Here is a 57671-nt window from a genome sequence, read left to right on the forward strand (position 1 = left end):
GCTTGCCCCAGAACTTGGTGGCCCTGAGGTACTTCTCCTTCTCTGTGCGCACCCAGGCGGTCTGCAGTCCGGCCGTCAGGGCGGCCAGCGAGATCGTCAGGGGAACGAACAGGAAGTGGTAGACGGTCGTGATGCCGAACTGCCAGCGCGCCAGTGTCTCCGGCGCCAACGCCAGGTTCACGTCGTCACTCTCCTTACGTCACCGCGGTCACGGCGGCGGTTGATCCCGGTGTGACCTGCACAACAGGCAACAATCGGACTCGCTTGTGAACGCGTTCACATTCACAAGCAATTATGACCCACTGATTTTCGGACGGGGAAGGGGGTCCCCCCCAGAACCCGGGGGACCCCCTTCTCGCGCGCTCCCGCGTCGCCTTCGGCCGACCGAGGACCGACTCGTCTCCGACCGGATCAGGCCCGGCCCGGATCAGGCGCAACCTGATCAGTCCTGGCCGGATCGGACATGGCCGGATCAGATCTCCTTGCGGAACGCCTCCGCCGTCTTCAGGAAGATGTCGTTCGCCTCGGCCTCCCCGACGGTCACCCGGACGCCCTCACCCGGGAACGGCCGGACCACCACGCCGGCCCGCTCGCAGGCCTCCGCGAAGGGGACCGTCCGCTCCCCCAGCCGCAGCCACACGAAGTTGGCGTGCGTCTCGGGCACCGTCCAGCCCTGTGCGCGCAGCGTGTCGACCACCCGGATGCGCTCGCAGACCAGCGAGCCGACCCGGCCCAGCAGCTCGTCCTCGGCGCGCAGCGAGGCGATCGCCGCCTCCTGCGCGAGCTGGCTGACTCCGAACGGCACGGCCGTCTTGCGCAGCGCCGCCGCGACCGGCTCGTGGGCGATGGCGAAGCCGACGCGCAGCCCGGCGAGGCCGTACGCCTTCGAGAACGTGCGCAGCACGCAGACGTTCGGCCGGTCGCGGTAGAGCGTCACGCCGTCCGGCACCTCGGCGTCGCGGATGAACTCGCGGTAGGCCTCGTCCAGGACCACCAGTACGTCGGAGGGCACGCGGTCGAGGAACCGTTCCAGCTCGGCCCGCCGCACCACCGTGCCGGTCGGGTTGTTCGGGTTGCAGACGAAGATCAGACGCGTGCGTTCGGTGATCGCGTCCGCCATCGCGTCCAGGTCGTGCACGTCACCGGGCGTCAGCGGGACCTTCACGGAGGTCGCCCCGCTGATCTGTGTGATGATCGGGTACGCCTCGAAGGACCGCCAGGCGTACATGACCTCGTCGCCGGGGCCGCTGGTGGCCTGGATCAGCTGCTGGGCGACACCGACGGAACCGGTGCCCGTGGCCACGTGCGAGGCCGGCACGGCGAAACGCTCGGCCAGCTCGTTGGTCAGGCCCGTGCACGCCATGTCCGGGTAGCGGTTGAAGGCGGCGGCGGCCGTCGTCACCGTCTCCATGACCCCCGGCAGCGGCGGGTAGGGGTTCTCGTTCGAGGACAGCTTGTACGCCACCGGACCGCCGGCCGCGGCGGGCTTCCCCGGCTTGTAGGTGGGGATACCCTCCAGCTCAGCACGCAGCTTCGGGCTTGTCTCGCTCACCGCAGTCCTCCTCGTGACCACCACCGGCATCCAATACTGCACACCTTAAGAGGATTGGGCGCCGCTGCGTATGGGTCGGCGACCATCACCTCGCGCGAGGGCCGGCCGCGTCCGTCACACCGACATCGACGGCACGCCCGTACGAAGACGTACGAATTGGGGGGCGCGTCACACATATATCTACGCGCCGGTGGCTTGCGCCGTGGCGCGCATCCCCCGTGCAGGTGAGTTGAGACCTCTTCGAGACATCGAGGGCTCGACAGGTCCATGCGTGCCGCCGGGTCACGTCCTAACATGAAACTGGGTAACTGACATGGTTTCAAAGGCGCTTGGACCCAAATGGCCATGCAGAAACGTGCCTGCCAACGGGTGCATATGCGTCCGCACTACCCCACCGCAAGAGCCCTACTATCGGCTCGCCATGACAGCAGCAGGGAAGCACCAGGTGAGCCGCGCGGAAACCTCACGCCGAGGAAGCCGGCCGGGCCGGGCGGGCATCAGAGACGTGGCCGCCGCCGCCGGAGTCTCCATCACGACCGTCTCCGACGCCCTCAACGGCAAGGGACGGCTCCCCGACGCCACCCGGCGCCATGTCCGCGAGGTCGCCGACCGGCTGGGGTACCGCCCCTCGGCCGCGGCCCGCACGCTCCGTACCGGCAAGTCCGGCCTCATCGGCCTGACCGTGACCACGTACGGGGATGAACCTTTCACCTTCACCGAGTTCGCGTACTTCGCCGAGATGGCCCGCGCCGCCACCTCGGCCGCGCTCGCCCGCGGCTACGCCCTCGTCATCCTGCCCGCGACCTCGCGCCACGACGTGTGGTCGAACGTCGCCCTGGACGGCACGGTCGTCATCGACCCTTCCGACCAGGACCCCGTCGTCAGCGAACTGGTGCGGCAGGGCTTACCGGTGGTCAGCGACGGCCGCCCGGCCGGGGCGCTCCCGGTCACCGCCTGGGTCGACAACGACCACGAAGCCGCCGTCCTGGGCATCCTCGACCACCTCGCCGAGGCCGGCGCCCGCCGCATCGGCCTGCTCACCGGCACCACGACGGACACCTACACCCACCTGTCGACGACCGCCTACCTCCAGTGGTGCAAGCGCGTCGGCCAGGACCCGGTGTACGAGGCCTACCCCGCCCACGACCCGTGCGCGGGCGCCGTCGCCGCCGACCGGCTGCTGGCCCGCCCCGACCGGCCCGACGCCGTCTACGGGCTGTTCGACCCCAACGGCACCGACCTGCTCGCCGCCGCCCGCCGCTACGGCCTGCGCGTCCCCGACGACCTGCTGCTGGTGTGCTGCAGCGAGTCCACGGTGTACGCCAGCACCGAGCCGCCCATCACCACGCTCTCCCTGAAGCCGCGCCGGATCGGCACGGCGGTCGTCCAGCTCCTCATCGACGCCATCGAAGGGGTCGAGTCGGACCAGCCGGTCGAGCAGGTCATACCGACCGAGCTGATCGTGCGCACCTCGTCGCAGCGCCGCACCCAGCGCAGGACGGTCAGCCCGCCCCGCGCGTCGGAGGACCGCTAGGGCCTCTCGTTTGGATCATGCCGGGCTCGCGGGCCCTGGCACCGCTCCCTGATCCGGCCTGATCCAAACGAAAGACCCTGGGGCACGATGGCCGCCGTGCCGCGCAGGACACGAGTGACCCCGCGGGCGCCCGGGACTCGGGTGGCCGCGGGACCGCCGAAGACTGCCCAATCGGGGCGAAAGCCACGGTGAACCGGAGTCCAGTCCCGATTCACCACCCCTGGGTCATCACATGGCGCGATCCGCGTTCCTATGATGGGCCCACGACACCGCGGGCCGCTGCGACCAGGCAGTCCGAAGCGGTGCACAGGCGGCGCGATGGTGGAGGGGTCGATGACTCAGGGGGCCGGTCAGGGACCCGAGGTGGAGCGGACGGCTACGCTGCGCGACTTCCGGGTCCCCGCGTACGTGAACGAGGCCGGCCCGTACGCCCGCGGCACGCATCCCGCCGAGACGGCCCGGCCGGCCGACAAGGCCACCGCGGCGCCCAAGGAGGGCTACTCGGCCGCGTACACGCCCACCGAGCGCGACCTGCCGGTCATCAAGCGCGGTGACACGCTTCAGGCGGCGGTCGACCCGGCCTCCGCTCCGACCCGGCAGTCCGCCGCCGCCCCGGGCCCCCTCTACGTCGTCGGTGACGTGCACGGCTACCTCGACCAGCTCGTCGCCGCGCTCCAGGCCAAGGGACTCGTCGACTCCGCCGGCCAGTGGTGCGCGGGCACCGCGCGGCTGTGGTTCCTCGGCGACTTCACCGACCGCGGCCCGGACGGCATCGGCGTCATCGACCTCGTGATGCGGCTGTCCGCCGAGGCGGCCGCGGCCGGCGGCTACTGCAAGGCCCTCATGGGCAACCACGAGCTGCTGCTGCTCGGCGCCAAGCGGTTCGGCGACACCCCCGTCAACTCCGGCGCGGGCACCGCGACCTTCCAGGCGGCCTGGCTGCTCAACGGCGGCCAGAAGTCCGACATGGACCGCCTCCAGGACCACCACCTGCAGTGGATGGCGCGTCTCGACGCCGTCGAGGCGGTCGACGGCTACCTGCTCGTGCACTCGGACACCACCTCCTACCTCGAGTACGGCGCCTCGATCGAAGAGGTCAACGACACCGTCCGCGAGACGCTCACCCGCAACGACGTGAACGAAGTCTGGGAGCTGTTCCGCAAGTTCACCAAGCGCTTCTCCTTCCGCGACGAGGGCGGCTCCGACGCCGTACGCTCCCTGCTCGATACGTACGGCGGCACCCGCATCGTTCACGGCCACAGCCCCATTCCCTATCTGCTGGGCGAAGTCGGCACCGAGGAGGGCGAGGAGTCCGCGGGTCCGGTCGTGGAGGGACCGCACGTCTACGCCGACGGACTCGCCATCGCGATGGACGGTGGCGTGACCATGGCCGGGAAACTGCTGGTCGAGCAACTGCCCCTCGGCATCTGACCGTTCACCGGGCAGCCCGCCCCGCGGAGACGACCGCGCAGGTCGCCACCCAATTTGTGGAAACCCCCTGTCACCGCGCGCCGTCACGGCTCTACCATCGGCTTATCCGTAGCAGGCTCCCCTCCGTTTCTGCCCGACGGCTCGCCGCCATGCGAGCCCCAAGCCCTACGGAGCATCGGGGGATGCACATGAACAGCGTTCCGCAGCACCTGCTGAGCGAGGACCGCCAGGAATACGAGCGGATCCTCGATGAGGCGCTGCGCTCCGCCCCACACCACCCGGAACCGGCCGCTGCCGGGCAGCGGCTCAACTCGGAACAACTGCGCACCATGGCGCTGAGCGCCACCGCAGTCATAACGGCGGCCGCGGCGACCGAGTACCACCACTACGTCAAGCTCCGGGAGGAACTGCGGCGGCCGGCGCCGGCCGTCCCGTCCTCCCTCACCGGGGCCGGCTCGGCGGAGCCGGGCGGGCCGGTCCGACTGGCCGCCACCATGGGCGAGACCGCCGAGACCCACGGCGCGGGCGCGGGCGCCGTCGTCGCGGTGCTCGCCCCCGTCCTCGCCGGCACCGCAGCGGCCCTCTTCCTCCTCCTCGGTTACCTCCTGAGGATGCTGGACCCTGACCAGGCGTTCGCCCAGTCCATGATCACGGTGGGCTGGGTGTTCGGCGCCCTGACCGCGGCCGCGATCCTCGCCGCCGCGGCCGGGCTGCTGCTCACCGCGCTGCGCAACCGCCCCTCGCTCGACAGCGGCGCCTACGCCGAACTGGGCGAGGAGGTGGCCCAGGCGAGGGAGGCCTGGCAGGAGGCCCTGCTCGAACGGGGCATCCTGCCGTTCCTGCGCGAGGCGCTCGCCGACCCCCGCTCCCCCTCGCCGGGGTATGCGGGACCGGCGGCACCGACCGGCCGCATGCCGCAACTCGGTTACGACCGGCCAGGTTTCAGCAGCCCGGACGACGGAGCCCCGACCCGCCGCCCGCGCTTCTCCAGCCCCGACTTCAGCAGCCCGGACTTCGGAGGCCCGGAACACCAGCCGGAGTAACCGCCACCGGAGTCTCTCCCCGAGGCGACGCTCTCGTCCTCGCCCCCACCGGCGGCGGGGGCACGTCCCGAGAGCGACCGGAGCGGTGCCCTTGCCCACTCGCGGAGAGCACCGCCCCGCCTTGCGTCAGTCGGCGATCGGCAGGTACACCCGGTTCCCCGCCTCCGCGAACTCCTTCGACTTCTGCAGCATGCCCTCGGCGATCTCCTCCGCCGTGGCACCCTCGGCCGCCGCACCGCCGAACCGCTCTGTGATGCTTTGGCTGATCTTCATCGAGCAGAACTTCGGGCCGCACATCGAGCAGAAGTGGGCCGTCTTGGCGGGTTCCGCCGGGAGGGTCTCGTCATGGAACTCCCGCGCCGTGTCCGGGTCGAGGGCGAGATTGAACTGGTCCTCCCACCGGAACTCGAAGCGGGCGTCGGACAGCGCGTCGTCCCACTCCTGGGCGCCCGGGTGCCCCTTGGCGAGGTCGGCCGCATGGGCGGCGATCTTGTAGGTGATGACGCCGGTCTTGACGTCGTCGCGGTTGGGCAGGCCCAGGTGCTCCTTGGGCGTGACGTAGCAGAGCATCGCCGTGCCCCACCAGGCGATCATCGCCGCGCCGATGCCGGAGGTGATGTGGTCGTACGCCGGTGCGACGTCCGTCGTCAGCGGGCCGAGCGTATAGAACGGAGCCTCATCGCAGATCTCCTGCTGAAGGTCGATGTTCTCCTTGATCTTGTGCATCGGGACGTGTCCCGGGCCCTCGATCATGGTCTGTACGTTCAAACGCCTGGCGATCCGGCCGAGTTCCCCGAGCGTGCGCAGTTCCGCGAACTGGGCCTCGTCGTTGGCGTCCGCGATCGAGCCGGGTCGGAGCCCGTCGCCCAACGAGTAGGTGACGTCGTAGGCGGCGAGGATCTCGCAGAGCTCCTCGAAGTTCTCGTAGAGGAAGGACTCCTTGTGGTGCGCCAGGCACCAGGCGGCCATGATCGAGCCGCCGCGCGAGACGATGCCGGTCTTGCGGTTCGCGGTGAGCGGCACATGGGCGAGGCGCACCCCGGCGTGGACGGTCATGTAGTCCACGCCCTGCTCGGCCTGCTCGACGACGGTGTCCTTGTAGATCTCCCAGGTCAGTTCCTCGGCCCTGCCGTCCACCTTCTCCAGGGCCTGGTAGAGCGGGACCGTGCCGATGGGGACGGGGGAGTTGCGCAGCACCCACTCCCGGGTGGTGTGGATGTTGCGGCCGGTGGAGAGGTCCATGACCGTGTCGGCGCCCCAGCGGGTCGCCCACGTCATCTTCTCCACCTCCTCCTCGATGGAGGAGGTCACCGCGGAGTTGCCGATGTTGGCGTTGACCTTCACCAGGAACCGCTTGCCGATGATCATCGGCTCGATCTCCGGGTGGTTGACGTTGGCCGGCAGCACCGCACGGCCTGCCGCGATCTCCTCGCGGACGGTCTCGGGAGCGACGTTCTCCCGGATGGCCACGAACTCCATCTCCGGAGTGATCTCCCCGCGCCGCGCGTACCCGAGCTGTGTCACGGCTCGGCCGTCACGGCCGCGGCGGGGCTGGCGCGGCCGTCCGGGGAACACCGCGTCGAGGTTGCGCAGACCGCCGCGCGGCGAGGTGTGCTTGATTCCGTCGTCCTCGGGGCGGACCGGACGGCCCGCGTAATCCTCGGTGTCGCCGCGGGCCACGATCCAGTTCTCCCGCAACGGCGGCAGGCCCCTGCGGACATCGGTGCCGACGAGCGGATCGGTGTACGGGCCGGAGGTGTCGTACAGCGTGACCGACTGCCCGTTGGTGAGGTGCACCTGACGGACCGGCACCCGCAGATCGGGCCGTGAGCCCTCCACGTAGCCCTTGTGCCAGCCGATGGACTTCCCGGCCTCCTCGCCGGAAGCGGCGGAAGCGATCTGCTCCGCGCCGCCGGGGATCTGCTTGGAGGCAGGCGTGCGTACGTCCTTGTTGGTCATGAGACCTACTCCCTACGCCGGCATTACCCGGTAACAGGTTCGGCGGTCGACGCAGCGGTGTCCGTCTGTCGGCGTCTCGTGTGAAACATCGCACGTTCCACGTGAAACATCGCGAAGACGGAGGTCAGCGCCCTCTCAGCCCGGTGCTCCGAGCTCCCGCGTGTGCAAAGGTGCCACCACGCTAGCGTCCATTGTGGCGCGGTGAACAGTGGGCCTGTCCCGTTCTTGCGATGATCGGGCGGTGACCACGACAGAGCAGTTCCCCCATCCGCCGCCCGAACCCCGGCGCGAACAGGACTTCCGGCACGGCCAGGAAGCCACGGGTACGAGCCATGGGCACGGCGCCGGTACCGGCCACGGGCACGGCCCCGCGACCGGCGGCGGACACGGCCCGGGGAGCGGCGGCGGACACGGGCACAGTCACAGCCACGGGCCCGCCGCACCCGTGTCGAAGCACCTCCGCAAGGTGATCGCCGCGATCCTGATTCCGTTCGCCGCCCTGGTGGTGGCCGGACTCGCCGTCCTGTGGCCGGGCGGGGCCCCGTCGCACGAGCGCACCGGCGTCGGCTTCGACCGGCAGGCCCAGCAGGCCACCGTCGTCGAGGTGCTCGAAGTCAGCTGCGGGTCGGTGAACGCCTCCGGGGACACACCGACCGGTGACACCTCCACCGCCGAGGGCTCCTCCGCACAGCAGCAGCAGTCCGGCGCCTGCAAGAAGGCCACGATCCGGGTGGATACCGGCAACGACAAGGGCCGTACCTTCACCGAGATCGTGCAGCCCGACCAGTCCCGGCAGCTGCACCAGGGCGAGAAGGTCGTGGTCGCCTACGAGCCCTCGGCACCCAAGGACCTGCAGTACTCGGTCACCGACGTCGACCGGCGCTTCCCGATGGCGCTGCTGGCCGGTGTCTTCGCACTCGCCGTCGTGGTCGTCGGGCGGATGCGGGGCGTCATGGCGCTGGTCGCGCTGGCCATCAGCTTCCTGGTGCTGAACCTCTTCATCCTGCCCGCGGTCCTTCAGGGATCGAACCCACTGGTCGTGGCGGTGGTGGGGGCCAGCGCCATCATGCTGATCGCGCTGTACATGTGCCATGGCCTGTCCGCCCGTACCTCGGTCGCGGTACTCGGCACGCTGATCTCGCTGATGCTGATCGGCTTTCTGGGCTCCCTGTTCATCGGCTGGGCCGCGCTGACCGGCAACACCGACGACAGCACCGGACTGATCCACGGCCTGTATCCGTCGATAGACATGAGCGGCCTGCTGCTCGCCGGTGTCATCATCGGCTCGCTCGGCGTCCTGGACGATGTGACGGTGACCCAGACCTCGGCGGTCTGGGAGCTGCACGAGGCCAACCCCGCGATGGGCCGGCGCGAGCTGTACCGCGCGGGCATCCGCATCGGACGCGATCACATCGCCTCCGTCGTCAACACCCTCGTCCTCGCGTACGCGGGTGCGGCGCTCCCCCTGCTGCTGCTGTTCTCCATCGCGCAGAGCGGTGTGACGACCGTCGCCACCAGTGAACTCGTCGCGGAGGAGATCGTGCGCACGCTGGTGGGCTCGATCGGCCTGGTCGCCTCGGTGCCGGTCACCACTGCGCTGGCGGCGCTCGTGGTCTCGGCCGACCGTCCGGGACTGATAGAGGCCGCGGCACCGGCCGCCCTGCCCGCTCCGGCGCGCGGCGCACGGGGCAGGCGCCGCAGGCGCTGACGTGGGGCCCGGGGGCCGTCTGCCTCCCGGGCGACCGGTGAAGCGTTCCTGCACGCCCTGGCGCCGTGGCGAAGCGTTACGGCAGCGCTCGTGTCCCCCTGCCGCGAGGTCTCAGCCCGCGCTCTGTTCCTCCGCCAGGATGCGGTCCAGTGCTTCGTCGAGGTGGGCGTCGAAGTCGGCCAGCGCGCCCTCCTGCCCCAGGGGCACCAGCTTGTCCGTACGGTCCAGGAACGCCACCAGGGGCGCCGTCGAGGAGCGGAACAGCGCCCGGTCGCCACCGACCTGAAGCCGGATCAGGACCTCGCTCAGCGAGTCGCGGCCGGCCGGTGAGATGCGCACATCGCCGTCCCCGCACGGGGTCCCCACCCCGTCGATCAGCAGTTCCCGCCCGAACACCCAGGTCACCGGGGCGTCCCCGGGCAGATGAAAGGTCAGCCGTACGGCATAGGGATCACTGGTCTCGTACCGCAACTCCACCGGGATGCGGAAGGAGAGCTCCTCGGACACGAGAAAGCTCATCATGACCTCTGCCTGTACGGACTCGCGCATCGCTACCCCGGTGTTTGCCGTCGACTGGCCGGGAATCCTTCCCGTGACTGGTGCATCTTGCTGAACGTACACACCAGATCACAAGGAGTGAGTTTTCAGATACTGATAGAGAGCGCCAGAGAGCCCAGACGCCGTCCGACCTCGCGTTGCAACTGGCGCGCGGCGGGCAGGAGCCGGTCCGCCTGGTGGGCCGGCAGGGAGAGGGCCATCGCGGCCGCCGTGGTGCCCACCGTGATGGGGATCGCCGCGCAGACCGTCCCCAGCGCGTACTCCTGCCGCTCGGTCACCGGTTCCATCGGCCGGATGCGCTCGAGACGCCGCAGCACCGAGTGGCCGTCACGGACCGTGTACGGGGTGAGGGACTGCACGGGGTAGCGGTCCAGATGGTCGCGGCGGGCCCTGTCGTCCAGTTGGGACAGCAGGCACTGGCCGACCGCGTGCGCGTGCCCGGTCTCGCGGAAGCCGGCCCATTCCTCGACCGCCGGGGCGGCCGCGGTGGCGGAGACGCACATGAGCTCGATCTCGCCCTCGCGGTACATCGCGTAGTACACCGGAGCACCGATGGAGTCCCGCCACTGGGCGAGCGCCTCGACGATCGTGCTGCGACGTTTCTGCGCCGCTCCGCTGCTGCTCAGTCGTTCAGCGGCCTCGCCGAGGAAGAACAGGCCCCGGTCGCGGCGCAGATAGCCCTCGTGGACGAGGGTGCGCAGCAGGTGGTAGGCGGTGGGCAGGGCCAGGCCCGTCTCACGGGCGAGCTGTTTCGCGGGCGCTCCGTGCTCGTGCCGCGCGACGGCCTCCAGCAGGCGCATCGCGCGCTGCACGGACCCGATGAGGGTCGGGGGCTGCTGGGGCCGTGGCTGCTCCGGGACCGTGGCCCCGGGCCGTTCCACGGGGGCCGACGAACGCGGTTGTGCCGGGAGGGCCGTCGAGCGGGACGGCCCCCGGGGTGCGGGCGGCGCGTGCCGTTCTGCGGGTGCGGTGTCAGCCGTGGCCAAGGGGTCACTCCCGTAGCGCGAGGGGGCAGCCGTGCGGGAACACGATGGGGGGGTGTGCGCGCCCGCGGGGGACGGCCCCCGCGTCGATCTCCGGACCCTATCCGCCTGTCACCGCACACGGACGGCTTGTCCGCGAAACTTCCCTCCCGCGAGGGAACCGGCGATTCCCGTTACCGGCCACCGGTTGCCCCTGACACTCACCAGTCGCTGCGCGAGGACGAACCCGTCAGGAACCTCCGCACGATGTAGATCAGCCCGCCGACCAGCGCCACGAAGATCAGCACCTTGAACAGCAGCCACACCACGAAGCCGATCACGCTCGCTATCACGCCACCGAAGACGACCAGAGCGATGACGGGCACCGCGATCCACTTCACCCACCACGGCAGACCCGCGAAGATCTCTCGCATTGCCCTCGTCCTCATCTCTCCGCCGGCTCGGGGCCGGGTCCTGTCGGCGGCTCGCACTCCCCGGTGCGGACCCTGCCGGTGTTCTGCGTTCGATGCTAGAGCCGGGAGGGCGCCCGCGGGGCCCTCGCACCCCTTGTCCTGCCCTGACCGGTCCCCTAGGGAACCCCGAGACGCCGCCTCAGGCTTCCGGGGGAGAGAACACCACCAGGACCCGCAGATCCTCGCTGATGTGGTGGAACTTGTGGGCGACTCCGGCCGGTACGTACACCACGCTGCCGCGGGCCACCTCGGTCGTCTCCAGACCGACCGTGATGGAGGCGCGGCCGCTGACGACGAAGTACACCTCGTCCTGGTTGTGCGGCTTCTGCGGGTCCTGCCCGCCCGCGTCGAGCGCGTACAGACCGACCGACATGTTCCGCTCGCGCAGGAATTGAAGGTAGGCGCCCTCGTTCGCGGCTCGTTCCGTCTCCAGTTCGTCCAGCCGGAATGCCTTCATCGTCCTCGCCCGTACTCGTAGTCGATCTGGTCTGCCACGATCAGACACATGAAGAATTTCGTAGTCAAGACGATCGCCAACGCGGGCGCCCTGGCGGTCGCCGTGTGGGTGCTCGACAAGATCACCCTGACCGGGGACAACACCGCCAAGAAGGCCGGCACGCTGATCGTCGTCGCCCTGATCTTCGGGCTGGTGAACTTCCTGGTCAAGCCGGTGGTGAAGGTACTGACCTTCCCGTTGTTCATCCTCACACTGGGCCTGATCACCCTCGTGGTCAACGCGCTGATGCTGCTGTTGACGTCGTGGGTGTGCGGCAAGCTCCATCTGAGCTTCCACGTCGACGGCTTCTGGACGGCCGTCCTGGGCGGTCTGATCGTCTCGGTCGTCTCCTGGGCGCTGAACCTGGTCCTGCCGGACGAGGACTGACCCGAGGGGCCGAGGAAGCACCCCCGAGCAGGAAGTGGGCGGCGGGCCGCGCTCGGCCCACCGCAGAACGAACAGCAGGCGAAGGAAGGCAGGCGGCATGAACGACTCCGCTGCGGACGACCGGAACGGCACGCGGGAGCAGCCCCGTTTCCCCACCGGCGCGGGTGACGGAACACGTGCGGTGCGGGCCGGGCTGCCCGAGCCGGTCAAACACGAACCGACGCTTCCGGGGCCGGTGTTCGCCGCCCACTTCCATCTGCCGGGCGACCCCACGGGCCCCTACACCTACGGCCGCGACGAGAACCCGACCTGGACGCTGCTGGAGCGCGCCATCGGCGAACTGGAGGCACCCGGGCAGGACGGCGTCGAGACGCTGGTGTTCGCCTCCGGCATGGCCGCCATCTCGTCGGTGCTCTTCTCCCAGCTGCGCACAGGGGACACGGTGGTGCTGCCCAGCGACGGCTACCAGGCGCTGCCCCTGGTGCGCGAGCAGCTTCAGGAGTACGGGATCGAGGTGCGCACGGCACCGACCGGCGGGGACGCCCAGCTCGACGCGCTGGACGGGGCACGACTGCTGTGGATCGAGTCCCCGTCGAACCCGGGGCTGGACGTGTGCGACATCCGGCGGCTGGTCGAGGCGGCACACGCGCGTGGCGCCCTGGTCGCCGTCGACAACACGCTGGCGACCCCGCTCGGGCAGCGGCCGCTGGCACTGGGCGCGGACTTCTCCGTGGCCAGCGGCACCAAGCAGCTCACCGGGCACGGCGACATCCTGCTGGGATACGTCGCCGGCCGCGGCGGCGAGGCCATGGCGGCCGTACGCCGCTGGCGCAAGATCGTCGGCGCGATCCCGGGGCCGATGGAGGCCTGGCTCGCCCACCGTTCGATCGCCACCCTGCAACTCCGCGTCGACCGTCAGAACACCTCCGCCCTCGCTCTCGCCGAGGCGCTGCGCGGACGGCCGGAGGTGACCGGGCTGCGCTACCCGGGGCTGCCCGACGACCCCTCGCACAGGACCGCCGCACGGCAGATGCGGCGCTACGGGTGCGTGGTGTCCTTCACGCTGCCCACGCGTGCGCGTGCCGAGCGTTTCCTCGACGCGCTGCGGCTCGTGGACCCCGCGACGAGCTTCGGCGGGGTGCGCTCCACCGCCGAGCGACGCGGACGCTGGGGCGGCGACGCGGTGCCGGAGGGCTTCATCCGGATGTCCGTCGGCGCCGAGGACCCCGAGGACCTGGTGGCGGATGTACTGCGGGCGCTGGAGGAGTCGGCGGAGCCGGCCGGCTGACGCTTCGCGGGCACCGCCCGCCGCCGCCCGCTTCCATCCACGCAGGGCGGACGGTCCGAGCCTCCCCCCTCGTGGCTCGGACCGTCCTCGGTTCCGCGCGCAAGAACCGCGCGACCAAGGCTAGTTGACTCTCCGTCAGTGTCCAATCACGGTAGCGACAGAGACCTATCGACATATTTATAGTTGGGCGGGGCCGGGGGCCGCGCGAAAGGGCACCAAGAGGGGTGGGCGTGCATGGATCTGGCATTGCTGCGCACGTTCGTGACCGTGCACCGCGCGGGCTCCTTCACCCGCGCCGCGGCGCTCCTCGGTCTCTCCCAGCCGGCCGTCACCTCACAGATCCGCACGCTGGAACGGCAGTTGGGACGTCCCCTGTTCCTGCGCAGGGCCCGTGGTGTGACGCCCACGACCATCGGCGACGAGCTCGCGCACAAGGCCGCGCCACACCTGGACGCGCTCGTGGAGATCACCGAGTCCGACCTCGACGAAGAGTCCTCCCTGCGCACGCTGCACCTGGCCGGGCCGCCGGAGTTCGTCGCGGAACGAGCCCTGCCCGCACTGACCGGACTGACCGGCGACGACGGACAGGGCTTCGCGCTGCGTACCTCCTTCGGGACCGCCGAGGAGATCCTGGACGGACTGTCCGCCGGACATCACGATCTGGCCATCAGCACGGCCCGGCCCCGAGGCGGACTGCTCACGGCGGCTCCGCTGTGCGACGAGGAACACGTCCTGGTCGCCGCTCCGCGCTGGGCCGAGCGGATCACTCCCGCGACACCACGTCGCACGGTCGCGCCCGCACTGGAGACTGTCCCCGTGATCGAGGTTCACGAGTCGCTCCCCTTCACCTCCCGCTACTGGGGCTCGGTCTTCAACGCCCGGCCCGCGGCGTCCGGCACGGTGATCGTTCCCGATCTGCGCGCGGTCCTCGCCTGCGTGGTCGCGGGCGCGGGGCTCGCGGTGCTGCCCCGGTATCTGTGCGCCGCAGCCCTGAGGCGGGGCGAGATCGTGCCCCTGCACGAGCCGGCGGTACCGCCGCTGCGCACCTACTTCCTCGCGGTCCGCGCCGGAACGCTGGCGATGCCGCACATCGCGCGGGCCCACGAGTGGCTGCTGCGGGCGGCCACCACGTGGTACTGAGCGAACTGGTACTGAGTGAAGAAGAGCGCGGCTACTGGATGAGGGAGAAGAGCGCGGCGTGAGACCGAAGCGGCGTGCGATGTTTCACGTGGAACCAGCCGGGCCACATTTCTCCCATGACCGTCCGACCCGTGGTCAAGCGCACCGCCCGCGCCGTTCTCCTCGACGGTGACGACCTGATCCTGATCAAGCGCACCAAGCCTGGTGTCGATCCCTACTGGGTCACTCCCGGCGGCGGGGTCGAGCCCGGTGACGCGACTGTCGTCGACGCCCTGCACCGCGAGGTGCACGAGGAACTCGGCGCCAAGATCATCGATGTCGTGCCCTGCTTCGTGGACACCGTGGAGCACATCGGCGAGGACGGTGGCGCGACCGGTGTGAAGGTGCAGCACTTCTTCGTCTGCCGGCTGGAGTCCATGAACCTTTCCCAGCGGCATGGCCCGGAGGTGGACCAGCCCGCCGGGGAGTACGAGATCGTGCGTGTGCCGTTCACACGGGTCGGCATCGCCTCCGTCCACCTCGTCCCACTGTCCCTGCGCCACTACCTGGACGGGAACATCGAGGGCGTGCGGGCCATGCACGCTCCCGACCTGGGCTGAGGGCACCGGTCGGTCCGGCATGGCCAAAAGCACGTACGTGTGGTCCCAAACGGGTGGACGCCGAGGGGGTCCTTCGGACAGCCTGACCTGCGTGTCGACTCCTTCCTCCGCGCGTTTCCCCATCCGCCGCCTGACGCTTCGTGATCTCACCGCCTGCGCCGACTTGTCCGAGAACCGGGGATGGCTGCGGGAGGAGCACAAGTGGAGCTTCCTTCTGACGGCCGGTACGGGCTACGGCATCGACGACCCGGACGGAGGACTCGTCGCCACGTGCGTCGTGAGCGAGTACGGACCGCAGGGCCGTCCGGATCTCGGCGCCATCGGCATGGTCCTGGTCGCGGAACGACATGCCCGCCAGGGAATCGGACGGCGGCTGATGCGCCATGTCGTCTCGACGATGGGCAGCACCCCCCTGACTCTCCATGCGACACCGTTCGGCCGTCCGCTCTACGAGGAGCTGGGCTTCAAGGTCACGGGCAGGGCGGAGATGGTGGTCGGGCACTTCACGCCGGACGGGCCGGATGAGCCACGATCCCGTATCGCCACACGCGCGGCCACCGCGGCGGACCTCGCGGGCATCCTCCGGCTCGACGAGGAGGTGTTCGGCGTCGACCGGACCCCGGCCGTCACGCGACTGCCCGCGTTCGCCGACCAGTTGCGCGTCGCCGAGGAGCGCGGCCGGATCATCGGGTACGCGGCGGCCTGGCCCAACATGGACACCCATGTGGTGGGCCCCCTGATCGCCCGGGACACGGAGACGGCCAAGGCTCTGATCGCCTCCCTCGCCGCCGGAACCGACCGCCGGCTGCGCACCGACATCGACGTGCGTCACAAGGAGCTGCTGGCCTGGGTTACGGAACGCGGGCTGGCCCCGGTGTTCGGCAACGACGTCATGATGTACGGCGTCGCGGAGCCGCCCGGGGACTGGACCCGCCGCTTCGCTCCGCTCACCGTCGCGGCGGGCTGAGGGACGAGGCCACTCGATTGTTGCATGCGCGCCATATCTTTGAAGGCGGTCTATTGCTGCGCTGCTCTATCCTGGACGCAGCCGCTCCGGGACGGAGGAGACGCCCATGACAGCGACGGACCCCGCGCTCACTGCCCTGGCCCAGGGCTGGTCGGCGCTCGCCCTGTTGCACGGCGGGATCGAGACGCGCATCGAGCGCGCCCTTCAGGCCGGGCACGATCTGAGCGTGCGCGAATACTCCCTGCTCGACGTGCTCAGCCGGCAGCACGACGGTGAGGGCGGCCATCTGCAGATGAAGCAGGTCGCGGACGCGGTCGTCCTCAGCCAGAGCGCCACCACCCGACTGGTCACCCGGCTCGAGGACCGCGGTCTCCTGGAGCGCTACCTGTGCCCCACCGACCGTCGCGGCATCTACACCAACGTCACCGAAGCCGGCCTCAAGCTCCTGGCGGAGGCCCGGCCGACCAACGACGGGGCTTTGCGCGAGGCACTCGACGAAGCCGCGAAGAACCCGGAGCTGGCACCACTGGTCCGGGCCGTCGAGTCCTTGCACGCCACCGCCCCGGCCTAGTCCCGGCGCGAGCCGGATCGCCGCATAGGGTGCGGGCCATGGAAGATCTCGCCATACGAGCCGCAGTCGCCGCCGACGTCCCCGCCATCGTAGCCATGCTCGCGGACGACCCGCTGGGGGCGCGGCGCGAGTCCCCAGACGACCTCGCGCCCTACCTGGCCGCGCTGGAGCGGCTCAGCGCCGATCCCCACCAGCACCTGGTGGTCGCCGAGCGCGAGGACCGCGTCGTCGGCACACTCCAGCTCACGATCATTCCGGGCCTGTCCCGGCGCGGCTCCACCCGGTCGATCATCGAAGCCGTCCGCATCCACGCGGACGAGCGCGGCAGCGGGCTGGGCACGCGACTCATCGAGTGGGCCATCGACACCTCACGGCGTGAGGGCTGCCAGTTGGTCCAGCTCACGTCGGACAGGACGCGCACCGACGCCCACCGCTTCTACGAGCGCCTGGGCTTCGAAGCCTCGCACGTGGGTTTCAAGCTCCATCTGTGAGCCCGTGAAGACAAACACGCCGAAGGGCGGGCGTTTCACGTGAAACGCCCGCCCCTCGGATCGTGGAGGACTTCCGGGCTTATCCGATGCCTCGCCATCCCTCCGGGTCGACGCCGCCGGGCACGGAAGCCTCTACGTCGTACGGCTGACGCGTGAACACGAACGACCCGAGGTCCAGATGGTCCACGGACCCGTCCGGCCGCCGCACCACCCGCAGCACCTCGCCGGCGTAGTAGCCCTCCAGCCCCGTCCAGGTGCCGTCACCGTTCGCCCGGAACCGTGAACGACGGCCGTTACCGGACAGCGGCTCCAGCGAGGCGAGCCCGTCGGCCGTCAGCCGCAGGCCGAACCCGTACGTCCCCCAGTACCACTGTCCCGCCAGTTCCAGCACCGACGGCTCGGCCTTCCGCAGCGGCCGCCAGGGCTCCGGGATCCGCGGCTCGGCGTCGGCGACGATCCCCACGAGGTCGGCCGCCACCGCGGCAAGCGCCGGCCCGGACGTGCAGTTCGCCAGCACCACCGCGGCCACGTCGTCCTCCACGCCGATGGTGAGCGAGGCCAGAAAGCCCGGGAGCGACCCGCCGTGTCCGACCAGAAGCCGCTCGCCCCACCGCCGCACCTCGAGCCCCAGGCCGTACGCGTACCCGGACGCCACATCCGCCGCCTCGGGCGGAGCCGCCGGAGTCCTCATCTCCCGAAGCGACTCGGCGCTCAGCACCCGGTCGTCTCCCTGGACCAAAAAGACGGCGAAGCGCGCCAGATCCCCCGTCGTGGACCACAGTTGCCCGGCCGAAGCCATGCGCCCGAGGTCCTCGGCGGGTTCGGGCAGCATCACGTCGGCCCAGGGGTGCACCGCCCAGCCCCCCGCGTGCGGCGCCTCGGGACGGGCACCCGTGCGGTGCAGGCCCAGGGGTTCGAGCACTTCCCGCCGAAGGACGTCCTCCCAGGGAGCGCCCCGCAGTTCCTCGACGAGCGCGCCCAGCAGGGTGTAACCGGGATTCGAGTAGTGGAACCGCCGGCCGGCCGGATGGCGCAGCGGCTCCTCGCCCAGCACATCGGCCAGCTCGGGCCGCAGGACCCCCGGCGACCTCTCCCACCAGGGCGCCGGCGACTCGGCGGCCAACCCGCTCGTGTGCGCCAGCAGTTCGGCTACGGTCGCCTCCCCCACGCCGGTGCCCGGCAGATGCTTCTCCAGCGGATCCCCGAGGTCGAGCAGGCCCTCGTCGCGCAGCCGCAGAACAAGCACGGCGGTGAAGGTCTTGGTGATCGAGCCGATGCGGTACTGCGTGTTCTGATCCGGTGCGTGTCCGTCCACCGACGTCCGCGCACCGTGCCAGACCGTCCGCCCCTCCCGGACGACCGCTGCGACGAGCGACGGCGCCCGCCCCTCGGCCTGGGCCACGGCGATCCGGTGCAGCAAAGCCCGGCGAGTACCGGGAAGCAGGTCATCCTGAAATGTCGTCATGCCCACAGTCCACCCGGAGAGTCGGGCACACGTCGAGCACATTTTTCCGCACGGCCGCGAAGAGCCACGCTCGACCGGACCGCGGCCGTGTAGGGTCTCGCCGCTCATGACATGTCGATCTTGCGCAACCTGGGCATTCTTGGCTGTCTCAGGCGAACCCAGATCGCGCACCGATGAGTTTCCCGCGCCGCACTGGTCTATACGCCGGACACCCACGAACGGAAGGCTGGGCCATGCGGAAACTGATCTACGGCATGAATCTGACCCTGGACGGCTACATCGCCGCGGCCGGCGACGACATCGGCTGGAGCGGACCGCCGAGCCACGAGCTGTTCCAGTGGTGGCTCGACCACGAACAGGCGAGTGGCCTGTCGCTGTACGGGCGCAAGCTGTGGGAGACGATGAGCTCCTACTGGCCGACCGGCCACCAGCAGCCCAACGCCACCCCGGCGGAGATCGAGTTCGCGCGGAACTGGCGGGACACGCCGAAGGTGGTGTTCTCCTCGACGATCGACAAGGTCGACTGGAACACCCGCCTGGTCACCGGCGACGCGATCGCCGAGATCACCCGGCTCAAGGCCGAGGACGGCGGCCCAATGAACATCGGCGGCGCAACGCTCGCCGGGGCGGCCATGCGCGCCGGGCTGATCGACGAGTACGTGATCGCCGCCCATCCGGTCCTCGTGGGCGGCGGCACGCCGTTCTTCACCGCGCTGGACAGCTGGGTGAACCTGAACCTGGTGGAGACGCGGACGTTTCCCGGCGGCGTGGTCCTGACCAGGTACGAGACGAGGCGCTGAGCAGCTTCCCGCTGTCTCACGGCGGCTTGACCTGCCAGTCTCAGATTCGTGTCGGATATGCCATCGCTTGGCCATCGCTCGTGAGATTTGGCCACGAAATCTGAGACCGTACAAGCCGCCCGATCAGGTCTGTGCCATGTCCACGAAGCGTGAGTAGTGGCCCTGGAAGGCGACCGTGATGGTCGCGGTCGGGCCGTTGCGGTGCTTGGCGACGATCAGGTCGGCCTCGCCGGCGCGCGGTGACTCCTTCTCGTAGGCGTCCTCGCGGTGCAGCAGGATGACCATGTCGGCGTCCTGCTCGATGGATCCGGACTCACGCAGGTCGGAGACCATCGGCTTCTTGTCGGTGCGCTGCTCGGGGCCACGGTTGAGCTGGGAGAGCGCGATGACCGGGACCTCCAGCTCCTTGGCCAGCAGCTTGAGGTTACGGGACATGTCCGAGACCTCCTGCTGCCGGCTCTCGGCACGCTTGGAGCCGCCGGACTGCATCAGCTGGAGGTAGTCGATCACGACCAGCTTGAGGTCGTTGCGCTGCTTCAGGCGCCGGCACTTGGCCCGGATCTCCATCATCGACAGGTTCGGGGAGTCGTCGATGTAGAGCGGAGCTGCCGAGACGTCGGGCATCCGGCGGGCCAGCCGCGTCCAGTCCTCGTCCGTCATCGTGCCCGAACGCATGTGGTGCAGGGCGACCCGGGCCTCGGCGGACAGCAGACGCATCGCGATCTCGTTGCGCCCCATCTCCAGCGAGAAGATGACGCTGGGCAGGTTGTTCTTGATCGACGCCGCCCGCGCGAAATCCAGCGCGAGCGTCGACTTGCCCATCGCGGGGCGCGCGGCGATGACGATCATCTGACCCGGGTGCAGTCCGTTCGTCAGCGAGTCGAAGTCGGTGAACCCGGTGGGCACACCGGTCATCTCCCCGCTGCGCGAGCCGATCGCCTCGATCTCGTCGAGCGCGCCCTCCATGATGTCGCCCAGCGGCAGGTAGTCCTCGCTGGTCCGCTGCTCGGTGACCGCGTAGACCTCGGCCTGGGCTCGGTTGACGATCTCGTCGACGTCGTCGTCGGCCGCGTATCCCATCTGGGTGATGCGCGTACCCGCCTCGACCAGGCGGCGCAGGATCGCACGCTCATGGACGATCTCGGCGTAGTACGCGGCGTTCGCCGCCGTCGGCACGGTCTGCACGAGCGTGTGCAGATACGAGGCGCCACCGACCTTGTTGATCTCGCCGCGTCTGGTCAGCTCGGCGGCGATGGTGATGGGGTCGGCCGGCTCGCCCTTGGCATAGACGTCGAGGATCGCCGTGTAGATCGTCTCGTGGGCCGGCTTGTAGAAGTCGTGGCCCTTGAGGATCTCCACGACGTCGGCGATGGCGTCCTTGGACAGGAGCATGCCACCGAGCACCGACTGTTCGGCGTCGAGGTCCTGTGGAGGAACGCGTTCGAAGGCGGAGCCCCCGTCGTCCCACGCGCCGTTCTCCCTGCCGCGGTCGTGCTGGTCGTCCCGGCCGCGGTCCGTGTCGGGGCGGCGGCGGGAGGCGGGCAGACGATCACTTGGGCCGCTGTCGGCCCACGGGTCGTCCAGGGGCTCGGAAATGCTCACCGAGCAGCCTCCTCCCGTCCGCCGAGCGGACCTCGCCGTGCCCGTCTGTTGTACGGGACGGCACTGACAAAATGAGAGGCCCAACTCCGCTTCAGGCGCGTCAGGTTTATGACGCTTTGGAAGCCGGCGGACGGAGCGGGCGCCGGACCACGGTAGGGCCCAGAACAGCGTCAGCCAATCTGGTTATCCACAGGCCATGTGGACGACGGCCCCGATGCTGTGGAGAACTCGGCGAAACCTGTGCACGAGCCGGTGGACAGCCCTGTGAAAAAGCCCTCGGCGTCACCCACGGACCTCTTCTGACCTGCCACTTTCCCATCCACCGGCTGTGCAGAAGAAAAACTTTCCCAGTCGGACCAAGATCGTCTCGAACGGTACGCACAAGCGAACGCCATCAAAGCTCAAGTAAGGAGTGCAAGAGCTTTGCATCTCTTACCTGTGGACGATTACATTAGTGCTCATGACACAGGCCCCCGCACGCCGCCCGGCCACCCGGCGCCGGCACGACCGAGAGATCGTCGCGCTGGCCGTACCGGCCTTCGGCGCGCTCGTCGCCGAGCCCCTTTTCGTGATGGCCGACAGCGCGATCGTCGGCCATCTCGGCACGGCGCAGCTCGCCGGACTCGGCATCGCCTCGGCCCTTCTGACCACCGCTGTCAGCGTCTTCGTCTTCCTCGCCTACGCCACCACGGCGGCGGTCGCCCGCCGCGTCGGCGCGGGCGACATCCCGGCAGCCATCCGCCAGGGCATGGACGGCATCTGGCTGGCGCTGCTACTCGGGGCCGCCGTCATCGCGGTGGTCCTGCCCACCGCGCCCGCCCTGGTGGACCTCTTCGGCGCCTCGCCCACGGCGGCGCCGTATGCGACGACCTATCTGCGCATCTCCTCACTCGGCATTCCGTCCATGCTCGTTGTGCTGGCCGCGACCGGAGTCCTTCGTGGACTTCAGGACACCCGGACACCGCTGTATGTGGCCATCGCCGGGTTCGTCGCCAACGGCGTCCTCAATGTCGGGCTCGTCTACGGCGCCGGACTCGGCATCGCGGGCTCGGCCTGGGGCACCGTCATCGCCCAGTGCGGCATGGCGGCGGTCTATCTCTGTGTGGTCGTCCGTGGAGCGCGTCGGCACCATGCCTCCCTGCGGCCCGACCGGGCCGGAATCAGGGCATCGGCACAGGCCGGTGCCCCGCTGCTCGTCCGTACGCTCTCCCTGCGGGCGATCCTGATGATCGCCACGGCCGTGGCGGCCCGCCTCGGCGACGCGGACATTGCCGCCCACCAGATCGTCCTGTCCCTGTGGAGCCTGCTCGCGTTCGCCCTCGACGCCATCGCGATCGCCGGGCAGGCCATCATCGGCCGCTACCTCGGCGCCGGCGATCCCCAGGGCGCTCGCGAGGCCTGCCGGCGCATGGTGCAGTGGGGGACGGCCGTCGGATTCGCCCTCGGGCTCCTGGTGTTCGTGAGCCGACCGCTCTTCCTGCCGCTGTTCACCAGTGACGCCCTCGTCAAGGACACGGCACTGGGAGCGCTGCTTCTGGTGGCGCTCTCCCAGCCGATCTGCGGCGTGGTCTTCGTCCTGGACGGTGTGCTGATGGGTGCGGGAGACGGACCGTATCTCGCCGGGGCCATGCTGGTGACCTTGGCGGTCTTCACACCCGTGGCGTTGCTCGTGCCCGTGCTGGGCGGCGGACTCACCGCGCTCTGGGCTGCCATGACGTTGATGATGGCGGTGCGGATGCTGACGCTCTGGCTGCGTTCCCGCTCGGGCCGGTGGATCGTCACGGGAGCGGCACGCTGAACGTTTCACGTGAAACACCACGGCCTGCCAGGTTTCACATGAAACACCGTTGCCCGGGCCGTTGACTCAGCCACGCGGTAGGGGCCGCATCCTCGACGGATACGGCCCCTACCAACTGCTCAAGCAGAGCGGAACGCCTTACGCGGCGACAACCTCGATGTTGACCTTGGCGGCAACCTCGGGGTGCAGACGCACGGACGTCTCGTGACCGCCCAGGGACTTGATCGGCGCGCCGAGCTCGATGCGGCGCTTGTCGACCTCGGGACCGCCGGCAGCCTTGATCGCCGAGGCGACGTCGGCCGGGGTGACGGAACCGAACAGGCGGCCGGAGTCGCCGGAGCGAACGGCCAGGCGGACCTTCACGCCCTCGAGCTGGGCCTTGATCTGGTTGGCCTGCTCGATGGTCTGGATCTCGTGGATCTTGCGAGCACGACGGATCTGCTCGACGTCCTTCTCGCCGCCCTTGGTCCAGCGGATAGCGAACTTCCGCGGGATCAGGTAGTTGCGAGCGTAGCCGTCCTTGACGTCCACGAGGTCGCCCGCGGCACCGAGGCCGGAGACCTCGTGGGTGAGGATGATCTTCATGTGTGGCTCACCCTTCCCTTAGCGCGCAGTGGAGGTGTAGGGCAGCAGCGCCATCTCACGGCTGTTCTTCACGGCCGTGGCGACGTCACGCTGGTGCTGCGTGCAGTTGCCGGTCACGCGACGGGCACGGATCTTGCCGCGGTCGGAAATGAACTTCCGCAGCATGTTCGTGTCCTTGTAGTCCACGTACGTGACCTTGTCCTTGCAGAATGCGCAGACCTTCTTCTTAGGCTTGCGCGGAGGCGGCTTCGCCATGGTGTTTCTCCTGTGTGATCAAGAAGTTGGGGTACGGCCCGCCTAGAAGGGGGGCTCGTCCGAGTAGCCGCCACCGCCGCCGGAGCCGCCGCCCCAGCCGCCGCCCTGGTTGCCACCGGCGGGAGCACCGGTCGCCCACGGGTCGTCGGAGGGAGCACCGCCCTGCTGGCCGCCACCGGGGCCACCGCCCCAGCCGCCGCCGCCCTGGCCGCCACCCTGGCCGCCGCCCTGGCCGCCACCGCCGCCGTAACCACCCTGGCCACCGCGGCCCGAGGTCTTGGTGACCTTGGCCGTGGCGTTGCGCAGGCTGGCACCGACCTCGTCGACGTCCAGTTCGTAGACCGTGCGCTTGACGCCCTCACGGTCCTCGTAGGACCGCTGCTTCAGCCGGCCCTGCACGATGACGCGCATGCCTCGCTGGAGCGACTCGGCGACGTTCTCCGCCGCCTGACGCCAGACCGAGCAGGTCAGGAAAAGGCTCTCGCCGTCCTTCCACTCGTTCGTCTGACGGTCGAAGGTGCGGGGAGTGGACGCGACGCGGAACTTCGCGACCGCCGCACCGGACGGGGTGAAGCGCAGCTCGGGGTCGTCGACAAGATTGCCGACGACCGTGATGACGGTCTCGCCTGCCATGGGGGTACCTCTCGGCGGGTTTGCTCTGGCTGCTTGCTACTCGAATCCCGAGATCAGCTGAGCGAAGGGCTCAGTGCATCTCGGGGCGGAGGACCTTGGTCCGGAGGACCGACTCGTTCAGGTTCATCTGGCGGTCGAGCTCCTTGACGACCGCAGGCTCGGCCTGCAGGTCGATGACCGAGTAGATGCCCTCGGGCTTCTTCTTGATCTCGTACGAGAGACGACGACGGCCCCAGGTGTCGACCTTCTCGACCTTTCCGCCGCCGTCACGGACGACAGAAAGGAAGTTCTCGATCAGCGGGGAGACAGAACGCTCCTCGAGATCGGGGTCGAGGATGACCATCACCTCGTAGTGACGCATGTGGAACCCACCTCCTCTGGACTCAACGGCCACGGTCGTTCCGTGGCAGGAGGGTTGTGATGCGTACGCAACAGTGCTTGCAGTACATCAGCCGCCACTGACAATGAGGGCCGGCTGACGGACTCTCCAGATTGGGCGTGGCTCAGCCTGGGCAGACACCGTGCAGAACGTACAGACTACCCGCACACCTGCTTCCGGTTGAAATCGGGGCGCCAGACCCGTCAACCTGGACCCCTCGGGTGTGCACGGCGCTAGGATGCGCCGCTTTTCGCTGGAGGTGCCCCATGGCACAGACGATGCGACCGAACACCGCCGCGGGCGGCGGCCTCTTCGCCACCGACGGCAAGTCCCACCCGGTCCAGGACACCCTGCTCGTGGTGACCCTGGTACTGGGCGTGCTGGCGTTCATCACCGGGCTCCTCTTCCACAGCCTGCACCTGCTGAGCTCCTGGGCCGGTCTGGTCGGGATCCTCACCGGTGCGTACGGCCAGTGGATCTCCGTGACGACGCGCGAGCGCTTCGGGCTGGTGCTCGGCCTCGGCGCCTCCGCGGTCGGCTTCTACCTCGGCCTGGCGCACGGCGGCCTGTTCGGCGGCCTGTTCGGCTGAGACCGGGCACGCCCGGCCGCTCCTCGGGGACGGCGTCCGCCGACAGACCGCGGACGCGCCCGTACGACCGCACGACCGCTGCCACGGCGATGAACGGGCCGGGCCGAAGGTTGTGTACGGCCAGTCTGCGCGCTCCCGGGGCGCAGTAGGCTTCGGCGCGAGAGCCGGAGCCCCTGTACCCATGGGGACACGCCAGCCCGAGGAGCGCCCCGAATGAGCCTGACCCTGAGGACCATCAGTCGAGAGCAGCATCTGGCTTACATCCAGAATCTGCCCGCGGCGAGTCACATGCAGGTCCCGGCATGGTCAGAGGTCAAGGCGGAGTGGCGCTCGGAGAACCTGGGCTGGTTCGACGAACGTACCGGCGAACTGGTCGGCGCGGGTCTCGTCCTGTACCGCCAGCTGCCCAAGATCAAGCGGTATCTCGCCTACCTGCCCGAGGGGCCGGTCATCAACTGGTTCGCGCCGAATCTCGACGACTGGATCCAGCCGATGCTGGCGCATCTGAAGCAGCAGGGCGCCTTCTCGGTGAAGATGGGCCCGCCGGTGATCATCCGCCGCTGGAACGCCGAGACCATCAAGAAGGGCATCCAGGACTCGGACGTCAAACGTCTGCGCGACCTGGAGGCCGACTTCATCGAGCCCCGCGCCTTCGAGGTCGCCGACAAGCTGCGCCGTATGGGCTGGCAGCAGGGCGAGGACGGCGGCGCCGGCTTCGGCGACGTGCAGCCCCGTTACATCTTCCAGGTGCCGCTCGCCAACCGGTCGCTGGAAGAGGTGCACAAGAACTTCAACCAGCTGTGGCGCCGCAACATCAAGAAGGCGGAGAAGGCCGGCGTCGAGGTCGTCCAGGGCGGCTACCAGGACCTCGAGGAATGGCAGCGGCTGTACGAGATCACGGCGGTCCGCGACCACTTCCGGCCCCGCCCGCTGTCGTACTTCCAGCGCATGTGGACGGCCCTCAACACCGAGGACCCCAACCGCATGCGGCTGTACTTCGCCCGGCACAACGGCGTGAACCTGGCGGCGGCGACGATGCTGATCGTCGGCGGGCACGTCTGGTACTCCTACGGCGCCTCCGACAACATCGGCCGCGAGGTCCGGCCCTCGAACGCGATGCAGTGGCGGATGCTGCGCGACGCCTACGCGCTCGGCGCCACGGTCTACGACCTGCGCGGCATCTCCGACTCGCTGGACGAGACCGACCACCTCTTCGGTCTGATCCAGTTCAAGGTCGGCACCGGCGGCCAGGCCGCCGAGTACCTCGGCGAGTGGGACTTCCCGCTGAACAAGCTGCTCCACAAGGCGCTCGACATCTACATGTCGCGCCGCTGACCTGACACTCTTCGGTTCGACCCCGTCGACACCTTCCATACTTCTGATACACCGCATTTACGAGAGAGGTTCCAGGTCCGGCCATGGCGCTCACGCTCTACGTCGACACCGCGCGCTGGCGGGCGCACCACAAGCACGTGCAGGAGCAGTTCCCCGGGCTTGTCCCGGTCTGCAAGGGCAACGGCTACGGATTCGGGCACGAGCGGCTGGCGGAGGAGGCCACGCGGCTGGGCTCCGACATCCTCGCCGTCGGCACGACGTACGAGGCCGCCCGCATCAAGGACTTCTTCAGCGGTGACCTGCTGGTCCTGACGCCGTACCGCCGCGGCGAGGAGCCGGTGCCGCTGCCCGACCGTGTGGTCCGTTCGGTGTCGTCGATCGACGGGGTGTACGGCCTCGTCGGGGCCCGTGTGGTCATCGAGGTGATGTCCTCGATGAAGCGGCACGGCATCAGCGAGCAGGATCTGCCGCAACTGCACGCCGCCATCGAGAACGTCCGGCTGGAGGGTTTCGCCATCCACCTGCCGCTGGACCGCACGGACGGCTCGGACGCCGTGGAGGAGGTCATCGGCTGGATGGACCGGCTGCGCGCGGCCCGCCTGCCGCTGCACACGATGTTCGTCAGCCACCTCAAGGCGGACGAACTCGCCCGGTTGCAGCAGCAGTTCCCGCAGACGCGTTTCCGTGCCCGCATCGGCACGCGGCTCTGGCTGGGGGATCACGACGCCACCGAGTACCGCGGCGCGGTCCTGGACGTCACCAAGGTCAGCAAGGGCGACCGTTTCGGCTACCGCCAGCAGAAGGCGGCCTCGGACGGCTTCCTGGTGGTCGTGGCGGGCGGTACGTCGCACGGAGTGGGCCTGGAGGCCCCCAAGGCGCTGCACGGCGTCATGCCGCGCGCCAAGGGCGTCGCCCGCGCCGGTCTCGCCACGGTGAACCGCAACCTCTCCCCGTTCGTCTGGAGCGGCAAGCAGCGCTGGTTCGCGGAGCCGCCGCACATGCAGGTGTCGATCCTGTTCGTCCCCTCGGACGCTCCGGAGCCCAAGGTCGGCGACGAGTTGGTGGCCCATCTGCGCAACACCACCACGCAGTTCGACCGGCTCATGGACCACTGAGCGGCGGTCGCGGGACCCGATCTCGTACGAAAGGCCGTGTCCGGCGATGCCGGACACGGCCTTTCGCATGCCCCTCCGAGGAGGCTGTTCGCTCAGAGCGAATCGCTCCTGGGTGCGGCCGGGCCCTGCCCGCCCCACTCCACCTGCGCCCCGCCCAAGTCTCCCTCCGGGTGCGGTGGCCGGGCCCGGGTGCCCAGGACGAAGACGTCCTCGGCGCCGTCGAGGACACCGCCCGAGGGGTCGTCGTCGCCGGCCCGGCGCACCACGTCCCGCTCCGGCATGAGGATGTCGCGCACGACGACTCCGCACAGGTACAGCGTGCCCAGCAGGTGCACGGCGATCGCCCAGTGGTAGCCGTCGGTCGGCAGCCCCTTGTGGGCGTCTCCGCTGGTCGTGTAGGCGAGGTACATCCAGATGCCGAGGAAGTACGCCACCTCGCAGGCCTGCCAGATCAGGAAGTCGCGCCACTTGGGGCGGGCCAGCGCGGCCAGCGGGACCAGCCACAGGACGTACTGCGGCGAGTAGACCTTGTTGGTGAGGATGAAGGCCGCCACGATCAGGAAGGCGAGCTGGGCGAAGCGCGGACGGCGCGGGGCGTACAGCGTCAGCGCCGCGATGCCGAGGGCACACAGCACCACCAGCAGGGTGGCCGTGGTGTTGACGAAGTCGGTGCTCGGCGGACTGGTCGAGTTCTGGGCCCAGATGAGCCAGAAGGAGCCGAAGTCGACGCCCCGGTCATGGCTGAACCTGTAGAACTGCCACCAGCCCTCCGAGGCGAAGGCCATCACCGGCAGGTTCACCACCAGCCAGGCGACGACGACGCCCGCCAGCGCTCTGCCGAAGTCCCGCCACTTCCCCGCCCGCCAGCACAGCACGAACAGCGGGCCGAGCAGGAAGACGGGATAGAGCTTGGCGGCCGTGGCGAGGCCCAGCAGGACGCCGAAGGCGACCGAACGCCCTCGGGACCACATCAGCATCGCGGCGGCCGTCAGCGCGACCGCCAGCAGGTCCCAGTTGATGGTGGCGGTCAGCACGAAGGCCGGCGCGAGGGCCACCAGCAGACCGTCCCACGGCCGCCGGGCGTGGGTGCGGGTCACACAGACGGCGATGACGGCCGCGCACACCATCAGCATCCCGGCGTTGACCATCCAGTACCACTGTTCCTGGTGCTGGATGCTGCCGCTGTGCGGGGTCAGCCAGGAGGCCACCTCCATGAAGACCCCGGTCAGTACGGGGTACTCCAGGTACGGCATGTCACCGGGGAGCCTGTCGAAGTAGGGCACGAGGCCCTCGGCGAAACCACGGCCCTGGTAGAGATGCGGAATGTCCGAGTAGCAGGCCTTCGTGTACTGGGAGCTCGCACCGAAGAACCAGGCGCCGTGGTAGCAGGGCACCTTCTGGACCAGGCCGAGGGCGAACATGCCGATCGCGACGAGCGCGACGACCCGTACGGGGGTCCACCAGGACCTTCCGAGCAGGGCACGCCGCCCGACGGGGCCGCCGATCAGCTCGCTGCCGGCCGCCGCGACCTTGTCCTCCTTGGTGGGCCGCACCGGGTCCGGCTCGTGCACGCTCGCTTGCGTCGATTCAGCACTGGGCATGGGGCACATCCTGCCGTACGTCCCGGGGGCACGTGCCCGGTCGGCACCGCGGAGGGCGCGACGGCCCGTTCTCCTCGCTGAGGCCGGACCCGAAACGCCCCATCACACGAACGAGCGCGCGCCACGACCAGGAGGTCGTGGCGCGCGCTCGCTTCGGACTTCGGATCAACCGCCGGCCGGGCCTGCGAAGAGACCGTTGCCTCCGTTGCCGTTGCCCCGGTTGCCGCCTCCGTTGCCATTGCCGCTGTTGCCGTCCGACTCGGTCGGCGAAGGCGACGACTGGTCGGTGCCGCCGTCCACGCCGCCGTCGCCGGTCTGACCGCCGTTGCCGTTGCCGCCTCCGTTGCCGTTGCCGTTGCCGTTGCAGCCGAAGAAACCGCAACGGGTCCGGGTCGGCGAGGGCGCCGGGTCGGGCTCGGTCTCACTGGGCGTGGGCGAGGGACTCGGGCTCTCCTCCGCGGTCTCGGTGGCGGTCGGGGTCGGAGTCGGGGAGGGCGCGCCGGCCCCGTCCGCGATCTCGCCGACCTTCTCGGCCTTGGGGAAGCCGGGGTCGTTCTTCCCCTGCAGGGCTGCCTTCATGTACTCGGTCCACACCTGGGTGGGGATGTCACCACCGTGGATGGAGTCCTTGCCCGCCGTGCCGTTCATGGAGAGCAGACTGTGGGTCTTGGGCTCCTCACGGAACATGGTCACCGCGGTCGAGAGCTGCTGGGTGTAGCCGACGAACCACGCGGACTTGTTCTTGTCGGTGGTACCCGTCTTGCCCGCGGACTTGCGGCCCAGGGCGAGCGCGTTCTTACCCGTGCCGTTCTCGATGACGTTCTCGAGGACGTCGGTGACGTTGTGCGCCACGATCTCGGGCATCGCCTGCTTGAGGCGCGGCTTCTCGAAGCCGGGCAGCTCCGAACCATTGTGCTTGACGACCGTCACCGAGTACGGGTCGGCCTGCTTCCCCGAGGCCGCGAACGTCGCGTAGGCGTCGGCCATGCGGATCGCGCTGGGCGTCGACGTACCGAGGGCGAACGACGCGTTGAGATCGGCGAAGCTGTCCTTCAGAAGGCCGGACTTCTCAGCCACGTCCGCCACGTTCCGCATCCCCACGTCCATGCCGAGCTGGACGAAGGGGGTGTTGATGGACTGCTCCATCGCCTTGCGCAGTGTGATGTAGCCCCACGGGAAGGGGCCCTCGTTGTTCTGGAAGAAGGGCGTGTTGTCCTTCTTGAGGACGAAGGACCCGTCGTTGTTCATGACCTTCAGATGGTCATTGCCGTTGTACTTGCTGAGCGGTGAGACCCCGACGCCATCGGTCTTGTAGGTGCCGTACTGCATCGCCGCGGCGAGCACGAACGGCTTCCACGTCGAACCGACGGGGACGCCCGAGGTGTCCGCGTTGTTGGTGAAGTGGCCGTTCTCGAAGCCGACACCACCGTAGAGAGCGACGATCGCACCGTCATTGGGCTTCACCGACGCCGCACCGAACTGAACGTGCTTGTCCAGCTCGCGCTTCGGGTCGATGTTCGCCTTCTCCACCTTCTTGACGGCCGCGGCCATCGCGTCGACCTTGTCCTTCTCGAAGGTGGTGTAGACCTGGTACCCGCCCTGGTCGAACTGCGCCTCCGTGATGTCGGAGTGCTTCAGGACGTACCGCTTCGCCGCGTCGACGAGGTAGCTGACCTGGCCGGTCATACCCTTGATCGCCTTACGGCCCTGAGGCTCGGGGTACTTCTTGATCGCCTCCTGGTACTCGGCGTCCGTGAGGTGATCCTTCAGATCGGGCTTGTGCATCTGCTCGAGGATCCAGCTCCACCGCACTTCCGAACGCTTGTGGTTGGCCGCGGCGGTGGCCGTGGAGTCGAGGTTGTCGTTGCCCGCGGGGTCGTAGTACGTCGGGCCCTTGAGCAGAGCGGCGAGTACGGCGCATTCGCTGGGCGTGAGCTTGACGGCGTCCTTGCCGTAGTAGGTCTGGGCGGCGGCCTGGATGCCGTACGCGCCACGGCCGTAGTACGAGGTGTTCAGGTATCCCTGGAGGATGTCGTCCTTGGAGAGCTTCGTGCCCACCTTGATCGAGATGAACATCTCCTTGAACTTCCGGGAGACCGTCTGGTCCTGGCTCAGGTAGGTGTTCTTCACGAACTGCTGGGTGATCGTCGAGCCACCCTGCGTGTCACCACCCGTCGCCATGTTCCCCAGCGCGCGGACGATACCCATCGGGTCTACACCCGAGTCCTTGTAGAAGCTCTTGTTCTCGGCCGAGATCACCGCCAGCCCCATGGCCTTGGGAATCTGGTCGATCGTGACGTTCTGCCGGTTCTGGCCGCTGCCGGTGGCGACCATCTGCGTCTTGTCGGCCCAGTAGTAGACGTTGTTCTCCGACACCGCCGCGGCGTGCGCCTCACTGGGCACGCTCACCATCGCGTACCCGACGCCGGCGACGGCCACCAGGCTGCCGACGAAGCCGATGCACAACCCGGAGACCAGCCTCCAGGACGGTATCCAGCGGCGCCATCCGTACCCTTCCGCGCGCGGGTAGTCGATGAACCGCTTCTCGGGGGGCGGCCCCGGCCGTCCTCGGCCGCGTCCGGGACCGTCCGGCCGGCCGCGTCGGCCGCTGCCCCTCTGCGCCGCCCGCCGGGCCTCGGCACGGCTGCCGTAGGGGCGGTCCCCGCCTTCCACGCCATGTGAACCGGAATCGGCAGGAGATCCGGTGGCGCCTCGCGGTGCCGCACGGCGGCCGGAGGACGAGGCGGACTGACCGCGTCGGGCCGCGGCACGTCCGCCTCCCTGCGGCTGCGGCGGTTTGCGACGGTGCTCGCTCATCGAACGATTACTCCTCGGGCAGGCGCTTTCTCGCGCGCCTGGAGACGGCGGCTGTTTTCCGGTCCCCCCGAAGTACGGATGTGGTCGGTCACGCATTCACCCGTACCGCACCGGGAGCGAGGACGATCCCCAGGCGTCACTCGGTTCCCGGCGATGTGCATGGCGCACAGACTACGCACTGGCTAAACCCGGTGAGCCCCGAAGTTCACCCCAAACCAGGCAACTTGCCTCCGACCGACCGGCGATGTGATCCCGTTCACTCCGCCCCCTCTTGTCGCATGCGGGGGTGGGATCTATCGTCGTGATGTATCGACTCGATACATCAGTGCGAGATAAGCAGCGTCACGGCACCCGGAGCGGCCCCGCCGCCACCGGATCGCGGCAGAGAGGAGGCGACGATGGGCCGGCGTTCCGGCATCCTCGAGTTCGCCGTACTCGGCCTGCTCCGCGAATCCCCGATGCACGGCTACGAACTGCGCAAACGGCTCAACACGTCACTGGGCGTGTTCCGTGCGTTCAGCTACGGGACGCTCTATCCCTGCCTCAAGACGCTGGTCGTCAACGGCTGGTTGATCGAGGAGCCGGGAAGCGCTCCTGAGGACGCCGTCTCCGCCGCACTCGCGGGCCGACGCGCCAAAATCGTCTACCGGTTGACGGCCGAAGGTAAGGAGCACTTCGAGGAGCTGCTCTCGCAGACGGGCCCCGACACGTACGAGGACGAGCACTTCGCCGCTCGATTCGCCTTCTTCGGGCAGACGTCGCGCGACGTACGCATGCGCGTACTGGAGGGCCGCCGCAGCCGGCTGGAGGAGCGTCTGGAGAAGATGCGCGCCTCCCTGGCACGCACCCGGGAGCGCCTCGACGACTACACACTCGAGCTCCAGCGCCACGGAATGGAGTCCGTGGAGCGCGAAGTGCGCTGGCTGAACGAGCTCATCGAGAGCGAGCGGGCCGGGCGGGACCTCAAGGGTTCCGTCTCCGGGGGTCCCGCCTCGCTGGACACCACCACTGGAGCGACGGGCGGCCTGCCCCGGTCCGGGGAGTCTTCCCGGCCGGATACGCCCGACGACACCGCCACGTGAGGTCCCGTCGGGGCTTCACCGATTACACACAGGGAGCAACCGGAATGGGTTCGGTTCGCGTAGCCATCGTCGGCGTGGGCAACTGCGCCGCGTCGCTGGTGCAGGGCGTCGAGTACTACAAGGACGCCGACCCGGCGTCCAAGGTCCCGGGCCTCATGCACGTGCAGTTCGGCGACTACCACGTGCGTGACGTCGAGTTCGTCGCCGCCTTCGACGTCGACGCGAAGAAGGTCGGCCTGGACCTCGCGGACGCCATCGGCGCCTCCGAGAACAACACCATCAAGATCTGCGACGTGCCCAGCACCGGTGTGACGGTTCAGCGCGGCCACACCCTCGACGGTCTCGGCAAGTACTACCGGGAGACCATCGAGGAGTCCGCCGAGGCTCCGGTCGACGTCGTCCAGATCCTCAAGGACAAGCAGATCGACGTCCTGGTCTGCTACCTGCCCGTGGGCTCCGAGGACGCGGCGAAGTTCTACGCCCAGTGCGCCATCGACGCCAAGGTCGCCTTCGTCAACGCGCTCCCGGTCTTCATCGCCGGCACCAAGGAGTGGGCGGACAAGTTCACCGAGGCGGGCGTCCCGATCGTCGGCGACGACATCAAGTCGCAGGTCGGCGCGACCATCACGCACCGCGTCATGGCGAAGCTGTTCGAGGACCGCGGTGTCATCCTGGACCGCACCATGCAGCTGAACGTCGGCGGCAACATGGACTTCAAGAACATGCTGGAGCGCGACCGGCTGGAGTCCAAGAAGATCTCCAAGACCCAGGCCGTCACCTCCCAGATCCCCGACCGGGACCTCGGCGAGAAGAACGTCCACATCGGCCCGTCCGACTACGTGGCCTGGCTCGACGACCGCAAGTGGGCGTACGTCCGCCTCGAGGGCCGCGCCTTCGGCGACGTCCCGCTGAGCCTGGAGTACAAGCTCGAGGTCTGGGACTCCCCGAACTCCGCCGGTGTCATCATCGACGCCCTGCGCGCCGCGAAGATCGCCAAGGACCGCGGCATCGGCGGCCCGATCCTGTCGGCGTCCTCGTACTTCATGAAGTCCCCGCCGGTGCAGTACTTCGACGACGAGGCCCGCGTGAACGTGGAGAAGTTCATCCGCGGCGAGGTCGAGCGCTAGAGAGCGCTTCACAAAACCGCTCCTGCCAGGGCTGTTGGGCCCCCGTCCGTGTACGCCTCGCGTGCACCCGGGGGCCCTCCCACATGTGAGGCTGTCACCCCATGGCCGTCGTCCGTGACCTGCGCGTCCTGCTGCGCTTGAGGAACTTCAGGCGCCTGCTCGCCGTGCGCGTGCTCTCCCAGAGCGCCGACGGCGTCTACCAGGTCGCGCTCGCCACCTATGTCGTCTTCTCCCCGGAGAAGCAGACCTCGCCCGCCGCGATCGCCTCCGCGATGGCGGTGCTGCTCCTGCCGTACTCGCTGATCGGCCCCTTCGCGGGCGTCCTGCTGGACCGCTGGCGCCGTCGCCAGGTCTTCCTCTACGGCAACCTGGCACGGGCCGTGCTGGCGACGGCCACGGCCGTGTTGATGGTCGCCGCCGTACCGGACTGGCTGTTCTACGTCTCCGCGCTGTGCGTCACCGCCGTCAACCGCTTCGTGCTCGCCGGGCTGTCCGCCGCGCTGCCGCGCGTGGTCGACGCCGAGCGGCTGGTGATGGCCAACTCCGTGTCGCCGACCGCCGGTTCCCTGGCCGCTTTCGCGGGTGGCGGCCTCGCCTTCGCCGTGCGGCTGGTGGGAGCGGATTCCGACGCGGCCGTGGTGCTGCTGGGCGCCGCCCTGTATCTGTGCGCGGCCCTGACCTCGCTGCTCATGGCACCGGACCTGCTCGGGCCCGACCGCGAGCCGCGGCGGCCACGGCTGGGCGCGGCGCTGAACGTCACCGCGCGCGAGCTGATGGCGGCCGTACGGCACCTCGTCGCGCCGTCCCGGCGGCAGGCCGCCTGGGCGCTGGCCTCGATGACGCTGATGCGGTTCTGCTACGGGGCACTGACCGTCCTGGTGCTGATGCTGTGCCGCTACGGCCTGACCTCGAACACACGGGACGGGCTGCGTCTGCTCGGGCTGGCGCTGGCTCTCTCCGGCGCGGGGTTCTTCGCGGCGGCCGTGATGACACCGTGGGCGGCGGGCCGGCTCGGACCGTCCGGCTGGATCGCCGTGTGCGCCGGCTCCGCCGCGGTCCTCGAACCCGCCCTCGGCCTGCCGTTCGCCACCGGCCCCCTGCTCGTCGCGGCGTTCGTGCTGGGGCTGACCACCCAGGGCGCGAAGATCGCCACGGACACGATGGTGCAGTCCGCGGTGGACGACGGTTTCCGCGGCCGGATCTTTTCCGTGTACGACGTGCTGTTCAACGTGGCGTTCGTCGGCGCCGCGGGGGTCGCCGCGCTGATGCTGCCACCGGACGGCCGCTCGTCCGCGCTCGTCGTGATGGTCGCCGTGTTCTACGGGGCAGTTGCGGCCGCTATGACACGCTTTGCAGGCCGACAAGTGTCACGTCAATGACACAGAGCCCCACCGGGTTACAGCAGTGTCAGTCCCGGCCTGTAACTTACGTGCGTCTTATTTCGACAGCATGTTCTTGCCGTCATGCACTAGTTCCAGGGGGACCCCCGAATGACCACTCCGCCGCCGCCCCAGGGCCAGAACCCGCACGCTGAGGCGCCCACCGCTCCCATGGGGCAGCAGGCCGGTCAGCCTGGAGCCCCGCAGCAGCCGTACCCGCCGCAGGCGCCGTACGCCCCCTTCCCGCAGCAGCAGGGTGCCCCGGTCCCGCCGCCCGTTCCGCCGAAGTCCGGGGGCAAGAAGGTGCTGGGCGTCCTCGGCACGATGGGCCTCATTGCCGCCGTCCTCCTCGTCAAGTTCGGCATCGGCTGGTGGTTCACCCAGACCGACGCCGAGACGACCTCGGTGGGCGCCTGCCTGCACAACAAGGGAACCGACTCCCACGCCGACCTCAAGGAGGTCGACTGCTCGTCCGGTGAGGCCGAGTACAAGGTGATCCAGAAGTTCGACGGCTCTTCCGACGAGAACAAGTGCGAAAGCGTCAAGGGGTGGACCGTCTCCTACGTCCAGTCCGGAGGCGGACACGACGTGGTGCTGTGCCTGACGGAGACCAAGTAACACCCGCTTGACCCATGACGAAGGGGCGATGTTTCACGTGAAACATCGCCCCTCGGCGTTTCCCGGGCTCGTGTTTCACGTGAAACACGAGCCCTTTCCACGCACCCTCAGCCCTGCTGCTCCTGCTCGGCCCACCACTCCTTGAGGGCCGCCACCGCCGCGTCGTGCCCCATCGGGCCGTTCTCGAGTCGCAGTTCCAGCATGTACTTGTACGCCTTGCCGACGGCCGGTCCGGGCTTGACGCCGAGGACCTCCATGATCTGGTTGCCGTCGAGGTCCGGGCGGATCGCGTCGAGCTCCTCCCGCTCCTGGAGCTCGGCGATGCGCTCCTCCAGGCCGTCGTACGCCCGGGACAGTGCTGCCGCCTTGCGCTTGTTGCGGGTGGTGCAGTCCGAGCGGGTCAACTTGTGAAGGCGGTCGAGCAGCGGGCCGGCATCGCGGACATAGCGGCGGACAGCCGAGTCCGTCCACTCGCCGGTGCCGTAGCCATGGAAACGCAGATGGAGTTCGACCAGCCGCGAAACGTCCTTCACCAGCTCGTTGGAGTACTTCAGCGCGGTCATGCGCTTCTTGGTCATCTTCGCGCCGACCACTTCGTGGTGGTGGAAGGAGACCCGGCCGTCCTTCTCGAAGCGACGGGTGCGCGGCTTGCCGATGTCATGCAGAAGGGCGGCGAGGCGCAGCGTCAGGTCGGGTTCCTCCTCCAGCTCCATCGCCTGCTCCAGCACGATCAGCGTGTGGTCGTAGACGTCCTTGTGCCGGTGGTGCTCGTCGCTCTCAAGACGCAGGGCGGGCAGCTCGGGCAGCACATGGTCGGCGAGACCGGTGTCGACGAGCAGGGACAGGCCCTTGCGCGGGTGAGCCGACAGGATCAGTTTGTTCAGCTCGTCCCGGACCCGCTCGGCCGAGACGATCTCGATACGTCCCGCCATCTCCTTGATCGCCGCGAGAACCTCGGGGGCGACTTCGAAGTCGAGCTGGGCGGCGAAGCGCGCGGCCCGCATCATGCGCAGCGGGTCGTCGGAGAAGGAATCCTCGGGTGTGCCCGGAGTGCGCAGCACCCGTGCCTCGAGGTCGCCGATCCCGCCGTGCGGGTCGATGAACGTCTTCTCCGGCAGCGCCACGGCCATGGCGTTGACCGTGAAGTCACGGCGGACGAGGTCCTCCTCGATGGAGTCGCCGTACGACACCTCGGGCTTGCGCGAGGAGCGGTCGTAGGCCTCCGACCGGTAGGTGGTCACCTCGATCTGGAAGCACCGGTCGACATCCCCGACACGGGCCTGCTTCTGCGCCCCGACCGTGCCGAAGGCGATCCCGACCTCCCAGACGGCGTCCGCCCAGGGCCGCACGATCTTCAGTACGTCCTCGGGGCGGGCGTCGGTCGTGAAGTCCAGGTCGTTGCCGAGCCGGCCGAGCAGCGCGTCCCGGACCGAGCCGCCGACCAGGGCGAGAGAGAACCCGGCCTCCTGGAAACGGCGCGCGAGGTCGTCGGCGACAGGGGCGACCAGCAGCAGCTCGCTCACCGCGCGCTGCTGCACCTGGCTCAGGGCAGGGGAAGTGTCTTCGTTGGCGTTCGGCACAACAGAAAAGGGTACGTGGCCCGGGCGCCCGACCGCGCCGACATTGTTCGGCACCGGCCGCGGCGGATGCGCGGCAACAACACCGCACGGGACGCGGCGGCGGCTCCCCTTTATTACCTGCTCAAGCTCTCCTTATTACCTACGCAACCTGCGCCTTTGTGACGTAACGAACAGCATCCCTGGATACGGGCATATCCAGGGCGTCCACCCGCGTCCAGCGATCTTGAAACCGCCTCCGAGGCACTTCCCCCCGGCGCACATCGTTACCATGCGTGGACGCACATTCCGACGACCACTGACGACGAGGGACGGGCGAGCGCGTGGCCGAGGCGGCAGACTTCCAGGGGACCAGTCCCTCACCTGCCCGCCGAAGGCTGCGGCGTGCCGGGGCGCTGCTCACCGGAGCACCGCTGCTGGCCGCTCTGCTCCAGCTGCCCGCCACCCCGTCCGCACAAGCCGCCGGGCAGGAGTCCCCGCAGACCGCGTCGGGCTCGCGCACGGTCGCCGTCTCAGTCGACTCGTTCAGCCCCAGCGCCCCCACGGACGGGGACACGCTGACCGTGTCCGGCACCGTGACGAACAAGGGCAAGCAGGCCGTCACCGACGCCCACGTGGGCCTGCGCGTAGGCCCGGAGCTGGACACCCGCTCGGCGATCGACTCCGTGGCCCAGCGCACCAGGTTCGATCCGGGCGCCGACGGCCCCGAGGTCGGCGACAAGTACGCCCAGAAGTTCACGCAGCTCGCTCCGGGCGTCGCGGAGCACTTCAGCATCTCCGTGCCGGTCGACAAGCTGAACCTCGGCGCGAACGGGGTCTACGAGTTCTCCGTCTCACTGTCCGGCCAGACCTCCGTCCAGCCCTGGGAGCAGGTCCTGGGCATCCAGCGCACGTTCCTGCCGTGGCAGCCGAACGACGCGGGCACGAAGACCAGGACGACCTATTTGTGGCCGCTGGTGTCCAGCGTCCACCTGACGGCCGAGACGGGCCCCGGGGCACAGCAGACGCCGGTCTTCCTCGACGACGACCTCGCCAAGGAGCTCGCGCCCGGCGGACGCCTGGAGCGGATGCTGTCGCTGGGCAAGGACCTCGACGTCACCTGGGTGATCGACCCCGACCTGCTGGCGTCCGTCGACGCCATGACCCGCAACTACCGCATCCAGACCGCGGACGGCACGCCCGTGCCGGGCACCCACCAGGATGTCGCCAAGAAGTGGCTCGCCGAGCTCCAGCAGGCGGTGGCGGGCAAGGACGTCGTGGCGCTGCCCTTCGCCGACCCGGACCTGGCCTCCCTCGCCCACCACGGCACGAGCGTCACCGGCTCGCTGAGCCAGCTCAAGGACGCCACCGACGTCGCCGCCAGCACGGTGGAGACGGTGCTCCACGTGAAGCCGAGCACGGACTTCGCCTGGCCCGTGGAGGGCGCCGTCGACCCGTCGATCGTCAAGGTCGCCACCTCCGCGGGCGCCGACAGGATCATCACGCGCAGCGACAGCCTCCAGGAGACCGGCGGGCTGTCGTATACGCCCTCCGCCGCCCGCCCGATCGGCGGCGGCACCACGGCGATCGTCGCGGACGCCCGCCTGTCGACGGCGTTCGAGGGCGACCTGACGCAGGCCGGCGCCAGCACACTCGCCGTGCAGGAGTTCCTCGCCCAGAGCCTGGAGCTCGACAGCCAGACGAGCCGGCAGCGCAGCATCGTCGTGGCCCCGCAGCGCATGCCCAGCGCGAGCCAGGCCCAGGCCATGGCGCAGGCGCTGACGGCCCTCCGGCAGAGCAACTGGTCCCAGTCGCAGGACCTGGCCGCGGCCGCCGCGGCCAAGCCGGACCCCGGCGCCACCACGAAGATCCCGTCCGCCGCGGACTACCCCTCCTCGCTGCGCAGGAAGGAACTCAGGCCGGCCGCCTTCGGGGCGATCGCCAGGACGCAGGACAAGGTCGACAACTTCCGGGTCGTCCTGACCGACCCGTCCCGGGTCGTCACGCCCTTCGGGCGGGCCATGAACCGGGAGATGGCCACGTCGTGGCGCGGCCGGTCCGGCGGGGCGAGGGACTTCCGGAACGGCGTGGAGGCGTACCTCGACGACCTCTCCGAGCAGGTCAAGCTGATCGACAAGTCGGAGACGAAGCTCTCCGGACGCAGCGCCACGATCCCGGTGACCGTGCAGAACAACCTGGTGCAGGGCGTCGACCACCTGATGCTGCGGCTCACCTCGACCAATCCCACCCGCCTCAAGATCGGCGGCAAGGCGTACTCGGAGCAGTCCGTCGCGGTCGCCGGCGGGCACACCCAGTCCGTGAAGTTCACCACGTCGGCCAACGCCAACGGCCCCGTGACGGTGGTCGCCCAGCTCTACACGCAGGACGGCCAGGAGTACGGCGCGCCGGTCACCTTCGACGTGAAGGTCACCGAGATCACGGCCACGGTGATGCTGGTCATCGGTGGCGGCGTCCTGCTGCTCGTCCTCGCCGGCTTCCGCATGTACACCCAGCGCAAGCGTGCAACGGCCAAGGAGGCGGCCCACGACCCCCAGGGTCCTCAGGACGCCGAGCACGCCGAGCGCGCAGAGGAAGCGCGGGACGGCGAGGACGGCGCCGGAGAGGCCGGCGACGGCGCGGACGGGCCGGAAGGCGTCGAGCCGGAGAACCCCGAAGGCACCGCCGGTCGTCCCGCAGAAGGCACAGAAGAGTCCGGCACCCGGTCCCGGGCGGACGACCCGGAGCAGCCGAGTGACCCGACACCGGACACCGCGGCGGAAAGCACAGACCCGTCCGGCACGGGTGAGAAGGTGGACCGTTGAGGATGTCGTGGCCCGGAGGGCCCGGGACGATGAGGTGGGGTAAGCATGAACGCGCCGTACGACGGTGACCGCGGCCAGGCCGTGGGCGGCTCGGGCCACCCCGACGCGCCGCCGCCCGGACACGGCCAGACGCCGCCGGAGCCCCCCGCGGACATGTACCTCCAGGACGCCTACGACGACGACCCCTACCGGGCGCAGGACCTCACCGCCCAGGACCCGGTCGGCGAGGCGCTGTACGACCGCGCCGCGCACCCTCCGCCGCCCCCGGGCCCGAACGGGCCGCAGCAGCCGCTCTACGGCCGCCCCGCGCAGTCGCCCCACGCCCCCGACCCGCGCGTGTGGGCGCAGACCCCGCCGCCGGAGCCGTCGGGAACCACCCAGTACCTGCCGCACGGCGAGGATCCCCGGACCACCGAGTTCGTCGGCGTCGACGACCTGGTCAGCCACTCCGGCGAGGACCACCACGAGCCGGACGCCTTCGCCCACCTCTTCCGCGACCAGCAGCAGGGCGGTCCGGACACGCGTCAGGGCGGCTACGGCCACCAGGGCCCGGGACAGCACGGCTACCGGCCACCGCAGGACATGGGCGGACGCCCGCGGATGGCGGTCCCCTCGGTTCCCGGTCCCGCCCCGGCCCCGGCCGCCGGTCAGGGACCGATGGGGCCGTACGCGCCCGCACCGGCCGTCGCCGAGGCCCCTGCCCCGGAAGCCGAGCCAGCCCCCGCTCCGGCGGCGAAGAAGGGCGGGAAGGCCTCGGGACTGCTGCAGTCGAGCGCCGTCATGGCGGCGGGCACGATGGTCTCCCGGCTCACCGGGTTCATCCGCTCGGCGATGATCGTGGCCGCACTGGGCACGGCCCTGCTCGGCGACACCTTCCAGGTGGCCTACCAGCTGCCGACGATGATCTACATCCTGACCGTCGGCGGCGGCCTGAACTCCGTGTTCGTCCCGCAGCTCGTCCGTGCCATGAAGGAGGACGACGACGGGGGCGAGGCGTTCGCCAACCGGCTGCTCACCCTGGTGATGGTCGCGCTCGGCGCGCTCACCGCCCTCACGATGTTCGCGGCGCCGCTGCTGGTCCGGATGCTCTCCAACTCGGTCTCCGGCAATCCGGCGGCCAACGAGGTCGGCATCACCTTCACCCGGTACTTCCTGCCCTCGATCTTCTTCATGGGCGTCCACGTGGTGATGGGGCAGATCCTCAACGCCCGGGGCAGATTCGGCGCCATGATGTGGACGCCGGTCCTGAACAACATCGTCATCATCTTCACACTCGGCACGTTCCTGTGGGTCTACGGCACGTCCGCGAACTCCCACATGACCGTCACGAACATCCCGCCGGAAGGCCAGCGCCTGCTCGGCGTCGGCGTGCTCCTCGGCCTCGTCGTGCAGTCACTCGCGATGATCCCGTACCTGCGCGAGACCGGGTTCAGGCTCCGCCTGCGCTTCGACTGGAAGGGGCACGGTCTCGGCAAGGCCGCGATGCTGGCCAAGTGGACCGTCCTCTTCGTCCTCGCCAACCAGGCGGGCGCCCTGGTGGTCACTCAGCTGGCCACCTCCGCGGTCGCCAGCACGCACATCGACGGCACCGGCTTCAGCGCCTATGCCAACGCCCAGCTGATCTGGGGCCTGCCCCAGGCCATCATCACGGTCTCGCTGATGGCGGCCCTGCTGCCGCGCCTCTCACGCTCGGCCGCCGAGAACGACACCGGCGCCGTCCGCGACGACGTCTCGCAGGGTCTGCGCACGACGGCGGTCGCCATCGTGCCCATCTCCTTCGGGTTCCTCGCCCTGGGCATCCCCATGTGCACGCTGATCTTCGGCTCCTCGGGAACCGCGGCCGCCACCAACATGGGCTACATGCTGATGGCCTTCGGACTCGGCCTGATCCCGTACTCCGTGCAGTACGTCGTCCTGCGCGCCTTCTACGCCTACGAGGACACCCGCACGCCCTTCTACAACACGGTGATCGTGGCCGCGGTCAACGCGGGTGCCTCGCTCCTGTGTTACTTCCTGCTTCCGGCCCGCTGGTCCGTGGCCGGCATGGCGGCCGTGTACGGTCTCGCATACGCGATCGGCGTCGGTGTCGCCTGGCGCCGGCTGCGACAGCGGCTGGGCGGCGACCTCGACGGTTCGCGTGTCCTGCGGACGTACGCGCGGCTGGGCATCGCCTCGGTGCCGGCGGCACTGATCAGCGGCGCGGCCTGCTACGGCATCGGCCACACGCTGGGCCAGGGCGTCTTCGGGTCGTTCGTCGCGCTGCTGGCCGGTGGCGCACTGCTGCTCGGGGTCTTCTTCGTCGCCGCCCGCCGGATGCGCATCGAGGAAATCAACGGGCTCGTGGGTATGGTCCGCGGGCGCCTGGGGCGTTGAGTCGGGGGTAGGCGCACAACCATCGTCCGCAGCTGTGTGTCGTGCATAGCGCCGGACTGTGGGCACAATTGGATTCGGCGTCGGACAGCGCGCGATGGATGGGGAGGCAGGAGCGACGGTGGCGGAACGGATCACGGCTGCCGTCGACGTGGCAGACAACAGCGGCGAGCAGCCGCTGACCGCCAAGGCGGACCAGTCCACGTCCGACGGGGTGGCCCAGCACCGGGAGCGGGGCACGGACAACGAAGAGGCACAGGGGAGCGACGGGACGGAGAGTCCCGGGAGGAAGACCTCACCACCCGATCTTCACAGCGGTCACAAGCTGGCCGGACGCTACCGCCTCGAGGAGTGCGTCACCCGTCTGGACGGATTCAGCAGTTGGCGAGCCGTCGACGAGAAACTCCGTCGCGCCGTCGGGGTGCACATCCTGCCGGCGGACCACACGCGAGCGCGGTCCGTGCTGGCCGCGGCCCGCTCCTCCGCCCTGCTCGGCGACCCCCGCTTCGTGCAGGTCCTCGACGCCGTCGAGGAGGACGACCTCGTCTACGTCGTCCACGAGTGGCTGCCGGACGCGACGGAGCTGACCACGCTTCTGGCCTCGGGCCCTCTGGAGCCGCACGACGCCTACCAGTTGGTCAGCCAGATCGCGTCCGCCATGGCCGCCGCGCACCGCGAGGGCCTGGCCCATCTGCGACTGAACCCCAACGCCGTACTGCGCACCTCCACCGGTCAGTGGCGGGTCCGCGGTCTCGCCGTGAACGCGGCGCTGCGCGGCATCAGTTCCGACACCCCGCAGCGCACGGACACGGAGGCGATCGGCGCACTGCTGTATGCGGCGCTCACCCAGCGCTGGCCGTACGAGAGCGACGCCTACGGCATGTCCGGCCTGCCCAAGGACATCGGTCTCATCCCCCCCGACCAGGTGCGCGCGGGCGTCCACCGCGGCCTGTCCGAACTCGCCATGCGTGCCCTCGTCAACGACGGCGCCACCGCCTCCCGCCACGAGTCGGCGTGCACCACCCCGGAGGAACTGGTCAAGGCAATCGGCGAGATGCCGCGCGTCCGGCCGCCGGAGCCGACGTTCACCGCGCCGCCGGAGTACCAGGGCACCTCCTACCAGCAGGGCGCGTACGGCCGTCCGGCTCCGCGCCCCGGGGTCACCCAGCCGGTCCCGACCCCGCCGCCCCCGCTGCAGAGCCGCACCGGCAAGGCCCTGAAGTGGGCCGTCTCGGCCCTCCTCATCGCCGCCCTGGGCCTGGGCAGCTGGCAGCTCGCGGACGCCCTGCTGGGCCAGGGCGGCAAGTCCGACGACACCCAGACGCAGACTCAGGACGACACCGACAAGAAGGACACGAAGCCGAAGCCGGCCCAGCCGCTCAAGATCTACGGCGCGCAGGAGTACGTCGCGAAGGGTGATGCCCAGCACCCCGCCGATGTCGGCAAGACATACGACGGGGACAGCTCGACGTACTGGCGCACCTCCAGCTACAAGGAGGGGCCGGACTTGAACCCGGTCTTCAAGCCCGGTGTCGGCATCGTCTACGACCTCGGTTCGGCGCAGGAGGTCTCCTCCGCGTCCATAGCGCTCCTGTACGGCAATGACCACACGACCGTCACGTTGTACGGCACGGACTCGATGAGTTCGTCGGTGCCGATCACCTCGATGACGAAGCTGGGGTCCGTGACGACGACCGGCACCACCGCAGAGGTGAAGGTGGTCAAGCCGGTGAAGACCCAGTACGTGCTGGTGTGGTTCACCGCTCTGCCGTACGCCCCAGGTGACGCGTACAGCAACCCGGGATACAAGCAGGCTGTGACGGACCTCAAGTTCACCGGCTGAGTACGGACGCGAGGGGGAGGCATCCTGTGGCGGACGGCACCATATATGGCGACGTAAGCGATCAGGACCTCCTGGCCCGTCACGTGGAGGGCGACCGCGAGGCCTTCGGTGAGCTGGTGCGCCGTCACCGTGACCGGCTCTGGGCGGTCGCCCTGCGCACGCTGGGCGACCGTGAGGAGGCCGCTGACGCCGTGCAGGACGCGTTCGTCTCCGCCTACCGGGCCGCCGGCACCTTCCGCGGCCAGTCGGCCGTCACGACCTGGCTGCACCGGATCACGGTGAACGCCTGCCTGGACCGGGTCCGCAAGGCCGCCTCCCGCAAGACCTCCCCTGTGAACGACACCGAACGCCTGGAGCAGTTGCTGGAGCCGCACGAGTCGGCCTCGGCGCCTGCCGAGAGGAACGACGTGCAGCGGCAGCTCGTCGAGGCGCTGGGCACTCTCCCGCCGGATCAGCGGGCCGCCCTGGTGCTCGTGGACATGCAGGGCTATCCGGTGGCCGAGGCCGCCCGCATCCTCGATGTGCCGAGCGGGACGGTGAAGAGCCGTTGCGCCCGGGGCAGAGCGAGACTCCTGCCGCTGCTCACCCATCTGCGCCCGAGGCGCACGCGTGAGGAGAAGGAATCGGGCGCGGGACGGAACCGGGCGCAGGGGACATCCGTCCCACCGAAGACGGATCCTGAAGGCACGCGCCCCGAGGGCAGAGACGCGCAGGGCAAAGGATCAGGCGATTCAGCTGCTGTGAAGGGCGGAGGTGGGCGAGCGTGACATCCACGACAGACGCGGCCGGGCACCCGGACGTCACCGAGATCTCCGACCTCACCGAGGGCCTCCTCGCCCCCGCCCGGGCCGACGACCTCCAGCGGCATCTGGACGAGTGCGAGTTGTGCGCCGACGTCCACGCGTCGCTGACGGAGATCCGTGGTCTGCTCGGCGCCCTGCCGGATGTGCCCGCCATGCCGGCCGACGTGGCGGCCCGAATCGACGCGGCCCTTGCAGCCGAGGCCCCAGTGGCCGGGCCCCCGCTCACAGGTGGCGCGCGTGTTTCACGTGAAACATCGGCCGTGGACCGTCCCTCCGGCCGTCCTCGCGCCGCCAGCACCGGCCCGGGTCGTAGGACAGGGACCCGCCGGGGACGCCGCAGGGTCGCCGTTCTCGGCTCCGTCGTCGCCCTCGCCGCCCTGGGGGTGACATCCGTGGTTCTGGCGACGCTCCACGACGACAAGCCATCCGACACGACGGCGCACGATCGTCCAAGCGCGTCCGCGGACACCTTCTCCGCGAGCACCCTCAAGAGCGAGGTCGCCGATCTCCTCGCCCAGGAGCAGCCGCCGCGCAGAGACGCCCACACACCCCATGACTTCGGGGTGGAATCCGCTGCCGGTACCGACAGGCCCAAACTGCTGAAGAGCCCGCCGCCGACCGTCCCCTCGTGCGTACGGCAGGGCATCAACGACAGCGGCGTCCCGCTCGCCGCCCGGGCGGGTACCTATGACGGCAAGGACGCCTATCTCGTCGTGCTCCCCGATGCCTCCGGCGACAGCAGCCGCGTCACGGCCTACCTGGTCGATGCGACCTGTGTCCGCCACCAGGCGGTCACGGTCAAGGTGTTGCTGTCGCGCTCCTACGCGCGTTCCTGAGCCCGCACGCTCGGTCCTCGCGCCGCGTGGCATCGCATGACATCCCGTGCGCTGTCGCGCCACCGTGTGCCCCGGCACACCGGGAATGCCTGCCCCTTAGGATCCGTTGGGTGGGGTGAGAGCTATGAGAGAGGCTCCCCCCGGCCGTAGGACACAGTCCAGAGACGAGGAATCAAGCCGTGAGCGATGTCCGTAACGTGATCATCATCGGCTCCGGGCCCGCCGGCTACACGGCGGCGCTCTACACCGCGCGCGCGTCGCTGAAGCCGCTGGTTTTCGAGGGTGCGGTCACCGCGGGTGGTGCCCTGATGAACACCACCGACGTGGAGAACTTCCCCGGCTTCCGTGACGGGATCATGGGCCCCGAGCTCATGGACAACATGCGTGCGCAGGCCGAGCGTTTCGGCGCCGAGCTGATCCCGGACGACGTGGTCTCCGTCGACCTGAGCGGTGAGATCAAGACCGTCACGGACACCTCGGGCACGGTGCACCAGGCGAAGGCCGTCATCGTCACCACCGGCTCGCAGCACCGCAAGCTCGGCCTGCCGAACGAGGACACGCTCTCCGGCCGCGGCGTCTCCTGGTGTGCCACCTGCGACGGCTTCTTCTTCAGGGAGCAGGACATCGCCGTGATCGGTGGCGGTGACACCGCCATGGAGGAGGCGACCTTCCTCTCCCGGTTCGCCAAGTCCGTCACCGTCGTCCACCGCCGGGACACCCTGCGCGCCTCCAAGGCGATGCAGGAGCGCGCCTTCGCCGACCCGAAGATCAAGTTCGTCTGGGACAGCGAGGTTGCGGAGATCCAGGGCGACCAGAAGCTCTCCGGACTGAAGCTGCGCAACATCAAGACCGGCGAGCTGTCGGACCTTCCGGTGACCGGTCTGTTCATCGCCATCGGCCACGACCCGCGCACGGAGCTCTTCAAGGGCCAGCTGGACCTGGACGAGGAGGGCTACCTGAAGGTCGACTCGCCGTCCACCCGCACCAACCTGACCGGTGTCTTCGGCGCCGGCGACGTGGTCGACCACACCTACCGCCAGGCAATCACCGCGGCCGGCACCGGCTGCTCCGCCGCCCTCGACGCCGAGCGCTTCCTCGCGGCTCTCGCGGACAACGAGCAGAAGGCCGAGCCCGAGAAGTCCACCGTCTGAGCCCCCACCACCCCACCGCACGACCAATTAAGGAGCCCGCTGTGGCCGGCACCCTGAAGAACGTGACCGACGACTCCTTCGAGCAGGACGTCCTGAAGAGCGACAAGCCCGTCCTGGTGGACTTCTGGGCCGCCTGGTGCGGTCCCTGCCGCCAGATCGCTCCGTCCCTCGAGGCGATCGCCGCCGAGTACGGCGACAAGATCGAGGTCGTCAAGCTCAACATCGACGAGAACCCGGGCACCGCCGCCAAGTACGGGGTCATGTCCATTCCGACCCTGAACGTCTACCGGAACGGCGAGGTCGCCAAGACCATCGTGGGGGCGAAGCCCAAGGCCGCGATCATCCGCGATCTCGAGGACTTCGTCGCCGAGTAAGCATGGCGGGGCCGCCGAGACGGCGGCGATGTTTCACGTGAAACACGAATGGGCCAACCCTGAGGGGTTGGCCCATTCGCATGTCGCAGTTCGTCTGTAGCAGGCAGCTCGCTTACAGCGGCCTCAGCGCCGGTTCCTTCTGCACCGCTCCCAGAAGCCGGTCGATCGCCATCTCCACGTCTTCCTTCCAGGACAGCGTCGACCGCAACTCCAGCCGAAGCCGCGGATGGGCTGGATGGTGCCGGACCGTCTTGAACCCCACGGCCAGCAGATGGTCGGCGGGGAGCACGCAGGCGGGCTCCTTCCAGCGGGCGTCCCCGAATGCCTCAATGGCCTTGAAGCCCCGCCGCAGCAGATCCTTCGCAACCGTCTGGACCATGACACGACCCAGCCCCTGCCCCTGATAGCCCGGCATGATGAACGCGGTCATCAGCTGCACGGCGTCCGGAGAGACGGGGCTCGTGGGAAAGGCCGTGGAACGAGGGACATAGGCGGGGGGAGCATAGAGCACGAAACCCACGGGCACGTCGTCGACGTAGACGACCCGACCGCAGGATCCCCAGTCCAGCAGGACGGCGGAGATCCACGCTTCCTTTTCCGCCGTGACCGTGCCGGCCTTCAGCGCTGCCTCACCACTGACGGGGTCCAGCTCCCAGAAGACACACGCACGGCAGCGCTGGGGGAGGTCTTGAAGGTTGTCCAGCGTGAGCGGTACGAGCCGACGGCCCATGAAGGCTGTTCCTCGCTTCCTTCGCCCGCGGCGCCACGCGCGGCTGTCAGAGCGCTGCGTTCCTTGAGGAGGCTGCCGACAAATCCGCCGACCGCACCCAGCCCCAAGACCGCGCCGAGCATTCCGGTGCGGCTCACCGTTCGCATGCCCTGCCTCCCTCTAGAGGTACCGCCGGGTGGATGCGTCATACCCGAACGCATCGTATCGACGATGCGATTGCATCGATACCGCCTGAAAGCAAAGAGCGGGCCGTGTTCCGGTACACACCGGACACGACCCGCCTGTGCCGAGCGATCGAGCCGAACCCATCCCATCGGACGGGCTCAGCCCTCCATCTCCTCCTCCGGCTCTTCGCCATCCAGAAGACTCTGCTGCATGACTGGGCCCTCGCCCGGAGCCAGCGTGCCGAGGATGCGCTCCAGGTCCTCCATGGAGGCGAACTCGACGGTGATCTTGCCCTTCTTCTGCCCCAGGTCGACCTTCACCCGCGTCTCGAAACGGTCGGACAGACGCGTCGCGAGGTCGGACAGGGCCGGGGAGACCCGACCTCCGGCACGCGGCCCCTTGGACCGAGGGGCCGCCGTCGGCCGCGACCCCATCAAGGTCACGATCTCCTCGACCGCCCGCACCGACAGTCCCTCGGCGACGATCCGATGGGCAAGCCGGTCCTGCTCCTCCGAGTCCTCGACGGAGAGCAGCGCCCGCGCATGTCCCGCCGAAAGAACTCCGGCGGCGACCCGACGCTGCACGGCCGGGGAGAGCTTCAGCAGACGCAGGGTGTTGGAGACCTGCGGGCGGGACCGGCCGATCCGGTCCGCCAGCTGGTCGTGCGTGCAGTTGAAGTCCCTCAGCAGCTGGTCGTAGGCGGCTGCCTCTTCCAGCGGGTTCAGCTGGGCCCGGTGCAGGTTCTCCAGCAGGGCGTCCAGGAGAAGCTTCTCGTCATCCGTCGCGCGCACGATCGCCGGGATGGCCGCGAGCCCTGCCTCACGGCAGGCCCGCCAGCGCCGCTCACCCATGATGAGCTCATAGCGCGCCGGGCCGAGCTGCCGGACGACGACGGGCTGGAGAAGCCCGACCTCCTGGATGGAGGTGACGAGCTCGGCCAGCGCGTCCTCGTCGAAGACCTCACGCGGCTGGCGCGGGTTGGGCGTGATGGCGTCGAGGGGGATCTCGGCGAAGTGGGCGCCCATCACCGACGCGGTCACCTCAGCCGAGCTGCTCGCCTGCGGCTGCGCTGTTTCACGTGAAACAGAGGGCAGCGTGGTCACCTTCGCCGCCGCCACCCCCCGGTCACCGCGGTCACCCGTCAGCACCGGGACAGCCGAGGACGACGCGGAGCCCGCGCCTCCTGCCGTCGCCGGAGCCGGCGGCTTCTCCCCGGTCGGGGCAGCGGGGATCAGCGCGCCAAGACCGCGACCCAACCCCCTCCGTCGCTCACTCACTGAATCCCCTCCACCATGTTCGGATCACCCTGTGCGCTGGCGTGGGCGTGCGTGGCGTCGTAGCTGACACCAACGCCCCTCAGCGCGATTTCTCGTGCCGCTTCCAGATAGGAGAGGGCACCGCTTGACCCTGGATCGTAAGTCAGCACCGTCTGCCCGTAGCTCGGCGCCTCGGAGATACGGACCGAGCGAGGAATGCTCGTCCGCAGCACCTCCTCACCGAAGTGGCTGCGCACCTCTTCCGCGACCTGGGACGCCAGGCGCGTCCGGCCGTCGTACATGGTGAGCAGGATGGTCGACACATGCAGGGTGGGGTTGAGATGCCCCCGGACCAGGTCGACGTTGCGGAGCAGCTGCCCCAGGCCCTCCAGCGCGTAGTACTCGCACTGAATCGGGATGAGAACCTCCTGGCCGGCGACGAGCGCGTTGACCGTCAGCAGGCCGAGCGAGGGCGGGCAGTCGATGAGGATGTAGTCCAGCGGCTGCTCGTAGGCCTGGATCGCCCGCTCAAGCCGGCTCTCCCGCGCCACCAGGGACACCAGCTCGATCTCCGCACCGGCGAGATCGATCGTGGCAGGAGCGCAGAAGAGACCCTCGACATCGGGGACGGGCTGGACGACCTCGGCCAGCGGCCTGCTCTCCACCAGGACGTCGTAGATGGAGGGGACATCGGCGTGATGGTCGATACCCAGCGCCGTGGAGGCATTGCCCTGCGGGTCGAGGTCGATCACCAGGACACGGGCACCGTGCAGAGCCAGCGAGGCGGCAAGGTTGACGGTCGTCGTCGTCTTGCCCACGCCGCCCTTCTGGTTGGCCACCACCATGACTCGGGTTTGTTCGGGCTGGGGCAGACCCTCGCCGGCGCGGCCCAGAGCCTCGACCGCCAGTTGGGCAGCACGACCGATGGGAGTGTCGTCCATCGGGGGCGGCGTTTCACGTGAAACATCCTCCCCCATCGATTCGGTACGGGGACCGGGGACCGGATCGGTCATCGGTCCCGCAATGTTGGCGTCGGACCGCAAGGATTCACTCTCCTCGACTTCAGGCTCGCAATGCACAGAGCCTCCCATGCCTTCGGGGTCGTGAACCAGTGAGGCCTGACGTTCTGTGGAGAAATCCACCTCTGTGGACAACCCTGATCCCTGTCCGAGTGAACCGAGAGGCTTGCGGTCGCGAGGTTTGGCCGCAGCGCGACCACGGTCGATGATGCCGTGCAGCAGTGAGCGACGTTTCACGTGAAACACGATGCACAGCGGCCGAGGTCGGACTGTCGCGACACTCCGGCATGCGGAGGTTTGGCAGCTTGTGTGGAGTACGACCGGCTATCGGCGCCGTCGTGTCCGACCCGTCCGCGCCGCCTTCGCCCGCTTGGCCGCGAAGCGCACGCCACCCGGGCTCTCCCCGACCTCGACCCGCACGACGGTGGAGCACGGATCCACGACGCCCTCACCCACATGCAGGATGGACGTCTCCACCGCGCCGAGCTTACTCAGGGCAGTGGCCGCGCTCTTCAGCTCCTCCTCGGCGGTGTCCCCCTTGAGGGCCAGCATCTCCCCGTAGGGACGCAGCAGCGGGATGCCCCACGTCGCCAGGCGGTCCAGCGGCGCCACCGCGCGAGCGGTGACCACGTGGACCGGCGGAAGCTGGCCCATCACTTCCTCGGCACGCCCCCGGACAACGGTGACGTGGTCGAGACCCAACAGCTCCACGACCTCGGTGAGAAAGTTGGTGCGCCGCAGCAGCGGCTCCAGCAGCGTGATCTTCAGGTCCTCGCGGACCAGGGCCAGGGGAATGCCGGGCAGACCGGCGCCCGAGCCCACGTCGCACACCGTCACGCCCTCGGGAACCACCTCCGAGAGCACGGCACAGTTCAGCAGATGCCGCTCCCACAGACGGGGTACCTCACGCGGGCCGATCAGCCCTCGCTGCACTCCTGCCTCGGCCAGCAGCTCGGCGTACCGGACCGCATCCGTGAAGCGATCACCAAATACGTCACGTGCCTGCTCGGGCGCAGGGGGGAGCTCCGCTTCCGCCGTCACGGGGACCGTCCTTCCGTACCGCATCGGCGCTCTCGGCGCCGACCATCAGAACTACCAGGCTGACAAAGTACGGCCCCGCCTGCGCAACAGACGGGGCCGGTGGAACGTGGGACCGCTCAGGCGGGAAGCACGACGACGAAGCGCTGCGGCTCCTCGCCCTCCGACTCGCTGCGCAGGCCGGCGGCCTTGACCGCGTCGTGCACGACCTTGCGCTCGAACGGAGTCATCGGCTGCATCTTCACCGGCTCGCCACTGCTCTTGGCCTCGGCGGCGGCCTTCGCACCCAGCTCGGACAGCTCGGTCCGCTTCTTGGCGCGGTAGCCCGCGATGTCCAGCATCAGACGGCTGCGGTCGCCGGTCTCCCGGTGCACGGCCAGGCGCGTGAGCTCCTGCAGTGCCTCCAGCACCTCGCCGTCCCGGCCGACCAGCTTCTGCAGGTCGCGACCGCTGCTGTCACTGATGATCGAGACAGAGGCGCGGTCGGCCTCGACATCCATGTCGATGTCACCGTCGAGGTCGGCGATGTCCAGTAGACCCTCGAGGTAGTCCGCCGCGATCTCGCCCTCCTGCTCCAGGCGGGTCAGGGCGTCCGCGCCCTCGGCAGCGGCGGAGGTGGTGCCTTCCGTCACGGGATGGGCTCCTTCTTACTTCTTGGACGGGGACTTGGGCCGCTGCGGACCCTTGCGCTGTCCGGACTGGGCCTTGCTGCGGGTGCCGTTGCCGGGCTTCGAGGCGGCCTTCTTGCCCGCCGCGGCCGGAGCGTCCTCCGGCTCGTCGGACTTGGTCAGCGACAAGGACTCCGTCGCCTCCTCGGCCGGCTTCGTGCCGCCCGACTGACGCTGCGCCTTGCTCTGCCGCTTGGGCTGCTGGCGCCGGGGAGCGGTAGCGGTGGCGGTAGTGGTCGTTCCGTCCTCGGCCTGCGCCACGGCGGCGTTCTCGCCCTTCATCACGGAGCCGTCCGACTGGGCCGCGAGACCCGCCTTGTTCAGACCGTTGATGAACTTGCGCTCGAACTCGTTGCGGTCACGACCCTTGACCACGATCGCCTTGACGATGGCCTTCTCCCGCCGGTTGCGGGTCTTGCCATGGTGCGAGACGTGCTTGAAGAGCCGCTCCAGGTAGGCGGCCTGGGCCTTGGAACCCGGGGTGGGGTTGTTGTGGATGACGTACATCTGCTGGCCCATGGTCCACACGTTGGTGGTCAGCCAGTAGACGAGGACACCGACGGGGAAGTTGATGCCGAAGATGGCGAACATGACCGGGAAGACGTACATCAGCATCTTCTGCTGCTGCATGAACGGCGTCTTCACCGTCGTGTCGACGTTCTTCGTCATCAGCTGGCGCTGCGTGTAGAACTGCGACGCCGACATCAGGATGATCATGACTGCGGTCACCACGCGGACGTCGGTCAGCGTGGCGCCGAGCGCGGTGACCTTGTCGGTGCTGTCCATGAACTTCGCGGCGAGCGGCGCCCCCACGATGTGCGCCTTACGGGCACTGGCCAGCAGCTGATCGTCGATGACACCGATCGTCTTGCCCGTCGCGATGCCGTTGAGCACGTGGTACAGGGCGAAGAAGAACGGCGACTGCGCCAGGATGGGAAGGCACGAGGAGAGCGGGTTGGTACCCGACTCCTTGTAGAGCTTCATCATCTCTTCGGACTGGCGCTGCTTGTCGTTCTTGTAGCGCTCCTGGATCTTCTTCATCTCGGGCTGGAGCGTCTGCATCGCCCGGGTCGCCTTGATCTGCTTCACGAAGAGCGGAATCAGGCAGACGCGGATCAGAATCACCAAGGACACGATGGACAGGCCCCAGGCCCACCCGGTGTCAGGGCCGAAGATCGTGCCGTACACCGTGTGGAACTGGACGATGACCCAGGAAACGGGTGTCGTGATGAAGCTGAAGAGGCTGGCAATCGTGTCCACTAATCATGCTCCTTGGGCATGGGACGAGGTCTCTGCGGCCGGGACCGCCGGCATCTTCCCGTCGGTGGCCGTTTCGGCGGCGGAGGACCCGCCCCTGCGCGCACGCCAGGCGTCACGCAGCATTTCGTGCCACCGCGGACGCTTGCGCGGCGGAACATGGTCCACACCGCCGAGCGACCACGGATTGCACCGTAGGATGCGCCACGCTGTGAGCGCCGTTCCCTTGATCGCACCGTGCCGGTCGATGGCCGTGTAGCCGTAGTGGGAACACGATGGGTAGTACTTGCACACCGGCCCGAGCAACGGGCTGATGGTCCACTGGTACAGCTTGATCAGAGCCAGCAGCGGGTACTTCATCGCGTGCCCCCTCCCAGCAGCCGTCGAAGGGCGGCATCCAGGTCTCGGGCCAGCTGTGCGTGGTCGGCGTCGCCCGCACCGGGCAGCGCTCGTACGACTACCAGGCTACCGGGGGGCAGCAAGGCGACTCGGTCGTGCATCAGATGGCGAAGTCTGCGCTTCACCGCGTTGCGGACGACCGCGCCGCCCACCGCCTTGCTCACGACGAAACCCGCACGCGACGGGGGAGCGCTCTCCCCTGGCGCGTGCGGGTCCGTGGCACCGCTGCGTAGATGGACGACGAGAAGCGGGCGTCCGGCTCGACGCCCTCGTCGTACCGCGGTCGCGAAGTCCTCGCGCCGCCTCAGCCGGTTCTGGGTGGGCAGCACGACGTCATGACCTGACCGGAATCAGGCGGACAGACGGGCGCGACCCTTGCTACGGCGAGACGCGAGAATCGCGCGGCCGGCACGGGTGCGCATACGCAGCCGGAAGCCGTGGGTCTTCGCGCGACGACGGTTGTTCGGCTGGAAGGTGCGCTTGCTCACTCGGGGGCTCCAGAAAGAATCAGTAGTGGCGGGGTGCCGTCCTGGCTGTCACCGTGCGCCCACGAGTAGCTCGCAGTAACGCCCAAGTGCACCGCTGTCCGATCACCCTTGACGTGATCTGTGCCCTTCGGAGGCAGGCGGCAGCAGCCATCGACAACTCGACCTGGGTACGGTACGCGCGGCTGGGCCATCCGGTCAAACCCGCCTCCCCCGAGGGACACTGTCCACAGGCTGGGGACAACGACTTGAACCGCAGCCGTCACGCTGACTACCGTGACTGGACTCCGATTCGTTCCCATGTCCCCCGCCCCACCCGTTTTAGATACCGACCCGTCCCGCACCACACGTTCGTGGGACCTGTGAGAGAGCGTGCCCTGTGGCTGACGTACCTGCCGATCTTGCCGCAGTGTGGCCACGGGTTCTTGACCAGCTTCTCGGCGAGGGACACGTACACGGCGTCGAGGCGAAGGACGAACACTGGATCCGGCGCTGCCAGCCGCTCGCGCTGGTCGCGGACACCGCGCTGCTCGCGGTGCCGAACGAATTCGCCAAGGGCGTACTCGAAGGGCGCCTCGCCCCGGCCGTCAGCGAGTCGCTGAGCCGCGAGTGCGGCCGCCCGATCCGCATCGCGATCACCGTCGACAGCTCTGTGGGCGAGTCCCAGGCCCCCGCGCCCGCCCCGGCGCCGCGCTACGAGGACCAGGAGCTGCCCACGGGCCAGGGCGGCGGCTACGAGGGCTACGGCAGGCGCCGGGCGGACGCCCACCGTCCCGCCCGCCCCGACCAGTACCCGGGCGGCCAGGGCGACCAGATGCCGCCCCATCGCACGGGCGCCCAGCCGGCGGACGGCGGCGACCACCTCCCGACCGCCCGTCCCGCCTACCCCTCGGAGTACGCCGAGTACCAGCGTCCCGAGCCCGGCGCCTGGCCCCGCCACCACCAGGACGACTACGGGTGGCAGCAGCAGCGGCTCGGCTTCCCGGAGCGGGACCCCTACGCCTCGCCGTCCCAGGACGCCTACGGCCCGCAGGAGACCGGATACGGCCACCAGGACGCGTACGGGCCGGCCAAGGACTCCTACGCGCAGGACTACCGCTCCCCCTCGATGGAGCGCCCGCCGTACGACCAGCCGCGCTCCGACTACGACCCGTCCCGCGGCGATTACGAGGCCCGTGACGCCCGTGACTACGACCAGCGCGACACCGGCCACCGCGAGCAGCCGGAGCCGGCCGGCCCCGGTCATGCGCGCCGCGGCGGCCCCCACGGCGCCCCCGGCCCGCTGGCCGCGCAGCCCGCACCGGCGGCCGGACCCGTCGAGCCGACCGCGCGCCTGAACCCCAAGTACCTCTTCGACACGTTCGTCATCGGCGCGTCCAACCGCTTCGCGCACGCGGCCGCGGTCGCCGTCGCCGAGGCACCCGCCAAGGCGTACAACCCCCTGTTCATCTATGGGGAGTCCGGGCTCGGCAAGACGCACCTGCTGCACGCGATCGGCCACTACGCGCGCAGCCTGTACCCGGGCACGCGCGTGCGCTACGTGAGCTCCGAGGAGTTCACCAACGAGTTCATCAACTCCATCCGCGACGGCAAGGGCGACAGCTTCCGCAAGCGGTACCGCGAGATGGACATCCTGCTCGTCGACGACATCCAGTTCCTCGCGGACAAGGAGTCGACGCAGGAGGAGTTCTTCCACACCTTCAACACCCTCCACAACGCCAACAAGCAGATCGTGCTCTCCAGCGACCGGCCGCCCAAGCAGCTCGTGACGCTGGAGGACCGGCTGCGCAACCGGTTCGAGTGGGGGCTGATCACCGACGTCCAGCCGCCCGAGCTGGAGACGCGTATCGCGATCCTGCGCAAGAAGGCGGTGCAGGAGCAGCTGAACGCCCCGCCCGAGGTGCTGGAGTTCATCGCCTCGCGGATCTCGCGCAACATCCGCGAGCTGGAGGGCGCGCTGATCCGGGTGACGGCGTTCGCCTCGCTCAACCGGCAGCCGGTGGACCTGGGCCTGACGGAAATCGTCCTGAAGGACCTCATCCCCGGCGGCGAGGACTCGACCCCCGAGATCACCGCGCCGGCCATCATGGCGTCGACCGCGGACTACTTCGGCCTCACGGTCGAGGACCTGTGCGGCACCTCGCGCGGCCGCCAGCTGGTCACGGCCCGCCAGATCGCCATGTACCTGTGCCGGGAGCTGACCGACCTGTCGCTGCCGAAGATCGGCGCGCAGTTCGGCGGCCGCGACCACACCACCGTGATGCACGCGGACCGCAAGATCCGCGCGCTGATGGCCGAGCGGCGCTCCATCTACAACCAGGTCACGGAGCTGACCAACCGCATCAAGAACGGCTGAGAACACCCACAGCGGCGCTCAGGGCGCCTCCGGGAGCGGATCCCGGAGGCGCCCTGAGTCGTTGCGGCGTCCAGCCGTCCGGCGCTGAGCCGTTGCGCCGCCCGTCCCTGAGCCGTCGCGGCGTACTGCCCCGAGCCGTCGGGCGTCCACCGCTGTTCGAATCCGCGGCGGGTTACGGCCGTCCTCCACAGATTCGCCGACTT

The 57671-nt window shown here is 69.3% G+C and carries 53 protein-coding genes; 28 read left to right on the forward strand and 25 right to left on the reverse strand.

Going from position 1 to position 57671, the window contains the following annotated elements:
* Both CG719_RS36625 and hisC read right to left on the reverse strand, forming a co-directional pair.
* The coding region (locus tag CG719_RS36625) for a cytochrome ubiquinol oxidase subunit I (protein ID WP_234375708.1) at positions 1–181 on the reverse strand (181 nt) is incomplete at its 3' end.
* 291 nt (positions 182–472) lie between these two features.
* Positions 473–1552, reverse strand: a complete 1080-nt coding sequence (gene hisC / locus CG719_RS22570; RefSeq protein ID WP_100570485.1) for a histidinol-phosphate transaminase — start codon at positions 1550–1552, stop codon at positions 473–475.
* 421 nt (positions 1553–1973) lie between these two features.
* On the opposite strand from hisC, the gene CG719_RS22575 reads away from it, so the two are divergent.
* From CG719_RS22575 to CG719_RS22585, 3 genes are all read left to right on the forward strand, one after another.
* Positions 1974–3086, forward strand: coding sequence for a LacI family DNA-binding transcriptional regulator (locus CG719_RS22575; protein WP_100570486.1), 1113 nt, complete (start codon positions 1974–1976; stop codon positions 3084–3086).
* Positions 3087–3419: 333 nt separating this feature from the next.
* Entirely contained in the window at positions 3420–4517 is a 1098-nt protein-coding gene (locus tag CG719_RS22580) for a metallophosphoesterase (protein WP_199836736.1), read from the forward strand.
* Positions 4518–4699: 182 nt separating this feature from the next.
* A complete protein-coding gene (locus CG719_RS22585; RefSeq protein ID WP_100570488.1) occupies positions 4700–5560 on the forward strand; it encodes a hypothetical protein in 861 nt (286 codons plus the stop codon).
* A 126-nt stretch (positions 5561–5686) separates the two neighbouring features.
* On the opposite strand, the gene thiC is transcribed toward CG719_RS22585, so the two are convergent.
* A complete protein-coding gene (gene thiC, locus CG719_RS22590; protein ID WP_100570489.1) occupies positions 5687–7519 on the reverse strand; it encodes a phosphomethylpyrimidine synthase ThiC in 1833 nt (610 codons plus the stop codon).
* A 241-nt stretch (positions 7520–7760) separates the two neighbouring features.
* Between thiC and CG719_RS22595 the strand changes: the two genes are divergently transcribed.
* Positions 7761–9227 (forward strand): YibE/F family protein, encoded by a 1467-nt coding sequence (locus tag CG719_RS22595; protein ID WP_100570490.1) that lies wholly within the window; start codon positions 7761–7763, stop codon positions 9225–9227.
* Positions 9228–9338: 111 nt separating this feature from the next.
* Here CG719_RS22595 and CG719_RS22600 read toward each other — a convergent pair whose 3' ends face one another.
* The 4 genes from CG719_RS22600 to CG719_RS22615 all read right to left on the reverse strand — a co-directional run bounded on the left by CG719_RS22600 (position 9339) and on the right by CG719_RS22615 (position 11677).
* Positions 9339–9776 carry an SsgA family sporulation/cell division regulator gene (locus CG719_RS22600; RefSeq protein WP_100570491.1) on the reverse strand — a complete coding sequence of 146 codons (438 nt, stop codon included), beginning with the start codon at positions 9774–9776 and terminating at the stop codon, positions 9339–9341.
* Positions 9777–9871: 95 nt separating this feature from the next.
* Positions 9872–10771 carry an IclR family transcriptional regulator gene (locus tag CG719_RS22605; RefSeq protein ID WP_442802742.1) on the reverse strand — a complete coding sequence of 300 codons (900 nt, stop codon included), beginning with the start codon at positions 10769–10771 and terminating at the stop codon, positions 9872–9874.
* 197 nt (positions 10772–10968) lie between these two features.
* Positions 10969–11181: a DUF5326 family protein gene (locus CG719_RS22610; RefSeq protein ID WP_100570492.1), complete on the reverse strand. Its 213-nt coding sequence runs from the start codon at positions 11179–11181 to the stop codon at positions 10969–10971.
* 178 nt (positions 11182–11359) lie between these two features.
* Positions 11360–11677, reverse strand: a complete 318-nt coding sequence (locus CG719_RS22615; protein WP_100570493.1) for a cupin domain-containing protein — start codon at positions 11675–11677, stop codon at positions 11360–11362.
* Between the two features lie 48 nt (positions 11678–11725).
* Here CG719_RS22615 and CG719_RS22620 point away from each other — a divergent pair, with 48 nt between their 5' ends.
* The 7 genes from CG719_RS22620 (at position 11726) to CG719_RS22650 (ending at position 17159) form a co-directional block, all read left to right on the forward strand.
* Positions 11726–12103 (forward strand): phage holin family protein, encoded by a 378-nt coding sequence (locus CG719_RS22620; protein WP_100570494.1) that lies wholly within the window; start codon positions 11726–11728, stop codon positions 12101–12103.
* Positions 12104–12200: 97 nt separating this feature from the next.
* Positions 12201–13391: a cystathionine gamma-lyase gene (locus CG719_RS22625; protein WP_100570495.1), complete on the forward strand. Its 1191-nt coding sequence runs from the start codon at positions 12201–12203 to the stop codon at positions 13389–13391.
* Positions 13392–13625: 234 nt separating this feature from the next.
* Entirely contained in the window at positions 13626–14531 is a 906-nt protein-coding gene (locus CG719_RS22630; protein ID WP_100570496.1) for a LysR family transcriptional regulator, read from the forward strand.
* A 116-nt stretch (positions 14532–14647) separates the two neighbouring features.
* Positions 14648–15130: an NUDIX domain-containing protein gene (locus tag CG719_RS22635; protein WP_100570497.1), complete on the forward strand. Its 483-nt coding sequence runs from the start codon at positions 14648–14650 to the stop codon at positions 15128–15130.
* Between the two features lie 91 nt (positions 15131–15221).
* On the forward strand, positions 15222–16097 hold the full coding sequence (locus tag CG719_RS22640; protein WP_234375709.1) for a GNAT family N-acetyltransferase: 876 nt from the start codon (positions 15222–15224) through the stop codon (positions 16095–16097).
* 106 nt (positions 16098–16203) lie between these two features.
* Positions 16204–16668 carry a MarR family winged helix-turn-helix transcriptional regulator gene (locus CG719_RS22645; RefSeq protein WP_100570499.1) on the forward strand — a complete coding sequence of 155 codons (465 nt, stop codon included), beginning with the start codon at positions 16204–16206 and terminating at the stop codon, positions 16666–16668.
* Between the two features lie 38 nt (positions 16669–16706).
* Positions 16707–17159, forward strand: a complete 453-nt coding sequence (locus CG719_RS22650; protein ID WP_100570500.1) for a GNAT family N-acetyltransferase — start codon at positions 16707–16709, stop codon at positions 17157–17159.
* A 79-nt stretch (positions 17160–17238) separates the two neighbouring features.
* Here CG719_RS22650 and CG719_RS22655 read toward each other — a convergent pair whose 3' ends face one another.
* Positions 17239–18624 carry a serine hydrolase domain-containing protein gene (locus tag CG719_RS22655; protein WP_100570501.1) on the reverse strand — a complete coding sequence of 462 codons (1386 nt, stop codon included), beginning with the start codon at positions 18622–18624 and terminating at the stop codon, positions 17239–17241.
* 233 nt (positions 18625–18857) lie between these two features.
* Here CG719_RS22655 and CG719_RS22660 point away from each other — a divergent pair, with 233 nt between their 5' ends.
* Entirely contained in the window at positions 18858–19424 is a 567-nt protein-coding gene (locus CG719_RS22660) for a dihydrofolate reductase family protein (protein WP_100570502.1), read from the forward strand.
* Positions 19425–19547: 123 nt separating this feature from the next.
* Here the strand turns inward: CG719_RS22660 and dnaB are convergent, their stop codons facing one another.
* Complete coding sequence (dnaB, locus tag CG719_RS22665; protein WP_100570503.1) at positions 19548–21026, reverse strand: replicative DNA helicase; 1479 nt, start codon at positions 21024–21026, stop codon at positions 19548–19550.
* Between the two features lie 460 nt (positions 21027–21486).
* Between dnaB and CG719_RS22670 the strand changes: the two genes are divergently transcribed.
* On the forward strand, positions 21487–22824 hold the full coding sequence (locus CG719_RS22670) for an MATE family efflux transporter (RefSeq protein WP_100570504.1): 1338 nt from the start codon (positions 21487–21489) through the stop codon (positions 22822–22824).
* A 138-nt stretch (positions 22825–22962) separates the two neighbouring features.
* Here CG719_RS22670 and rplI read toward each other — a convergent pair whose 3' ends face one another.
* The 4 genes from rplI to rpsF all read right to left on the reverse strand — a co-directional run bounded on the left by rplI (position 22963) and on the right by rpsF (position 24658).
* A complete protein-coding gene (rplI, locus tag CG719_RS22675; RefSeq protein ID WP_100570505.1) occupies positions 22963–23409 on the reverse strand; it encodes a 50S ribosomal protein L9 in 447 nt (148 codons plus the stop codon).
* 18 nt (positions 23410–23427) lie between these two features.
* Complete coding sequence (gene rpsR, locus CG719_RS22680; protein WP_100570506.1) at positions 23428–23664, reverse strand: 30S ribosomal protein S18; 237 nt, start codon at positions 23662–23664, stop codon at positions 23428–23430.
* 42 nt (positions 23665–23706) lie between these two features.
* Positions 23707–24297 carry a single-stranded DNA-binding protein gene (locus CG719_RS22685; protein ID WP_100570507.1) on the reverse strand — a complete coding sequence of 197 codons (591 nt, stop codon included), beginning with the start codon at positions 24295–24297 and terminating at the stop codon, positions 23707–23709.
* Between the two features lie 70 nt (positions 24298–24367).
* Entirely contained in the window at positions 24368–24658 is a 291-nt protein-coding gene (gene rpsF / locus CG719_RS22690) for a 30S ribosomal protein S6 (RefSeq protein WP_003975025.1), read from the reverse strand.
* A gap of 284 nt (positions 24659–24942) precedes the next feature.
* Here rpsF and CG719_RS22695 point away from each other — a divergent pair, with 284 nt between their 5' ends.
* From CG719_RS22695 to CG719_RS22705, 3 genes are all read left to right on the forward strand, one after another.
* Entirely contained in the window at positions 24943–25266 is a 324-nt protein-coding gene (locus tag CG719_RS22695; protein ID WP_100570508.1) for a hypothetical protein, read from the forward strand.
* Between the two features lie 213 nt (positions 25267–25479).
* A complete protein-coding gene (femX, locus tag CG719_RS22700) occupies positions 25480–26601 on the forward strand; it encodes a peptidoglycan bridge formation glycyltransferase FemX (RefSeq protein ID WP_100570509.1) in 1122 nt (373 codons plus the stop codon).
* Between the two features lie 83 nt (positions 26602–26684).
* On the forward strand, positions 26685–27716 hold the full coding sequence (locus CG719_RS22705; RefSeq protein WP_100570510.1) for an alanine racemase: 1032 nt from the start codon (positions 26685–26687) through the stop codon (positions 27714–27716).
* A gap of 92 nt (positions 27717–27808) precedes the next feature.
* Here the strand turns inward: CG719_RS22705 and CG719_RS22710 are convergent, their stop codons facing one another.
* Together CG719_RS22710 and CG719_RS22715 are read right to left on the reverse strand one after the other, a co-directional pair.
* The gene (locus tag CG719_RS22710) at positions 27809–29317 is read right to left on the reverse strand and encodes a glycosyltransferase family 87 protein (RefSeq protein WP_199836737.1); all 1509 of its coding nucleotides are present in this window, start codon (positions 29315–29317) and stop codon (positions 27809–27811) included.
* A gap of 165 nt (positions 29318–29482) precedes the next feature.
* On the reverse strand, positions 29483–32134 hold the full coding sequence (locus CG719_RS22715; protein WP_234375710.1) for a transglycosylase domain-containing protein: 2652 nt from the start codon (positions 32132–32134) through the stop codon (positions 29483–29485).
* A gap of 398 nt (positions 32135–32532) precedes the next feature.
* Between CG719_RS22715 and CG719_RS22720 the strand changes: the two genes are divergently transcribed.
* The 4 genes from CG719_RS22720 (at position 32533) to CG719_RS22735 (ending at position 36340) form a co-directional block, all read left to right on the forward strand.
* Entirely contained in the window at positions 32533–33216 is a 684-nt protein-coding gene (locus tag CG719_RS22720; protein WP_100570512.1) for a PadR family transcriptional regulator, read from the forward strand.
* Positions 33217–33260: 44 nt separating this feature from the next.
* Positions 33261–34343, forward strand: coding sequence for an inositol-3-phosphate synthase (locus CG719_RS22725; protein WP_100570513.1), 1083 nt, complete (start codon positions 33261–33263; stop codon positions 34341–34343).
* Between the two features lie 101 nt (positions 34344–34444).
* Positions 34445–35722 carry an MFS transporter gene (locus CG719_RS22730; protein WP_100570514.1) on the forward strand — a complete coding sequence of 426 codons (1278 nt, stop codon included), beginning with the start codon at positions 34445–34447 and terminating at the stop codon, positions 35720–35722.
* 111 nt (positions 35723–35833) lie between these two features.
* Entirely contained in the window at positions 35834–36340 is a 507-nt protein-coding gene (locus CG719_RS22735; protein WP_100570515.1) for an LppU/SCO3897 family protein, read from the forward strand.
* A gap of 107 nt (positions 36341–36447) precedes the next feature.
* On the opposite strand, the gene CG719_RS22740 is transcribed toward CG719_RS22735, so the two are convergent.
* On the reverse strand, positions 36448–37920 hold the full coding sequence (locus CG719_RS22740; protein ID WP_100570516.1) for a CCA tRNA nucleotidyltransferase: 1473 nt from the start codon (positions 37918–37920) through the stop codon (positions 36448–36450).
* A gap of 320 nt (positions 37921–38240) precedes the next feature.
* Here CG719_RS22740 and CG719_RS22745 point away from each other — a divergent pair, with 320 nt between their 5' ends.
* The 7 genes from CG719_RS22745 to trxA all read left to right on the forward strand — a co-directional run bounded on the left by CG719_RS22745 (position 38241) and on the right by trxA (position 48095).
* On the forward strand, positions 38241–40718 hold the full coding sequence (locus CG719_RS22745) for a DUF6049 family protein (RefSeq protein ID WP_100570517.1): 2478 nt from the start codon (positions 38241–38243) through the stop codon (positions 40716–40718).
* Positions 40719–40763: 45 nt separating this feature from the next.
* The gene (murJ, locus tag CG719_RS22750; protein ID WP_100570518.1) at positions 40764–43091 is read left to right on the forward strand and encodes a murein biosynthesis integral membrane protein MurJ; all 2328 of its coding nucleotides are present in this window, start codon (positions 40764–40766) and stop codon (positions 43089–43091) included.
* A 118-nt stretch (positions 43092–43209) separates the two neighbouring features.
* The gene (locus CG719_RS22755) at positions 43210–44931 is read left to right on the forward strand and encodes a protein kinase family protein (protein WP_100570519.1); all 1722 of its coding nucleotides are present in this window, start codon (positions 43210–43212) and stop codon (positions 44929–44931) included.
* A 26-nt stretch (positions 44932–44957) separates the two neighbouring features.
* A complete protein-coding gene (sigM, locus tag CG719_RS22760) occupies positions 44958–45698 on the forward strand; it encodes an RNA polymerase sigma factor SigM (protein ID WP_100570520.1) in 741 nt (246 codons plus the stop codon).
* On the forward strand, positions 45695–46570 hold the full coding sequence (locus CG719_RS22765) for a hypothetical protein (protein ID WP_100570521.1): 876 nt from the start codon (positions 45695–45697) through the stop codon (positions 46568–46570). The genes sigM and CG719_RS22765 overlap by 4 nt, the downstream gene beginning before the upstream one ends.
* Positions 46571–46749: 179 nt before the next feature.
* The gene (trxB, locus tag CG719_RS22770) at positions 46750–47721 is read left to right on the forward strand and encodes a thioredoxin-disulfide reductase (protein ID WP_100570522.1); all 972 of its coding nucleotides are present in this window, start codon (positions 46750–46752) and stop codon (positions 47719–47721) included.
* Between the two features lie 41 nt (positions 47722–47762).
* A complete protein-coding gene (trxA, locus tag CG719_RS22775; RefSeq protein ID WP_100570523.1) occupies positions 47763–48095 on the forward strand; it encodes a thioredoxin in 333 nt (110 codons plus the stop codon).
* 112 nt (positions 48096–48207) lie between these two features.
* On the opposite strand, the gene CG719_RS22780 is transcribed toward trxA, so the two are convergent.
* From CG719_RS22780 to rpmH, 9 genes are all read right to left on the reverse strand, one after another.
* Complete coding sequence (locus tag CG719_RS22780; protein ID WP_100570524.1) at positions 48208–48825, reverse strand: GNAT family N-acetyltransferase; 618 nt, start codon at positions 48823–48825, stop codon at positions 48208–48210.
* A gap of 323 nt (positions 48826–49148) precedes the next feature.
* Entirely contained in the window at positions 49149–50267 is a 1119-nt protein-coding gene (locus CG719_RS22785) for a ParB/RepB/Spo0J family partition protein (RefSeq protein ID WP_100570525.1), read from the reverse strand.
* Positions 50264–51337, reverse strand: coding sequence for a ParA family protein (locus tag CG719_RS22790; RefSeq protein WP_100570526.1), 1074 nt, complete (start codon positions 51335–51337; stop codon positions 50264–50266). Before CG719_RS22790 ends, CG719_RS22785 begins: the two co-directional genes overlap by 4 nt.
* A 252-nt stretch (positions 51338–51589) precedes the next feature.
* Entirely contained in the window at positions 51590–52306 is a 717-nt protein-coding gene (gene rsmG, locus CG719_RS22795; RefSeq protein WP_100570527.1) for a 16S rRNA (guanine(527)-N(7))-methyltransferase RsmG, read from the reverse strand.
* Between the two features lie 116 nt (positions 52307–52422).
* Positions 52423–52935: a Jag family protein gene (locus tag CG719_RS22800; RefSeq protein ID WP_100570528.1), complete on the reverse strand. Its 513-nt coding sequence runs from the start codon at positions 52933–52935 to the stop codon at positions 52423–52425.
* Positions 52936–52950: 15 nt separating this feature from the next.
* The gene (yidC, locus tag CG719_RS22805; protein WP_100570529.1) at positions 52951–54231 is read right to left on the reverse strand and encodes a membrane protein insertase YidC; all 1281 of its coding nucleotides are present in this window, start codon (positions 54229–54231) and stop codon (positions 52951–52953) included.
* 3 nt (positions 54232–54234) lie between these two features.
* Positions 54235–54588: a membrane protein insertion efficiency factor YidD gene (gene yidD / locus CG719_RS22810; protein WP_100570530.1), complete on the reverse strand. Its 354-nt coding sequence runs from the start codon at positions 54586–54588 to the stop codon at positions 54235–54237.
* A complete protein-coding gene (gene rnpA / locus CG719_RS22815; protein WP_100570531.1) occupies positions 54585–54956 on the reverse strand; it encodes a ribonuclease P protein component in 372 nt (123 codons plus the stop codon). Before rnpA ends, yidD begins: the two co-directional genes overlap by 4 nt.
* 21 nt (positions 54957–54977) lie before the next feature.
* Positions 54978–55115, reverse strand: coding sequence for a 50S ribosomal protein L34 (rpmH, locus tag CG719_RS22820; RefSeq protein WP_003956500.1), 138 nt, complete (start codon positions 55113–55115; stop codon positions 54978–54980).
* A gap of 376 nt (positions 55116–55491) precedes the next feature.
* Between rpmH and dnaA the strand changes: the two genes are divergently transcribed.
* Positions 55492–57468, forward strand: a complete 1977-nt coding sequence (gene dnaA, locus CG719_RS22825; RefSeq protein WP_100570532.1) for a chromosomal replication initiator protein DnaA — start codon at positions 55492–55494, stop codon at positions 57466–57468.
* The last annotated feature ends 203 nt before the right edge of the window (positions 57469–57671 follow it).

This window comes from Streptomyces sp. CB01373 (assembly GCF_002803075.1).
In the GTDB taxonomy this organism is placed as follows: Bacteria; Actinomycetota; Actinomycetes; order Streptomycetales; family Streptomycetaceae; genus Streptomyces.

Coding starts and splice junctions, on each gene's coding strand:
- CG719_RS22710 (WP_199836737.1), bottom strand. CDS start 29,317: ATGCCCAGTGCTGAATCGACGCAAGCGAGCGTGCACGAGCCGGACCCG.
- CG719_RS22685 (WP_100570507.1), bottom strand. CDS start 24,297: ATGGCAGGCGAGACCGTCATCACGGTCGTCGGCAATCTTGTCGACGAC.
- rplI (WP_100570505.1), bottom strand. CDS start 23,409: ATGAAGATCATCCTCACCCACGAGGTCTCCGGCCTCGGTGCCGCGGGC.
- CG719_RS22645 (WP_100570499.1), top strand. CDS start 16,204: ATGACAGCGACGGACCCCGCGCTCACTGCCCTGGCCCAGGGCTGGTCG.
- thiC (WP_100570489.1), bottom strand. CDS start 7,519: ATGACCAACAAGGACGTACGCACGCCTGCCTCCAAGCAGATCCCCGGC.
- CG719_RS22610 (WP_100570492.1), bottom strand. CDS start 11,181: ATGCGAGAGATCTTCGCGGGTCTGCCGTGGTGGGTGAAGTGGATCGCG.
- CG719_RS22620 (WP_100570494.1), top strand. CDS start 11,726: ATGAAGAATTTCGTAGTCAAGACGATCGCCAACGCGGGCGCCCTGGCG.
- CG719_RS22725 (WP_100570513.1), top strand. CDS start 33,261: ATGGGTTCGGTTCGCGTAGCCATCGTCGGCGTGGGCAACTGCGCCGCG.
- CG719_RS22695 (WP_100570508.1), top strand. CDS start 24,943: ATGGCACAGACGATGCGACCGAACACCGCCGCGGGCGGCGGCCTCTTC.
- rpsR (WP_100570506.1), bottom strand. CDS start 23,664: ATGGCGAAGCCGCCTCCGCGCAAGCCTAAGAAGAAGGTCTGCGCATTC.
- CG719_RS22655 (WP_100570501.1), bottom strand. CDS start 18,624: ATGACGACATTTCAGGATGACCTGCTTCCCGGTACTCGCCGGGCTTTG.
- CG719_RS22585 (WP_100570488.1), top strand. CDS start 4,700: ATGCACATGAACAGCGTTCCGCAGCACCTGCTGAGCGAGGACCGCCAG.
- CG719_RS22705 (WP_100570510.1), top strand. CDS start 26,685: ATGGCGCTCACGCTCTACGTCGACACCGCGCGCTGGCGGGCGCACCAC.
- CG719_RS22720 (WP_100570512.1), top strand. CDS start 32,533: ATGGGCCGGCGTTCCGGCATCCTCGAGTTCGCCGTACTCGGCCTGCTC.
- femX (WP_100570509.1), top strand. CDS start 25,480: ATGAGCCTGACCCTGAGGACCATCAGTCGAGAGCAGCATCTGGCTTAC.
- CG719_RS22780 (WP_100570524.1), bottom strand. CDS start 48,825: ATGGGCCGTCGGCTCGTACCGCTCACGCTGGACAACCTTCAAGACCTC.
- CG719_RS22575 (WP_100570486.1), top strand. CDS start 1,974: ATGACAGCAGCAGGGAAGCACCAGGTGAGCCGCGCGGAAACCTCACGC.
- CG719_RS22660 (WP_100570502.1), top strand. CDS start 18,858: ATGCGGAAACTGATCTACGGCATGAATCTGACCCTGGACGGCTACATC.
- CG719_RS22615 (WP_100570493.1), bottom strand. CDS start 11,677: ATGAAGGCATTCCGGCTGGACGAACTGGAGACGGAACGAGCCGCGAAC.
- CG719_RS22625 (WP_100570495.1), top strand. CDS start 12,201: ATGAACGACTCCGCTGCGGACGACCGGAACGGCACGCGGGAGCAGCCC.
- CG719_RS22790 (WP_100570526.1), bottom strand. CDS start 51,337: ATGGGAGGCTCTGTGCATTGCGAGCCTGAAGTCGAGGAGAGTGAATCC.
- CG719_RS22735 (WP_100570515.1), top strand. CDS start 35,834: ATGACCACTCCGCCGCCGCCCCAGGGCCAGAACCCGCACGCTGAGGCG.
- murJ (WP_100570518.1), top strand. CDS start 40,764: ATGAACGCGCCGTACGACGGTGACCGCGGCCAGGCCGTGGGCGGCTCG.
- CG719_RS22730 (WP_100570514.1), top strand. CDS start 34,445: ATGGCCGTCGTCCGTGACCTGCGCGTCCTGCTGCGCTTGAGGAACTTC.
- rpsF (WP_003975025.1), bottom strand. CDS start 24,658: ATGCGTCACTACGAGGTGATGGTCATCCTCGACCCCGATCTCGAGGAG.
- CG719_RS22600 (WP_100570491.1), bottom strand. CDS start 9,776: ATGCGCGAGTCCGTACAGGCAGAGGTCATGATGAGCTTTCTCGTGTCC.
- CG719_RS22635 (WP_100570497.1), top strand. CDS start 14,648: ATGACCGTCCGACCCGTGGTCAAGCGCACCGCCCGCGCCGTTCTCCTC.
- CG719_RS22580 (WP_199836736.1), top strand. CDS start 3,420: ATGACTCAGGGGGCCGGTCAGGGACCCGAGGTGGAGCGGACGGCTACG.
- CG719_RS22715 (WP_234375710.1), bottom strand. CDS start 32,134: ATGAGCGAGCACCGTCGCAAACCGCCGCAGCCGCAGGGAGGCGGACGT.
- CG719_RS22630 (WP_100570496.1), top strand. CDS start 13,626: ATGGATCTGGCATTGCTGCGCACGTTCGTGACCGTGCACCGCGCGGGC.
- CG719_RS22650 (WP_100570500.1), top strand. CDS start 16,707: ATGGAAGATCTCGCCATACGAGCCGCAGTCGCCGCCGACGTCCCCGCC.
- CG719_RS22670 (WP_100570504.1), top strand. CDS start 21,487: ATGACACAGGCCCCCGCACGCCGCCCGGCCACCCGGCGCCGGCACGAC.
- yidD (WP_100570530.1), bottom strand. CDS start 54,588: ATGAAGTACCCGCTGCTGGCTCTGATCAAGCTGTACCAGTGGACCATC.